The sequence below is a fragment of the Brevibacterium sp. Lmc1 genome (assembly GCF_057654315.1).
Window position 1 is genome coordinate 1,034,575 of record NZ_CM172803.1, and the last position, 56,938, is coordinate 1,091,512.

Below are 56,938 nucleotides of genomic sequence, written 5' to 3' on the forward strand. Positions count from 1 at the left end.
CCACGATCTCGACCTGACCGTGTCCGATTCACGGCCGGAACAGCTCGAAGCTCTCGATGAGTTGGAGGAGCCGGTGGCGCGGATCCGCCGCGAATTCGCTGTCGTCGGGGAAGAGGTGATCACGGAGCTGCCGGCCGGAGCGCACGTGGTCATCATGACCCATGACCATGCCGAGGACCTGCACCTGTGCTCCGCGGCGCTGACCCGCGGCGACCTCGGATCGGTCGGGCTCATCGGCTCGAACGCGAAATGGCAGCGCTTCCGCAAGAACCTCGCCTCCGAAGGCTTCGCGCCCGAGGTCATCGACGCCATCCGGTGCCCCATCGGACTGCCCGACCTGCCCGGCAAAGCACCCGCGACGATCGCCGTGAGCGTCGCCGCGGATCTGCTCGGCCGCATGGCCTGACTCTTCACCACCACTGACTTTCACCACCACTGACTCAAGGAGAACCACTGTGGTCATCTACCGTGCCCGCGTCTTCGATACGCCGTACAACCCATTCACCGGCGGCCGGCTGCGTTCGGCAGCCGATGTCGCCCTCGTCGTCGACGACGGACTCATCACCTCCCGCACCGACTTCGACTCCGCCCGGGCAGCGCACCCCGAGGCGCAAGTCGTCGACCTCCGCGACGGTGTGCTCATCCCCGGACTCATCGACACCCACGTCCATCTGCCGCAGGTCAGGGCCATCGGCCATCTCGGGCGGCCGCTGCTCGACTGGCTCGACCAGTGCGCCCTGCCCGAAGAGGCGAAGCTCGGAGACCCCGCCTACGCGAAGGCGGTGGCCGGTGAATTCCTTACGGGACTGATCTCGGCGGGGACCACCTCGGCGATGGTCTTCGGTTCGCACTTCGCGGGCGCCATGGACACCTTCTTCGCCGCCGCTTCAGCATCGGGGCTGCGGATCACCTCCGGGCTGGTGACGAGCGACCGGAACCTGCCCGATGCGCTGCTCACCGACGTGGAGCGTTCGACCGAGGAGAGCCAAGCGCTCATCGACCGGTGGCACGGCAAGGGACGACTGCGCTACGCGGTGACCCCGCGATTCTCGTTCTCTGCGGGACCGGAGCTGCTGGCTGCCGGCGGCCGCCTCGTGGAGGAGAACCCGGGCGTCTGGGTGACCTCGCACCTGAACGAGAACGTCGATGAGATCTCCGGGGTCGCGCAGATCCACCCGGAGGCTCGTGATTATCTCGATACGTACGACCGGGCGGGACTCGTCGGCCGGCGCACCGTGCTCGCGCACAACGTCCACCCGCAGGATCGGGAACTGGCGCGGTTGGCCGAAGCCGGGTCGGTGGTCGCGCACTGCCCGACCTCGAACTCGGCTCTGGCCAGCGGCTTCTTCCCGCTGCGCCGGCACATCGAGGCCGGCGTCCGGGTGGCCCTGGGTTCGGACGTCGGAGCGGGCACCGGGTTCAACCTGCTCAAGGAGGGCGTGCAGTCATACTTCATGCAGCAGCTCGACCCGGCCGGGGGAGTGGCGCTGACCTCTGCGCATCTGCTGCACCTGGCGACCTCTGCCGGCGCCGAGGCGCTCGAGCTCGATGAGGTCGGGGTGCTCGGCGAGGGCAAGCGCTTCGACGCCGTGCTCATCCGCCCGGCCGAGGGCCAGCCCTTGGACGTCGGCATCCGCCACGCCGCCGACGACGGCGACGCCTTGGCGAAGATCTTCGCCATGGGCACCCCGGGCGACATCGCGGACGTCTGGGTCGACGGCGTCTCCCTCCACCCCTAATTGCTACCTGACGGCGGCCCAGCAACCTCGCGCGAGGTTGCTGGGCCGCCGTCAGGTAGTTCTGGGGGACAGGTCTTGACGGGAGCTCCACGGGCGACTTATGCTGATTTCACGGAATGGAAATACACTTCCACAATACGGAAAACAGCGGCAACTCAAAGGAGAGCTCCATGTCCCAGAACTTCACCTCACCTGGCAGCTACGTCCTCAACTGCTCGACCCTGCTCACCGAACTGCCCGTTCTCGAGCGCGCCCAGGCCGCGAAGGACGCCGGCTTCGACGACGTCGAATTCTGGTGGCCCTTCGACGGGAACCCGAGCCCATCCTCGGCGGAGGTCGACGAGTTCATCGCCTCCCTCGAATCCGCAGGCGTCGCCCTCAAAGGCCTGAACTTCTGGGCCGGGAACATGGCAGCCGGCGATCGCGGAATGGTCTCGATCATCGGTGCCGAAGAGGACTTCGCGAAGAACGTCGACATCGTCGTCGACATCGGGCGTCGCACCGGCTGCCGCGCCTTCAACGCCCTCTACGGGCTGCGCACCGATGGCCAGGACCCAGCCGCTCAGGACGCCACCGCCGCCGCCAACCTCGCGTTGGCCGCCGGAAAGGTCGCCGAAATCGGCGGAACCGTCCTCGTCGAACCCGTCTCCGGAGCCGAGGCCTACCCGCTCAAGCGCTACGCCGACGCCGCCGAGGTGGTCGCCCAGGTCCGCGCCGACGGACCCGAGAACATCGCCGTGCTCGCCGACTTCTACCACATGCACGTCAACGGCGACGACGTCGCGGCCGTCATCGAAGCCGAAGCCGCGAACTTCGGCCACATCCAGATCGCCGACGCCGACGGCCGCGGGGCACCGGGAACCGGGTCGCTGCCGCTGCGCCAGTGGGTCGACCGCGCCTACGACCTCGGCTACACCGGAGCCGTGGCGCTCGAATACAAACAGGACCGCGCGACCGCCTTCGACTGGCTCGACCGCGCCGCCCAGACCGCCTGAACATCACCACCGACGACTCGAAGGAAACCCCCACCATGTCCAAGACCATCGCTTTCATCGGACTCGGCATCATGGGCCTGCCCATGGCCAAGAACCTCGTCAACGCCGGATTCGACGTCCGCGGCTTCAACCGCACCCCGGCCAAGGCCGACGCCCTCGCCGAGGCGGGAGGCAGTGCCGCCGCCACCATCGCCGAGGCGGTGGACGGGGCCGACGTCATCATCACCATGGTTCCCGACTCACCCGACGTCGAAGCCGTGCTCACCGGCGACGACGGAATCCTCGCCCACGCGTCCGCCGGGGCCACCTGGATCGACTTCTCCACCATCCGCCCCGATGTCGCGAAGGACCTGGCCGAACAGGCCAAGGCCGCCGGCCTCAAACCGCTCGATGCCCCCGTCTCCGGAGGGGAGCCCGGAGCCATCGACGGTGTCCTCTCCGTCATGGTCGGCGGCGACCAGGCCGACTTCGACGCCGTATCCGATGTCTTCGACGCCGTCGGGAAGACCATCGTCCTCGTCGGCCCCTCGGGAGCCGGCGAGACCGTCAAGGCCGCGAACCAGCTCATGGTCGCCGGCAATATCGGACTTCTCGCCGAGGCCGTCGTCTTCCTCGAAGCCTATGGAGTCGAAACAGGTGCGGCGCTGCAGGTCCTCGGCGGCGGTCTGGCCGGGTCCAAGGTGCTCGATCAGAAGGGGCAGAAGATGCTCGACCGCTCCTTCGACCCCGGATTCCGGCTCGAACTCCACCACAAGGACATGGGCATCGTCACCGCCGCCGCCCGCGAGGCGGGAGTGGCGATCCCGCTCGGCGCCACGGTCGCCCAGCTCGTCGCCGCAACCGTGCAGCAGGGCAACGGAGGACTCGATCACTCGGGCCTCTTCACCGTCATCGAAGCCCTCTCCGGCAAGAACGAGAACTGAACGACCGCCTCGGCGAGGCCACACCAGCCGGGCGGGGTCGTCGGCCCAACGACACCAACGGTCCCGCCCAACCATGAACCGAGCCGGCGACAGCGTCGTCGCCGGCTCACGAACAAAGGACGAACAATGACACGCATGCGCGCAGTCGACGCCGTTGTGCTCATCCTCGAGAAGGAAGGCGCCACCGAGACCTTCGGGCTGCCGGGGGCGGCGATCAACCCGCTCTACTCAGCGATGAAGGCCCACGGCGGAATCCGCCACACCCTCGCCCGGCACGTCGAGGGAGCCTCCCATATGGCCGACGGATACACCCGTTCGGCACCGGGCAACATCGGAGTCTGCCTGGGCACCTCGGGCCCGGCAGGCACCGACATGATCACCGGCCTCTACGCCGCGGCCGCAGACTCCCAACCGATCCTGTGCATCACCGGCCAGGCACCCGTCGCCGTGCTCGACAAGGAGGACTTCCAGGCCGTCGACATCGCCTCGATCGCGAAGCCCGTGACGAAGATGGCCAAGACGGTGCTCGAAGCCGGGCAGGTGCCCGGTGTCTTCCAGACCGCGTTCCAGCTCATGCGCTCGGCGCGGCCCGGACCCGTGCTCATCGACCTGCCCATCGACGTGCAGCAGACCGAGATCGACTTCGACATCGACACCTACGAACCGCTGACCCCGGCCAAGCCCGCGGCCACCGCGGCGCAGGCGGAGAAGATCCTCGACCTCATCGCCGAGGCGGAGCACCCGATCATCATCGCCGGCGGTGGAATCATCAACGCCGACGCCGCCGCCAGGCTCGTCGAATTCGCCGAACTCACCTCCATCCCGGTCTCTCCGACCCTCATGGGCTGGGGTGCGATCCCCGATGACCACCCGTTGGCCGCGGGCATGGTCGGAATCCAGACGCACGTGCGCTACGGCAATGCGTCCTTCCTCGAATCCGATCTCGTCATCGGCATCGGCAACCGCTGGGCCAATCGCCACACCGGGAATCTGGATGTGTACCGCAAGGGTCGGAAATTCGTCCACATCGACGTCGAACCCACCCAGATCGGACGCGTCTTCGCCCCCGACTACGGAGTCGCCTCGGACGCCGGAGCCGCCCTCGATGCACTGCTGGCTGCCGCACGCTCTCGGTCGGGCGGGCTGCCGGACTTCACCGGTTGGGCCAGCGAATGCACGGCACGGAAGTCGACCGAGCACCGGAAGACGAACTTCACCGAGGTGCCGATCAAACCCCAGCGTGTCTACCAGGAGATGAACCAGGCCTTCGGCCGCGACGTCACCTACGTCTCGACGATCGGGCTCAGCCAGATCGCCGGCGCCCAGATGCTGCATGTCTACCGACCTCGGCACTGGATCAACGCGGGACAGGCCGGACCCCTGGGCTGGACCGGACCGGCCGCGCTCGGTGTGGCCAAGGGCAAGCCCGGCGAGACCGTCGTGGCGCTGTCGGGCGACTACGACTTCCAGTTCATGATCGAAGAGCTCGCCGTCGGTGCGCAGCACCAGATCCCCTATGTCCACGTCGTCGTCAACAACTCCTACCTCGGTCTCATCCGCCAGTCCCAGCGCGGGTTCGAGATGGACTACGAGGTGTCGCTGGCCTTCGAGAACATCAACACCGCCGGTTCCGCATCGTCCGGTTACGGCGTCGACCATGTGGCCGTCGCCCAGGGGCTCGGGTGCAAGGCGCTGCGGGTCGAGGACCCCGAACTCATCGGCGAAGGCCTGCGCGTGGCCAAGGAGCTCATGGATGAACACCAGGTGCCCGTGGTCGTCGAGGTCATCCTCGAACGCGTCACGAACATCTCGATGGGAACCGCCCTCGATCAGATCAACGAGTTCGAGACGCTCGCCCAGACCCCGGCCGACGCTCCGACGGCGCTGAGCCCGATGGGCGAACTGGCTGCAGCGAAATAGGCAGGGTCCAACCCGCCGGAGGGCTGGGCCGAACCGCCCGAGCCGAGTACGCTAGAACGGTATACCGAAACTGCATTCACCGGCCCCCAGGGGCGGGCGACCGAGGAGGAACATGAGCAACGACGCCGACTTCGACCTGATCATCCATGCCGAGAAGGCTCTGCTGCCCGAGGGCATCGAACCGGTGACGATCGGGGTCAGGGACGGGAAGATCGCCGAGATCGCCCGCGGTGGACAAGATCTGGGCACGGACGCCTCGGCGGAGGTGAAAGTCATCGAGATCGGGGATGATCAGGTGCTGCTGCCCGGTCTCGTCGACTCCCACGTCCACGTCAACGACCCCGGTCGCGCCGAGTGGGAGGGCTTCGCCAGCGCCACCCGCGCGGCCGCGGCCGGGGGAGTGACGACGATCGTCGACATGCCGCTGAACTCGCTGCCACCGACGGTCGACGTCGCAGCCCTGGAGACGAAACGGGCGGTCGCCGAGCCCAAGGCCTTCGTCGACGTCGGCTTCTGGGGCGGGGCGATCCCCGGCAACACCGCGGATCTGCGGCCCCTGCATGAGGCAGGAGTCTACGGGTTCAAATGCTTCCTCGAGGACTCCGGCGTCGAGGAATTCCCGCCGCTGGAACCGGCGGAGATGAAGGCGGACATGGCCGAGATCGCCTCCTTCGACGGAATGCTCATCGTCCATGCCGAGGACCACGAGGTGATGACCTCGGCACCGAAGAACTCGGGTCCGAAGTTCGCTGACTTCCTCGCCACGCGCCCCCGCGAGGCCGAGAACGTCGCGATCGCCCGCGTCATCGACGCTGCTCGGGAGGCCGGTGCCCGGGCGCACATCCTGCACCTGTCCTCGGCGGATGCGCTCGATCAGATCGCTGCGGCCAAGGCCGAGGGCATCAAGCTCACCGTCGAGACCTGCCCGCACTACCTCGTCTTCACCGCCGAGGAGATCCCGGATGGGGCGACGACGCACAAGTGCTGCCCGCCGATCCGCGAGGAATCGAACCGGGAGGCGCTGTGGCAGGGCCTCATCGACGGCACGATCGACTGCATCGTCTCCGACCATTCGCCCTCGACGGCCGAGCTGAAGCTGCTCGACACGGGCGACTTCGGTGCGGCGTGGGGTGGGATCTCGTCGCTGCAGCTGGGACTCTCGCTCGTGTGGACCGAAGCCGCGAAGCGCGGAATCGAGCTCGCCGAGGTGGTCCGCTGGATGTCCGCGGCACCGGCGGCCGTGGCTCGGGTCGAAGGCAAGGGTTCGATCGCCGAAGGCAATGACGCGGACTTCGCCGTCTTCGCCCCCGACGACGAGTGGACCGTGCGGGCGACGGAGCTCTGGCATCGCAACCAGATCAGCGCCTACGACACCCGCACCGTCCGCGGTCGGGTCACGCAGACGGTGCTGCGCGGGGCCCCGGTCGACTTCGAGACCCCGGGAGGCCGCCTCCTCAAAGCCCGCTGATTTACTACCTGACGGCGGCCGTGCCACCTCGCGCGAGGTGGCACGGCCGCCGTCAGGTAGTTGTGGGGAGAAGTTATCCACAGATTGCTCTCGGTTATTGTCTTTTGAAGGTCAAGAGTGCAGTTTGGTGTCATGTACTTAAGTATGACGACGCAGAAGCTCTATCGGCTCGGGTTCACCAAAGACGAGATTCGGCGCGGGGAGAAGTGCTGCCTCGAACGCGTAGCGCGAGGACGGTATGTGGCCACCGGCTCCTGCACGGACGCGCGACATGAGCCGATCTGGTCGGCACTGAGTGAAGAGGACTTCGAGGAGTTCGGCCACCACGGCGACATGCGTGATGAGATCGAGCGTCTTCGCGTACTCATCCGGACTCGTGCTGAGAAGATCCACACCGCTTCTGGACGGTGGCGAGTGTCGAAGGGGCGTGAGGTCTTCTCGCATCTGTCGGCGGCGCTCATCCACGGCCTCCCGATCGCCTATCCGGCCGAGTCCAGGGTGGAGGTGCTGCGTCCCAACATCAGCCGCAAGTACAAGCACCTCTATGTCCGGGACAGAGAGGTTCCGTCACCACATCGCCAGATGGTCGGCATCTATGCGGTGACGACGATGGAACGGACGCTCATCGACGTCGCCCGCGACTACGGACCCGATATGTCGGTGCCGATGCTTGACGAGGTGATCCGCCGACGCCGCACCGCGCGATTCCGCATCGAGGCTGTGCTGGCCGAATGCCCCGAACTACGCGGGGACGCGGCGGTGCTGCGCGCCCTCGACCTCACTGATGGCAGGCGCGAAGCCCCGTCGGAGTCGATCGCAGCAGTGCGCTTCTTCGAACACGGAATCATCGGCTTCGAACCGCAAGTCGAATTCTTCGACCACTCCGGAGGCGTTGTCGCCCGAGTCGACTTCTGCAATCACGATGCCCGTCTGATCATCGAGATCGACGGCGTGGAGAAGTACACGATGAATGGACGTTCGCCGGAAGAGAGCATCGCCGCGGAGAAGGCGCGTCAGGCCGCACTCGAAGCCAGGGGGTACACGATCATCCGGCTCACATACGGCGATCTCTTCCGCGCGGCTCCGTTCGAGCGGATCCTCGGAGAGCTCGCCACCCGTCTGCGCACGAACTGAGTGCCCGGAAACGCTCCCAGACGCAGGTGGCGGCGGCGGTGCCACCTCGCGCGAGGTGGCACCGCCGCCGCCAGGTAGCAATTAGGGGAGGAGCTGGGTGCGGAGGCGGGCCACGTGGCCGCGGGCGTCGACGTTGTACTCGGCGTGGGTGAGCGTGCCGTCGGCGCCGATGACGAAGGTCGAGCGCTGGGTGCCCTGGAACGTGTGCTCGCCGACCGTCTTCTGTCCATAGCTGCCGTAGGCCTTCGCCACCGCAGCACCCGGGTCGGAGAGCAGCGAGAAGGTCAGCCCCTCCTCGGCGGCGAACTCCTTGAGCGATTCGGTGTCATCGGGGGAGACCCCGAGGACCTCGAAGCCGGCGGCCGCCAGCGCCGAGAGGTTGTCCCGGAAGTCGCAGGCCTCCGTTGTGCACCCCGGCGATGCGGCCTTCGGGTAGAAGTAGAGGATGACGCTGCGTCCGGCATAGTCGGCCTTCGACACCGTCCGCCCCTCGGCGTCGGTGAGCGTGAAGTCGGGAGCGATGTCTCCGACGGTGAGCTGAGTCTGAGTGGTCGTGGTCATGGTGCGTCCTTTCGTCGTTGAAATGGTGCGTCCAGCGGCGCGCTGAGTGCGCACGCCTGCGCGGCCGTGTCCTCGATGAGCGCTTCGGCGCGCTCGGACAGGGTGGTGAGGTCCGCCGGTCCCGGTGCGATCGACAGCGCCGCCGTGATCCCGGCTTCCCGGCATTCCGCGGCGGTCAGGCCGACCCGACCGGCGATGACGATCACCCTCGCCGAGGCGGGGGCATGGTCCCGCACGGCCGCGACGACTTTCCCGCCCAAGGATTGGGAATCGAAGGACCCCTCTCCGGTGAGCACGAAATCAGCGCCGGCCAGGGCCTCGGACAGGCCCACGGCCTCGGCGACCATCGTCGATCCGGGAACCACCTCGGCGCCGAGCAGCGTCGTCAGCGCCAGCGGAATCCCGCCGGCAGCCCCGAATCCCGGAGTCGCCGCCAGGTCTTTCGCCTCGGCAGAGGTGCCGGTGAGCACCTCGGCCAAGTGGGCGAGTCCGGAATCGAGCACGGCCACCGAGTCCGCGTCCGCCCCTTTCTGCGGACCGAAGACCGCAGCGGCCCCGCGGGGCCCGGTGAGGGGATTGTCGACGTCGACGGCGATGCGCCACCGCACGGCCGTCGCCCGCCGGTCCAGCCCCGAGGTGTCGACCGCAGCGATCGCGGCCAGGCCGCCTCCGCCCGGCGCGACCGGCTGACCTGCGGCATCGGTGAAACGGGCGCCGAGGGCGGCCAGTATTCCGGTCCCGCCGTCCGTGCTCGCCGAGCCGCCGATGCACAGCAGGATCTCCTCGACGCCGAGGTCGAGCGCCGCGGTCGCGATGAGCCCGACACCATAGGTGTCGGCGCGTTCGGGCCGCAGCTCCACGTCCGAGACCTGCGGCAGGCCATTGGCTTGGGCCGCCTCGATGACCGCGGTCTTTCCGTCGGGGGAGAGGCCGAAGTCCGCCGAGGCGGTCCTGCCCAAGGCATCGACCGTGTCGACGGTGCGCGGCCGGGTTCCCCAGACGGCGAGCAGGGCGTCGAGCGTGCCCTCCCCGCCGTCGGCGAAGGGCAGTTCGGTGACTCGTGCGCTGGGGAAGACTGCTCGAGCTCCGCGGGCCATGGCGGCTGCGGCGGCCGGAGCGGAGGCCGAACCCTTGAATGAGTCAGGGGCGCAGACGATTGACGGGGTCTGATCTGTCGTTGTCAGGCTCATGCACTCATTCAACCTCATCGTCGATGGCCGGGTGTGCGGCGGTTGCCACACGAACAGTATCCACTATACGGAAGAAAGTTTCCACAAAAATGTGTGAGCAATTTGACATTGCCGATGACGCCCAGCAGACTCGGAGCAGTTGTTCGGAAATGGTATTCCGAACGGTGAAAGTCATTCAGCGCCTGCCAAGGAGGTCACCGTGGACCTGGCCGAGTTCAACCGACTCCCAGCCGATGATGCCCGCGGAATTCTGCGTCCCTGCCTCGACGTCGACCGGTGGATCGACGCGATCGTCGACGCCCGCCCCCTGGCCGACCTCGACTCCGCCGAGGCGGCGTCCCGCGCCGCCGCACCGCTGACCACCGCCGAGATCGACGCGGCGATGTCCCATCATCCGCGCATCGGTGAGAAGGCGAAGGGTGACAGCGCCGAGGCGGCCCATTCGAGCCGTGAACAGGCCGGACTCGGCACCTTGGAAGCAGACGTGCAGTCCCAGCTGGCCGCGGGCAACGCCGCCTACGAAGACCGCTTCGACCGCGTCTTCCTCATCCGCGCCGCCGGTCGCACCCCTGAGGAGATCCTCTCCGAACTGCAGCGCCGCATGGACAACACCGACGAGGATGAGACCGCCGAGGTCGGGCAGCAGCTCATCCAGATCGCCGAACTGAGACTCGAAGGGATCCTCTCATGAGCTTCATCACCGCCCACGCGCTCGACTCCATGGTCGGCACCCCCGCCGCCGACCTCGAGGTCACTCTCTACTCCGGTGCCGAAGTCATCGTCTCGGCCCGCACCGACGACAACGGGCGAGTCTCCGACTTCGGCCCCGACCACCTCGAGCCGGGGGACTACCGAATCGTCTTCGGCACCGGCGACTACTTCGCGGCCAGGGAGATCGATCACTTCCACCCCGTGGTCACCATCGACTTCACCGTCCAGGCCGGGCAGGAGCACTATCACATTCCCCTGCTGCTCAGCCCCTTCGCCTACAGCACCTACCGCGGCAGCTGAGCCGCGCCCACAATCGCTCACAGGGGAAGCAGGCCCCCTGCAGGATCTCCATCCTCAACAAACCGCCGAAGCCGACCGGTCCCTGCCGGCAGGCCTCGCCAAACGAATGGTCACGGCGTGTGCAGGTGCGCACGCCGACGAACTGGAGGAAGAAAATGAGCAAGGTCCGACTGACATCGAACCAGTACGGCAAGGCGGAGAACCGACTCATGCGGGTCTACCGCGACACCGACCGCCACGAGATCCGCGATCTCAATGTCACCTCACAGCTGTGGGGCGACTTCGAGACCGCTCACACCGAAGGCAACAACGAGCACGTCGTCGCCACCGACACCCAGAAGAACACGGTCTTCGCGAAGGCCAAGGAGCTGGGCGTGAGCTCGCCCGAACAGTTCCTCATGGGCCTGGCCGACCATTTCACCTCAAGCTTCGACTGGGTCACCGGCGGACGCTGGGAAGCCGAAGAATACGGCTGGGACCGGATCAACGACCACAAGCACTCGTTCTACAAGTCCGCTCCCGAAGTCCGCACCGTCGTCTTCACCCGAGACGGCGACAAGGACACGCTGATCTCCGGCTTCAACGGACTCACCGTGCTCAAGACCACGGAGTCGGGCTTCGTCGGCTACCCGAAGGACAAGTACACGACCCTGCCGGAGACCCAGGACCGCATCCTCGCGACCGATATCGCCACCCGGTGGATCTACAACACCACCGACCTCGACTTCGAAGCCGTGTACACCAAGGTCAAGGAGATCATCCTCGACTCCTTCACCGATCACTTCTCCCACGCCCTGCAGCACACGCTGTACCAGATGGGCGAGAAGGTCATCGAGGCCGTGCCGGAGATCGACGAGATCCGCTTCTCCTGCCCGAACAAGCACCACTTCCTCTATGACATCGAACGTTTCGGGCTCGAGAACCCGAACGAGGTCTTCATCGTCGCCGACCGCCCCTACGGCCTCATCGAAGCCACCTTCACCCGTGAAGGCGTCGACGAGAACAAGGACGCATGGGCACAGGTCGCCGGCTTCTGCTGAGATCTGAACATCACCTGCTGAGACAGGACTTTCCATCTCCGGGCTCCCGGGGTACTGTTCCGGGAGCCCGGACCCCGTGAGAAGGAAACCCCGATATGACACAGGACACAACCTCGGCGAGTCCGAGGGGAAACGTCGACGAAGAGGTCGATGAATGGATCGAGTCCTGGGAAGGGCTCGTCGACGCGCGCGGAACCCAGCGCGCGGGCGAGATCATGGAGGCGCTGCGTGCACGCGCGGCCACGAACTCCGTCGCCCAGCCCAAGGTCACCACCACTGACTACGTCAACACCATCCCCGTTGACCAGGAACCGTTCTATCCCGGCGAGGAGAAGGTCGAGCGCCGCTTCCGCAGATGGCTGCGGTGGAACGCCGCCATGCTCGTCCATCGGGCGCAGCGGCCCGAGATCTCCGTGGGCGGGCACATCTCCACCTACGCCGGCGCCGCCACGCTCTACGAAATCGGATTCAACAACTTCTTCCGCGGTCAGGACCACCCCGGCGGTGGCGATCAGGTCTTCTTCCAGGGCCATGCCTCACCGGGAATGTACGCCAGGGCGTTCCTCGAGGGCCGCCTGACCGAGGCCGACCTCGACGGGTTCCGGCAGGAGGTCTCGCGTGCCCCGCACGGACTGAGCTCGTATCCGCACCCACGGCTGATGCCGGAGTTCTGGCAGTTCCCGACCGTGTCGATGGGTCTTGGCCCGATCAACGCTATCTACCAGGCGCAGATGAACCGCTACCTCCACAACCGCGGCATCTCCGACACCTCGGATCAGCGGGTGTGGGCGTTCCTCGGCGACGGCGAGATGGACGAACCCGAATCGCGCGGCGCCCTGCAGCTGGCCGCGAACGAAGGGCTGGACAACCTCACCTTCGTCATCAACTGCAACCTCCAGCGCCTCGACGGACCCGTGCGCGGAAACGGCAAGATCGTCCAGGAGCTCGAAGCGACCTTCACCGGCGCCGGCTGGGACGTCATCAAGGTGCTGTGGGGCCGCGAATGGGACGACCTGCTGGCCAAGGACCGCACCGGCGACCTCGTGAAGATCATGAACGAGACCCTCGACGGTGACTACCAGACCTTCAAGGCCGAATCCGGCGGATTCATCCGCGACAACTTCTTCGGCCGGACACCTGCGACGAAGGGGCTCGTCGACCACCTCTCCGACGACGACATCTGGAACCTCAAGCGCGGCGGCCACGACTATCACAAGGTCTTCGCCGCCTACCAGAAGGCCGTGAACACCAAGGGCAAGCCGACCGTCATCCTCGTGCAGACCGTCAAGGGCTACGGCCTGGGCACGACGTTCGAGTCCCGCAACGCCACGCACCAGATGAAGAAGTTCACCGCCGACGACGTCAAGGCCTTCCGCGATCGGATGGACATCCCGATCAGCGACAAGGTCATCGACGAGGACCCGTACGCGGTGCCCTACTACCACCCGGGCAAGGACGACGACGCGATCCAGTACATGCTCGACCGTCGGCGTCAGCTCGGCGGATTCCTGCCGGCACGCAAACCCGAGCACAACAAGATCACCCTGCCCGCGCCCAGCGACAAGGCGTTCGCACAGACGAAGAAGGGCTCGGGGCAGCAGATGGCCGCCTCGACGATGGCCTTCGTCCGGCTGCTCAAGGACCTCATGCGAGAAAAGGGGCTGGGCGAGCGGATCGTGCCCATCATCCCCGATGAGGCCCGCACCTTCGGCATCGACGCGTTCTTCCCGACCGCGAAGATCTACAACCCGAACGGGCAGAACTACCTCGCCGTCGACCGCGAGATGTTCCTCTCGTACAAGGAAGCCACCAGCGGTCAGCTCCTCCACGTGGGCATCAACGAGGCCGGTGCCGCGGCCGGATTCACCGCCGCGGGAACCGCGTACTCCACCCACGGCGAACCGATGATCCCGATCTACGTGTTCTACTCGATGTTCGGATTCCAGCGCACCGGTGACGCCTTCTGGGCCGCCGGCGACCAGATGACCCGCGGGTTCATCATCGGCGCCACCGCCGGACGCACGACCCTGACCGGGGAAGGCCTGCAGCACGCCGACGGACATTCCCCGGTGCTCGCGGCCACGAACCCGGCCGTGCGCGTCTATGATCCGGCCTTCGGCTACGAGATCGGGCACATCGTCCGCGACGGTCTGCATCGCATGTACGGAGAGCACGACCTCGGCGAGGACGAGCGCAACGTCATGTACTACCTCACCGTGTACAACGAGCCGATGCTCCAGCCGGCCGAACCGGAAGACGTCGACGTCGAGGGCATCCTCAAGGGCATCCACCGCGTCGCCGAGGCGGCCCCCGGCGACCGTCCGCAAGCGCAGCTGCTCGCCTCCGGTGTGGCCGTGCCCTGGGCTCTCGAGGCCCGGGACCTGCTCGCCGCCGACTGGGGCGTCGACGCAGCCGTGTGGTCAGTGACCTCATGGGCGCAGCTGCGCCGCGACGGCCTCGAATGCGAAGCCGCGGAACTCAGCGCCGCCGACGGCACCGAGGCGGCCGACCGCGTGCCGTACGTGCGTCAGAAGCTGGAGGGGCAGCCTGGCCCGATCGTGGCCACGAGCGACTTCGACTCCACCCAGCCGGATCTCATCCGGCCGTACCTGGACCACGATTTCGCGACGCTCGGCGCCGACGGGTTCGGCTTCTCCGACACCCGCGCCGCCGCGCGCAGGCACTTCAAGATCGACGCGCACTCGATGGTCGTGCGCACCCTGCAGCTGCTTGCCAAGCGCGGTGAGATCGACGGATCCATTCCCGCCGAGGCGGCTCGACGTTATCGTCTGAACGACGTCAACGCCGGCACCTCGGGAACGGCCGGCGGAGACTCCTGACCCGGTCCGGGAGCTGAAGCCAGAGTCAGCGGCCGCTCTGCATCTCTGCGGAGATGCGGGCGGCCGCGTCTTTGAGCAGGGGCACGGCGCGATCGGCGAACGACTGGTCGACGCGGCTGATCGGACCCGATACGGAGATCGCCAAAGGAGCGGGGGAGTCCGGGATAGCCATGGCGAAGCAGCGCACGCCGAGCTCCTGCTCCTGCTCGTCGATGGCATAGCCGCGCTCACGGATGCGGCCCAGCTCGGCCTCGAGGTCTTCGATCGTCCCGATGCTGTATTCCGTGGGGGTGGGCATGCCGGCGGTGGCGGCGATATGCCGGACCTGCTCGGACTCGAGCCCCGCGAGAATGGCCTTGCCGACCCCGGTGGCATGCATATGGGCACGGCGTCCCACCTCGGTGAACATCCTCATCTGGCGTTCGGAGGCGACCTGATCGACGTAGACCACCATGTCTCCGTCCATCGTCGCCACATTCGCCGACTCCCCGAGCTCGGCGACGAGCTCGCGCAGATAAGGGCGGGCGACGGCACCGAGCTGGGAGCCGGCGATATCGCCGAGTCGCACCAGCCCGGGCCCGAGCGCATAGCCGCGGTCGGGCAGCTGACGGACCACACCGAGGTTGACCAGGGTGTTGAGCAGACGATGGATCGTCGGCAGGGGCAGATTGACGTCCGCGGCGATATGGCTCAGCGTCGCCGATCCTGCGGAGTTAGCGATGCACTCAAGCAGTCCGAACGCGCGTTCGACGGACTGCACGCCGCCCTTGGACTGGCGGATCGCCGGGGTGTCCTTGCTGCTCATCGATGTTCCTTAATCTGTGGTGAGTCTCGGCAGTGAAACTCCGTTCAGTCTAGTCCCGAAATGGAAGAAACTTTCCGAATCCACTGACACCGTCTAGTATTTCCACTAGGCAAAAGTTATTATCCATAATACGGAAACTCGATATCAAGGAGGATATTGCCCATGGTCGCCACCAGCCCCGGATACTCCATCACTCTGCGCGTCGGCACCCAGGTCGGTCAGGCCTCGACCTCCGACCTCGTCGCCGCGGCCGCCGCCGCCGGCGCGTCAGTCACCGCCCTCGACGTCGTCGAGTCCACTCCGCCCTCGGTCATCATCGACGTCAGCGCCGATACCCGCGACGTCGCCCATGCCGACGAAGTCTCCGATGCGCTGGGTGCCCTGCCCGGAGTCGACGTCCACAAGGTGTCGGACCGGACCTTCCTGCTCCACCTCGGCGGCAAGCTCGAATCCACCCCGAAGGTGCCCCTGCGCAACCGCGACGACCTCTCCCGCGCCTACACCCCGGGTGTGGCCCGTGTGTGCAAGGCGATCGCTGAGAACAAAGAGGATGCACGTCGGCTGACGATCAAACGCAACACCGTCGCCGTGGTCACCGACGGGACCGCGGTGCTCGGCCTCGGCGATATCGGCCCCGAAGCGGCCATGCCGGTGATGGAGGGCAAGGCCGTGCTGTTCAAGCAGTTCGCCGATGTCGACGCCTGGCCGGTGGCCCTCGACACGAAGGACACCGAGGAGATCATCTCCATCTGCAAGGCCATCGCACCGGCCTACGGCGGAATCAACCTCGAAGACATCGCTGCCCCGCGCTGCTTCGAGATCGAGGCCCGGCTGCGCGAGGAACTCGACATCCCCGTCTTCCACGATGACCAGCACGGCACCGGCGTCGTCACCCTCGCCGCGCTGAAGAACGCGCTCAAGGTCGTCGACAAGAAGATCGAGGACCTGCGCATCGTCGTCTCCGGAGTCGGCGCGGCCGGCAACGCCATCATCCGCCTCCTCCAGGTCGCCGGTGCCGCGAACATCATCGCCTGCGGCCGCGACGGGGCGATCGGCCCGGACTCGACGGTCGACACCGACCACAAGAAGTGGCTGCAGGCGAATACGAACCCCGAGGGCTTCTCCGGCACCCTCAAGGAAGCCGTCGTCGGCGCCGACGCGTTCATCGGCGTCTCCGCCCCGAATGTGCTCGACGGTGACGATATCGCGGCGATGAACAAGGACGCGCTGGTCTTCGCCATGGCCAATCCCGACCCCGAGGTGGACCCCGCCGAGGCGGCGAAACACGCAGCCGTCGTGGCCACCGGCCGCAGCGATTTCCCGAACCAGATCAACAATGTGCTCGCGTTCCCGGGAATCTTCCGCGGACTCCTCGACGCCGAAGCCCGCGACGTGGATGAGAACATCATGGTCGCCGCCGCCGATGCCATCGCCTCGTGCATCCCCGAGGACGAACTCCACCCCGGCTACGTCATCCCCTCCGTGTTCGATCCCGAAGTCGCGAAGAAGGTCGCCGAGGCGGTCGCCCGGGTCTCGTCCTGAAACCCCAGAGAGCCTTGCGTGCCTGGGGACGGAGAATGAGAGACAATGAGGCCAGGTCAGGCATCGCCGCCTCGCCGTCGAACCCCATGCAGAGAAAGAGAATGTGAAAGTGGAACGATCAACACTCGCCGATATCGACTCACTGCTGGGAGACACGGACGAGCTACTGGCGACCGCGTACCCCGGTGATCGCGACGTCCGCCAGCCAGTGCACACCGTGTACGTGCCCGGACACCGCACGAGTGCCGACCTGCCGTACCAGTGGGGGCAGCAGGCGCTCGAATGCGTCGAGGCCCACGGCGGAATGCTGCAGCTGGCCGAACGCGTCATCACCGCCGCCCGGAAGGAATCCGGTCCCGCGATCCCCGGTCAGGTGCCCAGCATCCACCAGGTGGCCCGGGAGGCCGAACTCCTCGCCGAGGCGGTCACCGCGAAACTCGAACGTGAGCCGATCGAGGACCTGCGTCTGGACTTCGAAGACGGGTTCGGCGACCAGGGGGATGAGACCGAGGATCGGTGGGTCATCCAGGCCGCCCGCGATGCGGTGGCCGGCCGCGCGGAGAAGGCAGCCCCCGGCTTCGTCGGCATCCGGTTCAAATGCATGGAGTCAGCGACCCGGGAACGCGGTCTGCGCACTCTCGACCTGTTCCTCTCCGAACTCATCAAGGCAGGCGGCAGCCTGCCGGAGAATCTCGTGCTCACCCTCCCGAAGGTCAGCACCGTCGATCAGGTCCGGGCGATGGTGCTCGCCGCGCGAGCGCTGGAAGCCGAGCACAGCCTCGGTGAAGGGACTATCACCTTCGAGATCCAAGTCGAGACCCCGCAGCTCGTCCTCGCCGCCGATGGCACCGTGCCGCTGGCGACGGCGCTGCAGGCCGGGGCCGGGCGCGTGACTTCGCTGCACTACGGAACCTATGACTATTCGGCGTCGATGGGAGTGGCTGCGGCCTACCAGGCGATGGACCATCCGGTCGCGGATTTCGCGAAGAACCAGATGATGCTCGCCGTCGCCGGCACCGGAGTCCACCTCTCCGACGGGTCGACGAACATCCTCCCGCTCGGCGAACCCGCAGAGGTCCACCACGCGTGGGCGCTGCACGCCGGCCTCGTCCGCCGCCACCTCAAACGAGGGATCTACCAGGGCTGGGATCTGCACCCGCACCAGCTGCCGACCAGGTTCCTGGCGACCTTCGCCTTCTACCGCGAAGGCGGGCCACGGGCGGCGCAGCGCCTGCACGACTACGTGTTCAAGGCGGATTCGACGGTCCTCGACGAACCCGCGACCGCGAAGGCGCTCGCCCGCTACCTCGACCGAGGGCTCGTCTGCGGAGCCCACACCGAGGAGTTCGTGACCTCGCGGACGAACCTCAGCCTCACCCAGCTCGGGCAGCTCGCCCGCACCGGCTCGCTCGACTGAGCCCACCGACCACCGACCACCGACCGAAGGAGACCCCGCCCATGACGACGACCGACCCGTACACCTACTGGGCCCCGACCGGCGGCCACCCGCCGCAGTCCGATCTGCTCACCGACCGTGCCCTCGTCACCGAGGCCTATACGGTCATCCCGCGCGGAGTGATGCGCGATATCGTCACTTCGAATCTGCCCGAGTGGACCGGGACCCGGTCGTGGGTGCTGAGCAAGCCCGTGGCCGGGGGAGCGGTGACGTTCTCGCAGACGATCCTCGAAGTCGCACCCGGCGGCGGCTCGCAGGCGCCGGAACCGCAGCCCGAGGTCGAAGGGTTCCTCTTCGTCATGGCCGGAACGCTCGAGGTCACCCATGAGGGCACCGCGCACACGCTGACTCCGGGTGGGTTCGCGTTCCTGCCCGCCGGATCGACGTGGTCGGCGACGTCCACCGGCACCGAGGCGGCCCGCTTCCACTGGGTGCGCAAACGCTACCAGCCCGTGGCGGGGCTGACCCCTGAGGCGAAGTTCGGCAACGAGGCCGATGTCGAACCGTCGCCGATGCCCGGAACCGACGGACGCTGGCGCACGACCCGTCCGCTCGACCCGGACGACCTCGCCTACGACATGCACGTCAACATCGTCACCTTCGAGGCCGGAGCGGTCATCCCGTTCGCGGAGACGCATGAGATGGAGCACGGCCTCTACGTGCTCGAGGGCAAGGCCGTCTACCGTCTCAACGGCGACTGGGTCGAGGTGCAGGAGGGCGACTTCATCTCCATGCGCGCCTTCTGCCCGCAGGCCTGCTATGCCGGAGGGCCCGGACGCTTCCGCTACCTGCTGTACAAGGACGTCAACCGCCAGGTCGAGCTCTGAGGTTCTCGACGCTCCGAACTCCTGAGGGAACGTAAGAAGCGGCTGGCCGGAAAGGATTCCGGCCAGCCGCTTCTCCTGTATGTCAGTCGGCTGAGGGCGTCAGTCCACTCAGATGAGCTGCAGGGTCCGCGAGGTGTACTCGGAGACCTCCTTGAGCAGCGTCTCGTCATCGACGAGGTCGCGGCCGAGCGAGGGGATCATGTCCTTGAAGCTCTTCTCCCAGCCCGCGAACTCGCGCGGGAAGCAGGTCTTGAGCAGTTCGATCATGATCGGCACCGCGGTCGAGGCACCCGGTGAAGCACCGAGCAGGGTCGCCAGCGAACCGTCGGCGGACGAGATGAGCTCGGTGCCGAACTGGAGGACGCCGCCCTTCTTCGGATCCTTCTTCATCACCTGCACGCGCTGACCGGCCTGGATGAGTTCCCAGTCGGCGGGGTCGACGGAGGGGATGAAGGTCTGCAGGGCCTCGAAGCGGGCTTTCTTCGTTGCGGCGAGCTCACCGAGGAGGTACGTGACAAGATCCGTGTTGTCCTTGGCGACATTGAGCATCGTGCCGATGTTGTTTCCGCGCACGGACAGCGGCAGATCGGTGAAGCGGCCCTTCTTGAGGAACTTCGGCGAGAAGCCGGCGTAGGGGCCGAACATCAGGTAGTCCTGGCCGTCGACGACACGGGTGTCGAGGTGCGGCACCGACATCGGGGGAGCATCCTGAGCGGCCTGGCCGTACACCTTCGCCTGGTGGCGGGCGACGAGATCCTGGTTCGCGGTGCGCAGGAAGTAGCCGGAGACCGGGAAGCCGCCGTAGCCGCGTCCCTCCGGGATGCCGGACTTCTGCAGCAGCGGCAGTGCACCGCCGCCGGCGCCGACGAAGACGAACTTCGCGCCCACCTGGTGGGTCTCGTGCGAGAGCAGATCCTTCACGGTGAGAGTCCAGCCGTCGGAGGAACGGTCGAGGTCGGTGACCTGGTGGCTGGTGCGCACGGTCGCGCCCTTGGCGGCGACGTAGCTGAGCAGCTGAGACGACAGAGAGCCGAAGTCGACGTCGGTGCCCTGCTTGATGCGCGAGATGCCGTTGACCTGACCGGGACCACGGCCGGAGAACATCAGCGGCAGCCATTCGGCCTGAGTGTCCGCGTCCTCGGTGTATTCCATGTCCGCGAACAGCGGATTGCGCACCATCGTCTCGTAGCGGTTCTTGATGTAGTCACGTCCCTTGTCGCCGCGTCCGTAGCTGACGTGGGCGATGGGATTGATGAAGGTCGTCGGATCGGTGATGACACCGGTGTCGACGAGGTGCGACCAGTACTGGCGCGAGTGGTGGAACTGCTGGTTGATGTTCGAGGCCTTCTCCAGGTCGATCTGACCGTTGGAGTCCTCGGGGGTGTAGTTGAGTTCGCAGAGTGCGGCGTGGCCGGTGCCGGCGTTGTTCCAGGGGTCGGAGCTCTCCGTTGCCACATAGTCGAGCTTCTCGTAGACACGGATGTCCCAATCGGGCTGAAGTTCGGTCAGCATGGCGCCCAGAGTGGCGCTCATGATGCCGCCGCCGATCAAGACGACGTCGACTTTTTCCTGCGGTGAGGGCATTTGGACTCTCATTCCTCGTCTCTGACTACATGTATTCGTCTCTCAGGGTACTCTCCGGCATCGGCCCACCTGTAACCCGGGAGGAGGGAACGAAGCGTCGCGAGAGCATTCTCACAGCGGATGGACGTCCGCCCTGCTCGCCTTTATCCGACCATTCGGACGCTTTGGCAAGACAGTCTGTGTTGCCCGCCACAAGATATGCAACTATGGGCACATGTCCAAACGTTTCCAGCTCCGTGACGCGCTCGCCGAATTCCCTCCCTACGTTCCCGGCAAGCCTCCCGTCGCATCCCCCGGCCTGACCCCGTACAAACTGTCGTCGAACGAGAACCACCTGCCGCCGCTGCCGGGTGTCGTCGAATCGGCGGCATCCGCCTCGGCGATTCCGGGGAACTACCCCGATCCCACCGCAGCCGCGCTCGTGGCCGATATCGCCTCCCACCTCGATGTCGAACCCGCCGAGGTGGTCCCCGGCGCCGGGGCCTCCGAGGTCCTCACGGCGCTGACGAACATCACCCTCGAAGCGGGCACGTCCGTGGTCTATCCGTGGCCGTCGTTCGAGATGTACCCGATCCTCGCCTCGGCGCGGGGCGCGGAGAAGCGCCCCGTCGACCTCCTGGAAGACGGTCGACACGACTTCGCCGGGCTGGCCGCGGCGATCGATGACACGACCCGCCTCGTGCTGCTGTGCTCGCCGAACAATCCGACCGGTCCGACGATCACCGATGCCGAACTCGAGGGATTCCTCGCCGAGGTGCCCGAGTCCGTCATCGTCGTCCTCGACGAGGCGTACCTCGAATTCGCCACCGAGGCGGCCGACTCCCTCGCCGCTCGCGCCAAGCACCCGAATCTCGTGCTCGCCCGCACCTTCTCGAAGGCGCACGGCCTGGCAGGTCTGCGCGTGGGCTACGGCATCGCCGACGCCGAGATCGCCTCGGCGATGCGCCAGGTCATCGCCCCGTTCTCCGTCACCGCCGGTGCCCAGGCCGCCGCCCGGGAATCCCTGGCTCGCGTCGACGAGGTGGCCGTGCGCGCCAAGGAAGTCGCCGCGGTGCGCGACCGGTTCGCTCACGATCTGCGGGAGCTGGGTCTGTCCGTGCCCGATGCTCAGGGCAACTATGTGTGGATCGCGCTCGACCCCGAGGCGGCCGTCGCCTTCGAAGGTGAGTGCGCGAAGCAGGCCGTGGCCGTGCGTCGTCTGCAGGGCGGTGTGCGTGTGAGCATCGGACCCGATGAAGCTCTCGAGCGCGTGCTCAAGGTCGCCGCGTCGCTGTGACGATGAGTGCGGAGACGACGGTGGGCACGGACCTGGACGGACTTGCGGCCGAGCTGAGCGCGGGCGCCCTGGTCACCGATCGGGATGTCATCGAGTCCTATTCGTCGGATAAGGCCCTGTTCTGTCCGGTGGGGACCGCCTCGGCGCTCGTGCGAGCTGCCGACGTCGATGATGTGGTCGCGGTGATGCGCTTCGCCACCGCGCATCGGATCCCGGTGGTCACTCAGGGTGCCAGGACGGGTTTGTCGGGGGCGGCGAACGCCACCGACGGGGCGCTCCTGCTCAACGTCGCGAAGCTGAACGCGATCGTCGACATCGACGAGGTGAACCAGACCTGCCGTGTCCAGCCCGGTGTCATCAACCAAGACCTCAAGACCGCGCTGGCGGAACATGGTCTGTCGTATCCGCCGGATCCGGGGTCGGTGGCGATCTCCACGATCGGCGGGAACGTCGCGACGAACGCCGGCGGCATGTGCTGTGTGAAATACGGGGTGACGCGAGACTACGTGCGCGGTCTGACCGTGGTCCTCGCCGATGGGACAGTGACCCGGTTGGGTCGGCAGACGGCGAAGGGTGTGGCCGGTCTCGATCTGGCGGGTCTGTTCGTCGGGTCCGAGGGGACTCTGGGAGTCATCGTCGAGATCACCCTCGGGCTCAGACCTCTGTTGACTCCGCCGGTGACCGGTGTCGGGATCTTCCCGGACTTGGAATCGGCCGGGCATACGGTCTCTGAGTTCATGGCCTCCGGGGCGGCCCCGTCGATGCTCGAGCTCATGGACGGAGGCACCGTGGGCATGATCAATGCCTATGGTGATTTCGGGCTGCCCGACGGGGCCGGTGCGCTGTTGTTGGTGCAGTCGGATGCTCCGGGGCAGGCCGGTGTGACCGAGCTGCAATCGTTCGAGGCGATCGCCAGAGCGCAGGGTGCCGATGAGGTGTTCTTCTCCGATGATCCGGCGGATTCGGAGATGCTGGTCGCGGCTCGTCGGGCTGTGTCTCCGGCGATGGAGAAGTACGTGTCGGGGCTTGGCGGGGGAGAGCTCATCGATGATGTGTGCGTTCCCCGGTCCCGCCTCGGCGAGTTCTTCGCCAGGTTGGACGAGATCGCGGCCCGGCATTCGGTGGAGGTGTCCACGGCCGGGCATGCCGGGGATGGGAATATGCATCCGAGTGTGCTCTTCGATGCCCAGGATGAGGCGAGTGTGGCCGAGGCGAAGGAGACGTTCGCTGAGATCATGCAGCTGGGTCTCGATCTGGGTGGGACGATCACGGGTGAGCATGGGGTCGGGTATCTGAAGAAGGACTGGCTGGTGCGCGAACTCGATGCGGGTGCGCGGGCGCTGCAGACGTCGATCAAGGCGGCGGTGGATCCGTTGGGGATCCTCAACCCGGGCAAGATGCTCGGCTGATTCTCCTCTTCATGTCTCGGAATGTGACGGTTCGCGACCGACTGTGACCGGTCGCGGCCGGCCCCGTCAGGGCGCGGCCTAAGGTGCTGGGAAAAGAGAGGAATCCCCATGACGCTCACCCAGCTGCCCGTTCTCGACCTCAGCCTCGCCGATGACCCCGCGACCGCCGAACAGTTCCGCGAGGACCTGCGTCGCGTCACTCACGAGATCGGCTTCTTCTACCTCACCGGCCACGGCATCCCCGACGCCGAATTCAGCCGCATCATCGATGTCGCCCAGAACTTCTTCGCACTGCCCGAGGACGAGAAGCTCGCGATCGAGAACACGAACTCCCCGCACTTCCGCGGCTACACCCGCACCGGCGGCGAACGCACCCAGGGCCGCGTGGATTGGCGCGAGCAGATCGACATCGGCCCCGAACGCGCACCCGTGGCCGAACCGGTCAACGACTTCGACCATCTCACCGGACCCAACCAGTACCCGGAATCGCTGCCCGAGCTGCGGGAGGCCACGGACTCCTGGCATGCGCAGCTGAGCGAGGTCGGTGCACGCCTCCTCGAACAGTGGGCGCTCAGCCTCGGCCAGCCCGGCGATCATTTCGCCGACGCGTTCGCCGAGGATGCCGAATCCTTCATCAAGATCGTTCGCTATCCCGAAGCCGAGTCCGAGTCCGTGACCCAGGGGGTGGGCGAGCACCGCGACGGCGGCACCCTGACCCTGCTCTACCCGCGGCCGGGCACCACCGGTCTGCAGGTGCTCACTGACGACGGTTGGATCGATGCGGATCCGATCGAGAACACCTTCGTCGTCAACATCGGCAAACTCCTCGAAGTCGCCACGAACGGCTACCTCAAGGCCACCGTCCACCGGGTCCTGCCGACCGGTCCCGGCCAGGACCGCATCTCCATCCCATTCTTCTATAACCCGGCGCTCAGCGCCCGCCTGCCAGAGGTCGAGCTGCCTGCCGAACTCGCCGCCGACGCTCGCGGCGTCACCGACGACGAACGCGATGCCCTCCACGCCGTGTATGGGGAGAACGCCTTCCTCTCCCGACTGCGCTCCCACCCGAACGTCGCCGAGAAGTACTATCCGGAGCTCGTCGGCGCTCAGGGGTGAGGGATCGCGTCAGCGGCTGGTCCGCTCCGACAGCTCTGCGATGTCGTCGGGACGGACCCGGCAGCAGCCGCCGATGATCCGTGCGCCGAGGTGGGTCCACTCCGCCACCGGCCACGACCCGACGCCGGGCTCCGCGCCGTCGTGCCACGTCAGAGTGTCCGCGTCGTAGGTTTCGCCCGAGTTCGGGTAGGCGATGAGCGGCAGGTCTGTGTGCTTGGACAGTTCGCTCAGCGCCGGGGTCACGAGGGACGGGCGAACGCAGTTGACCCCGATCGCATACACGCTCGCCGAGGCGGCCACCACCTCGGCGAGGTCCGCCAGGGTGCTGCCGTCGGGCATGGTCGGCGCGGTCGTGTCCGTGGTGCCCTGTAGAGTCACGGTCACCCAAGCCGGAAGGCCGATGTCCTCGGTCAGAGCGATGAGGGCGCGGATCTCATCGAGGCGCGGTTGGGTTTCGATGGCGAGCAGGTCCGCACCCGCCTCGGCGAGGGCTTCGATGCGCGGACGATGGAAGGCGGTGTAATCCTCAGGACTCCGGTGATAGCTTCCCGTGTACTCGGCGCCGTCGCCGAGCGCCGCACCATACGGGCCGACAGACCCGGCGACGAGGATACTTGTGCCTGGTGCGGCACTGCGATCTGCCGCAGTGCGCGCGATGCGCACGCTGTGGCCGATGATCCGGCTGCCCTCCTCGGCGCTGATTCCCGCCGCGGCGAACCCGAGCGGCGTCGCCTGGTAGCTCGCGGTCGTGAGTATCCGGGCTCCGGCGTTCGCGAAGGCGGTGTGCACGGCGCGCGGGGTGTCGGGGTCACGGCGGATGAGCTCGGCCGACCACAGTGCGTGGTCGAGGTCGATGCCGCGATCCTCGGCGGCACTGCCCAGCCCGCCGTCGATGACGATGGGGGCGGCCTCCTCGGCGAGAGTGAGCATCTGGGTGAACGTCATGGACTTAGTTAAGCTTGTCTGGTGACTACAGACGAAACTCCGGCAGCATCCGAGACCGCCCCCATCAACGACCGATCGCAGTTCGGCTTCGAGGTGGGCACCCGCATGGACACGGGCGGACGCACCGGAGTCATCCGCACCCCGCACGGCGACATCCAGACCCCCGCATTCATTCCCGTCGGCACGAAGGCCACGGTCAAGGCCGTGCGCCCCGACGAGGTCGCCGAACTCGGCGGTCAGGCGGTGCTCTCGAACGCCTACCACCTCTACCTGCAGCCGGGATCGGACCTCATCGACGAGGCCGGCGGGCTGGGGAAATTCATGAACTGGCCCGGACCCACCTTCACCGACTCCGGCGGGTTCCAAGTGATGAGTCTCGGCTCGGGGTTCAAGAAGGTCATCTCGATGGAGTCGACGGGGGAGCAGAACGACGAACTCGTCGCCGTCGGAAAGGAACGGCTGTCGAACGTCGACGATGACGGGGTCACGTTCAAGTCCCACCTCGACGGATCGATGCACCGGTTCACCCCGGAGATCTCGATGCGGGTGCAGCACGAACTCGGCGCCGACATCATGTTCGCCTTCGATGAGCTGACCACTCTGGTGAACACCCGCGGCTACCAGGAGGAATCGCTCGAGCGGACCCGGCTGTGGGCGATCCGCTGCATCGAAGAGCACTTCCGCCTCACCGAGGAGCGGTCGCATCGGCCCTACCAGGCACTGTTCGGGGTGCTGCAGGGCGCGCAGTACGAGGATCTGCGGCGTAAGGCCGCCCGCGACCTGGGCGCGATGGACTTCGACGGCTACGGCATCGGCGGGGCACTGGAGAAGGAGAACCTCGGCATCATCATCCGCTGGGTGTGCGAGGAGCTGCCGGAGAACAAGCCGCGGCACCTGCTCGGCATCTCCGAACCCGACGACCTGTTCGAAGCGATCAAGACCGGCGCGGACACCTTCGACTGCGTCTCGCCCTCCCGCGTGGCCCGCAACGCCGCGATCTACACCCGCGACGGCCGGTACAACCTCACCGGCGCGAAGTACCGCCGCGATTTCGGCCCGCTCGATCCCGACTGCACGTGCTATACGTGCCAGAACTACTCGCGTGCGTACCTGCGGCACCTGTACAAGGCGAAGGAGATGCTCTTCTCCACCCTGTGCACCATCCACAACGAGCACTTCGTCGTCTCGCTCGTCGCCGAGATCCGCCAGGCGATGATCGACGGCCGCTTCGACGAGCTCGAAACCGAGGTCCTCGGCCGCTACTACGCGAAGAAGTAGCCGCGCTTCCGGCGGTCGCTGCGGTCGCCAGCCGGCCCCACACGCTTCCGGCCGCAGGTGAGTCATCGACTTCTGATCAGCGCATCGAGTTCTATCTCGATGACCTGATCAGAAGTCGATGTCGGCCAGGGACAAAACTCGATGACACTCGCCGACAACCGCTTTCCGTTCGGGCTGACCACTGGGCGTCCGGTGCATCAGTTCGCGAACGCGCGCCGGTCGGCTAAGGCGTCATTGAAATCTACGCTTCAGCCGCGTCGAGTTCGTAGCTGGGTTCGTGGCGTTTGACGAGCTTGATGACCCGGTAGGTCACGGGCAGGAAGATGATCTCGACGGCGACCTTGTAGACGAAGCCGACGATGATGTAGTTGAGGAAGTCGAGCCCCGGGATGACACCGGCGAAGGCGATGATGCAGAACAGCAGCGTGTCGACGAACTCGCCGACACCGGTCGACGTGAGCAGCCGCACCCACAGCTTCGACTCGCCCATGCGCTTCTTCACCGCCACGAGCACCCACGAGTTGAGCAGCTGGCCGACGAAGTAGCCGACGAGGGAAGCCGCGACGATGCGCGGGTAGAAGCCGAGCACGGCGGCGAACGCGTCCTGGTTCTCGTACCCGGGCCCCGGAGGCGAGATGAGCACGAGCCAGAAGACGAAGGTGGCCAGGATCTGCAGGGCGAATCCGGTGATCACGGCTTTGCGAGCGGCTTTGAAGCCGTACACCTCGCTGATCACATCACCGAGGATGTAGGCGATGGGGAAGAGGAACGCGCCGCCGTCGGTGACGATCGGACCGAAGCCGATGACCTTCGTGGCCGAGATGTTCGAGATGATGAGCACCGCGCAGAACACGGCGAGGAAGACCGCATAGTAGCGGCCCCGGGAGGAAGCGAAAGCTGCGAATCGTGCAGCCGAGGTGGTGGTGTGCGCCGGATCGGTGGTGCGATCCGGCTGCCCAGACTCGGACTCGGAACGCCCAGACTCAGGACTCTTCTGCGACAACGGTGATTTCCTTTCCTCCGGTGACCGTGAGCAGCTGCTCGTACGTCAGAGGCACCATCGAATTCGGTGTCCCCGCGCCGGCCCAGAGAACAGGATAGTCCTTCAGCGACACATCGACATAGGTCGGAATCGGCCCCGGATGACCGCAGGGAGCGACCCCGCCGATGACCTGCCCCGTGGCCTCGCGGACGAGTTCCTTCGACGCCCGGTCGAGGGAGTCGACGCCGATGAGTTCGGCGACATGTGCGGTGTCGACCCGGTGGGCGCCCGAGGCCATGATGAGCACGGGTTCGCCGCCGGAGGAGAAGATGAGGCTGTTCGCGATCGCTCCGACCTCGATGCCCAGCGCTTCGGCCGCTGCGGCCGCCGTCGGCGTCGAGCCGTCGAAGATCTCGATGCGCGGATCGATGCCCGCAGCCGCGAGATCGGCGGCGACCGCCTCGTGGTTGGGGTGGTCCCACCTCGCCGAGGCGGCTCCGAACTGGGTCTCGGTCGTTTCCTCCCCGTCGACCTCGGTCACGGGTTCCGCGAGGCCGCGACGGCGCAGCAGCGGGGCGACATCCGGGCGGGTGCCGAAGAAGCGTTCGATCGCCGCCATCGGGTCGACCGAATAGCCGGGGGCGAGGATCGCCTCGCGGAAGGCATCTCCGGCTTCTCGGTTGAGTCCGCCCTGGGACTCGAACCATTCGCTCACCCAGGCGGCGATGACTTCGGAGTAGAGGTAGGAGTAGTAGCCGGCCGCATACCCGGAGGCGAAGACGTGCCCGAAGTACGTCGACCGGTAGCGCGGCGGAACGAGCGGCGAGAAGCCGGCCGCGGCGAGCACCTCCGATTCGAAGGACAGGACTTCGGTGATGTGCTCTCCGGCCTCGAGCGAATGCCAGGACAGGTCGAGCATGGCAGCGGCGAGGTATTCGATCGTGTCGAAGCCCTGCCCGAACTTCTCTGAGGCGATGAGCGCGTCGACGAGTTCGGCCGGCATCGGCTCGCCCGTGTCGACGTGCTTGGCGAAGTGGGGGAGGACCTGCGGGTGGAAGCGCCACATCTCATTGAGCTGGGACGGGAATTCGACGTAGTCGCGGGGGACGGCGGTACCGGCCGTCGACGGGTAGGTGGAGTTCGCGAAGAGCCCGTGGAGGACGTGGCCGAATTCGTGGAAGAACGTCGTCAGCTCAGTCGGATTGAGCAGCGTGGGCCGGCCCGGACCGGGCTTGGCGAGGTTGAGCGAGAGGGTGACGACCGGCAGCAGCCCGGTCAGCCGGGAGGCCGGAACCAGCTGGTCCATCCAGGCCCCGCCGCGCTTCGTATCCCTCGAGTACGGGTCGATGAGGACGAGCCCCAGGTGACGTTCGTTGACATCGGTGACCTCATAGACGCGGACGTCCTCATGCCAGGCGGTGACACCCTCGTACGGGGCGAACGTGATTCCGTACAGTCCGGTGGCGGCCCGGAAGACGCCTTCGGTGAGGACTGTGTCGAATTCGAAGTACTTGGCCACCTCGTCGGGGTCGATGCCGAATTCGTCGGCGCGGAACTTCGCAAGGTAGTACTTGACGTCTTCGGACGCGACCGTCTCGAGGCCGTAGCGCTCCTTGACCTGCGCAAGTTCCTCATCGAGTTGGGCATTCGCGGGATTGATGAGCGAGGAGACGATGTCGGCAGCGGCATCGGGGTTGCCGGCCGTCTGATTGTCGATGGCGAAGGACGAGTAGGAAGGGTATCCGAGAAGATGCGCCTTCAGCGCACGCAGCGCCGTGGTGTCGGCGACCTGGGTGCGGGTGTCGCCGTCGCCGCCGCGGGATCCACGGGCCATCGAGTTGTTCAGCACGTGCCGACGCGTCTGTGCTGTGCTCAGGGATTCGAGCACGCCCTGTTGGGTGAAGTTGTTCAGCGGCAGCAGGTAGCCGTCGACGCCGCGTTCGGTGGCACGATTCGCCGCTGCCGCGATCTGATCGTCGTTCATCCCGGCCAGGGAATCGGCCTCACTGAGGTGGACGGCCAACTCGCGCGTATCGAGCTGCAGCGCGCGGGAGAAGGAGTTCTCCAAAGTGGTCAGTTCGGCCGCGATCGTGGCCATCTGCTCGCGTTCGTCCTCGCCGAGGCGGGCGCCCGCACGCACGAACTGATCGATAGTCAGTTCCTGCTGACGCTTGTCCTCGGGGTTCAGGTCGGAGACCGAAACCTGCTCGATGCGGTGGAAGAGGTCGACGTTCAGCAGGATCTCGGTCTCGGTGGCCGACAGGAGTTCCCAGGTCTCGGAGATGGCGTCGGTGAGTTCGGGACGCAGATGATTCGACTCGATGGCTGCTGCCACGGAGGCGATGCGGGTCATCGGCACGGACGCGGATTCGAATCTCACGGTGGTGGAGAAGAACGTGGACTCGGCGTCGTCGGCGATGATGGCGGCCACCTCGGCGCGGGCGAAATCGGTCGCCGTGTGAACCGCGGTCAGCAGCGTCTCCGGGGTGACTGCGGCGAAGTCGGGCAGCGAATAGTCGGTCTGCGGGTCGAGGAACGCTTCCCAGACATCGATGCTGTTCGGATCTGCGCTCATTTTCTCGACGATTCACTTTCTGAAGCGGGTGGGGGTTCGCTCCGATCCTAACGTGAGTCGACCGGCCAGTGCATGATCGCTGGTTACACTGGGTTCCATGGGCACTGGGCAGGGCAAGTCCCTCACACTCAACAGCGCGTTCCGGCTCGGTTTCACCGGCGCCCTGGGCGTCGGGCTGGCGATCGTGGTGATGACGGCGCTGCAGTCCTTGGCGACCGTGATCATCTATATCGGTCTGGCACTGTTCCTCGCTCTCGGGCTCGAGCCGATCGTGCAGTGGCTCGTCGACCGCAAGGTTCCGCGGTCGCTGTCGGTGCTCATCGTCGTCGTGGCATTCATCCTCATCGTCGTCGGCGTCGCACTGCTCATCGCGCCGGCCGTGATCAGTCAGATCCAGACGTTCGTCGCGGATCTGCCCGGGATCGTGGCGAACCTTGCCACGACCGGGTGGGTGACGGAGCTCGAAGAGCAATTCACCGGCGCGATCGACATCGATGCGGTGTTCGCCAACATCTCGGAGTGGGCCTCGGATCCGAAGAATGTGCTCTCCCTCGGCGGCGGCGTCGTGTCGATCGGGGCGGGAATCCTCAGCTTCCTCACCGGGGTGATCATCGTCGTCATCCTCACCATCTACTTCGCCGTGTCCATGCCGACGATCAAATCCGCGATGTTCTCCCTGGTCGCGGCCTCATCGCGGCCGACGGTCGAGTCCGTCACCGAGGAAGTCACCCGATCCATCGGACGTTACGTCCTCGGTCAGGTGTCTTTGGGTGTCATCAACGGCGTATGCTCGGCGATCTTCCTCACCATCATCGGCGCCCCGCTGCCGGCGCTGTTGGCGTTCGTGGCGTTCCTCGCCTCGCTCATTCCCCTGGTCGGCCCTATCACCGGGGCGATCATCATCACCGCTTCCTGCCTGATGGTCTCGCCCGGGCTGGGCATCACAGCCGGAATCTACTACCTCGTGTACATGCAGGTCGAGGCGTATCTGCTCAGCCCGCGGATCATGAACAAGGCCGTCGACGTGCCCGGTGCCCTCGTCATCATCGCCGCGATCGCCGGCGGAACCCTAGGCGGTGTGCTCGGTGCGGTGGTCGCGGTGCCGGTGGCCGCCTCGGCGCTCATCATCATCCGCAAGGTCGTCGTCCCGGCGCAGGCGAATAAGTAGGAGCGGCTGGCCGACTGTCAGTCGTGGTCGTCGTGGTGGTCGGAACCGATCCGGGTGACGAGGGCGTGGATGATGAGCTTGACGATGAAATATGTGCCGAAATAGCCGACTGCTGCGACGACGAGCGTGACGAGCAGGTTGGACTCCCCGGTGCCGACCACCGACAGCGTGGCGAACACCGTGACGGTGATCGCCGCGAGATACGGGATCAGTCGGAGGACGGGGGACTCGGGCTCGCTCATGGGACTGAGTCTAGCAACGGGGTACCGGAGCATCGATGCGGAGTCTAGGGTGGAGCCCATGACTGAAGCCGACTGGAGGGCTCAGCGCGACGAGGCCGTGCCCGAAGACGTGGAACGGCTGCTTGCAACCGTGCCGGAATGGTTCGGCAGACCCGAATCCAACGCCGAATACATCGACGACGCGCGCCGCATGGAGACGTGGACGGTCCGCGACGAACATGGCCGAGTCGTCGGAGTCACGTTGGTGACGCATCATTTCCCGCAGACCAGTGAAATCCATTTCACCGTCGTCGACCGCTCCGTCCATGGCGAGGGCGTTGGGAATGCGATGATCGAGGCCATCACCGAGGATGTGCGGGCCCGAGGGGCGCAGCTGCTCGAAGTGAAGACCCTCGGTCCGTCGAAGGACGACCCGAACTATGCACGGACGCGACACTTCTACGAAAAGATGGGCTTCCTACCTCTGGAAGAGACCGACCTGTGGGGAGCGGACACGCCCTGCCTGATCATGGTGAAGCCGGTGGGCCACCATGCTCAGGGAGGTCAGGGGGGGCGATTGGCGGCTGATGCCCACGCCTCATCGGCTGCCTCCGTGGCCCTCGACTGATCCGGAATTCGGCGCGATCAGACTGCGGCGCGTGGAACTTCGTGATGCTGTTATGGCCCGCGACCTGTCCACTGATCCGTACGTGCCGCTGACGGGGACTCTGCCCGGGCACGCCAGCCGTGAGGAGGCTGAGTCCTGGGTTCGGAGACAACAGGGGCGTCACGCAGAAGGGCGGGGTTTCTCGTTCACGATCGCGCGGCGCTCCGACGATGAGGCAGTCGGCCATTGCGGTCTGTGGCTCAAAGACCTTGCAGACGGCCGAGCCAGTGCAGGCTACGCGATCGCGCCCTCGTCGCGACACCGCGGATACGCTGCTGAGGCGCTCGTTGCACTGACGAACTTCGCCTGGACGATTCCCGGGCTGAGTCGAGTCGAACTCTTCATCGAACCGGGGAATTCCGGATCTCTGCGGACCGCTGACAGAGCAGGATATGTTCGCGAACGAGTGCTTGTGGAACATCAGGAGGTCGGTGGCATCTGGCGAGACATGGTTCTCTTCATGGCCGCTCGGCCAACCAGTTGAATCCGCGCTCGCTAGAATTCCTGCACCATCGTCTGCTGATGAACTCGGCCGCCCTGCCAGCGGATGCCCGGAACCGGCGGCGTCGGTCCATGCACGCGGAAGCCCGAGCGTTCGAAGAAGCGCACCGCACCATGGTTCTGGACGATGGTTTGGAGGTGACAGCCGGGAACACCATGCTCCCGTAGCCGATCGATCCACGCCGCCATCAGCGCTGCCCCGGCACCCGTACCGCGTGCCTCTGGCGCGACGTTGATGTGCAGATGCGCCGGCCACCGAGGATCGAGGAGCTCGCCGGACGCGGGCCGTTTGCGCAGGCGGTCGCGGATCGCGTCCGCCGCGCTGCGGGCGAAGAAAGCAACTGAGGATGGCCGTCGCATGATCAATCGAGCCGAGATGGCGTCGCTGAAGAGCTTGTCCTCGCGGGGAAACTCTGCGGTGTCGAGACATCCGGCCAGATATCCGACCGGTCCCGACTGCGTCCATGCGAGCAGAACCGACTGAGGATCGTGGCGGAGATAAGGAGTCAGGTAGATCAAGGCTTCGGACTCCGGATCTCCCCACAGCGTGCCCGTGGGCGAGCCCTCTCCTGCGCGTGCGAAGAGCGCCTCGAGTGCGTCGCGATCTTCCGGAGCGCAGGGCCTGATGTCCACGCCGACAGTCTCTCAGATTCCGGGCGAATGTCACCTGCGAACTCCCTCAACGGCTATTGTCCGCACCCGGGTTCCGACCTAAGGTGAGAGGACACGGACACATCCGCTCCGCGCCTCCGACCGCCATCGGACGAGGCACGTGTTGTGGGGTGGATGGACTCACACGAAGGAGTGTCATGGCAGTCTACTCAGCACCCGGTACCGACGGCGCGCTCGTCACGTTCAAGCCCCGTTATGAGAACTACATCGGAGGAGAGTGGGTGCCGCCGAAGGACGGCAACTACTTCGAGAACATCACCCCCGTCACCGGGCAGGCCTTCACCGAGATCCCCAGCTCCACCGCAGATGATGTCGAGACCGCACTCGATGCAGCCTGGGCAGCGGCCCCGGCCTGGGGCAAGACCTCGGTCGCCGAACGGTCGAACATTCTGCTCAAGATCGCCGACCGCATCGAATCCAACCTCGAGATGCTCGCCGTCGCCGAAACCTGGGACAACGGAAAGGGAATCCGTGAACCGCTGGCAGCAGACCTCCCGCTGGCCGTCGACCACTTCCGCTACTTCGCCTCAGCCATCCGGGCGCAGGAAGGCGGCATCTCACAGATCGACGACGACACCGTCGCCTACCACTTCCACGAGCCCCTCGGCGTGGTCGGACAGATCATTCCCTGGAACTTCCCCCTGCTCATGGCCACATGGAAGCTCGCACCGGCGCTCGCCGCCGGCAACTGCGTCGTCCTCAAACCTGCCGAGCAGACTCCGGCATCGATCCTCGTCCTCGCCGAACTCATCGGCGACCTGCTGCCCCCCGGCGTCCTCAACATCATCAACGGATTCGGCGTCGAAGCCGGCAAACCGCTGGCGTCGAACAAACGCATCCGCAAGATCGCCTTCACCGGAGAGACGACGACCGGTCGCCTGATCATGCAGTACGCCTCGCAGAACATCATCCCGGTCACCCTCGAGCTCGGCGGCAAGTCACCGAACATCTTCTTCGACGACGTCATGGCCGCCGACGACAGCTTCAGAGACAAGGCGCTCGAAGGCTTCGCGATGTTCGCTCTCAACCAGGGCGAGGTCTGCACCTGCCCGTCGCGTGCACTCGTCCAGGACTCGATCTTCGACGACTTCGTCGCCGCCGGCGTCGAACGCGTCCGCTCCATCAAGCAGGGCAACCCGCTCGACACCGACACCCAGGTCGGCGCACAGGCCTCGAACGACCAGTTCGAGAAGATCATGTCCTATCTGAAGATCGGCAAGGATGAAGGCGCCGAGGTGCTCATCGGCGGCGACAAAGCCGAACTCGACGGTGACCTTGCCGGCGGCTTCTACATCCAGCCGACGATCTTCAAGGGCACGAACAAGATGCGCATCTTCCAGGAGGAGATCTTCGGACCCGTCGTGGCCCTGACCTCGTTCTCCGACTACGCCGACGCGATCGCCACAGCCAATGACACGCTCTACGGCCTCGGCGCCGGAGTCTGGGCCCGCACCGGCAACACCGCCTACCGAGCCGGACGCGACATCCAGGCCGGACGCGTCTGGGTGAACAACTACCACGCCTACCCGGCCCACGCCGCGTTCGGCGGATACAAGTCCTCGGGCATCGGACGAGAGAACCACAAGATGATGCTCGACCACTACCAGCAGACGAAGAACCTGCTGGTCAGCTACTCCGAAAATGCACAAGGATTCTTCTGATGAGTGAAACAGCCGAAACAGCCGCCCTCGAATCGACGCCGACGATCGAGGGCGAAGAGAAATCACGAGTGGCGATGACTCAGGCCGCCATCGACCTGCTCGCCGGACTCGTCGACAAACACGGACAGCTCATGTTCCACCAGTCCGGTGGCTGCTGTGACGGCTCGTCGCCCATGTGCTTCCCCGAAGGCGACTTCCTCACCTCGGAAGCCGATGTGCTGCTCGGCCACTTCGACCTGCCCATCGACGATGCCGAGAAGGCCGGACTGGACTTCTGGATGTCGACGGAGCAGTTCGAGTATTGGAAGCACACGCATCTGACGATCGATGTGGTGCCGGGACGGGGGAGCGGCTTCAGCGTCGAATCACCGACGGGAAACCGCTTCATCATCCGCTCGACGCTCATGGTCGTCGGCTGAGACGAGTCGCGGCCGAGTAGCTGGCGCAGCTGATTCTCGATTGTGTGGTCGATCCACGGCGTTCCCGCGAGGAAATCGACGCGGATCGACCACACAATCGACGCCGTAGGACGCATGCAGCCACCGCGCCTGCGAGAAGAGGTCACTTCCCGGCGTTCAGCACCTCGGGTTCGCCGAGGGAGAGCATCAGTCGGTTCGCCCAGTTGAAGAAGGCGGCACAGCTGAGTGCGTCGATGATGTCGCCGTCGTCGAGACCCGCCGCACGCAGCTGCTCGATGTTTGCGACGCCGAAGGACTGCGGGGTCAGGGTCAGCGCCACCGAGGCATCGACGACGGCATCCCACACCTGATCACCGAGGTGGCTCTTCGGGCCGATTCCCTCGTCGAGGAGGCGCTGGACGACGTCACGACGCCCGGATTCCTCGGTGGCCCGATCGGCGTGGACCGACGCACAGAACAGGCACCCGTTGAGCCGCGAGGCCGCTGTCGCGGCGAGTTCGCGTTCGGCCCGGCCGAGCCCGTCGGTGGTGTTGAAGAAGATGTCGAAGTCGGTCAGGGTCCGTGCCTTGAGTGCGGCAGGATCCCTCGCCAGCAGCCGGAAGTACGGGTTCTTCGCCCGTCCGGCCTCGATGAGGGCATCCCGTTGGTCATCGCCGAGGTCCGACTCGGCGACGGGAGCGATCCACGGCACCCACCCGAGCCCACCTTGCTGGAACAGCTTCGGGCGGTGGAGATTCGGATACGTCTTCACCCGATCGCCGACGGCCTGCAGAGCTTCGTCCACTCTCGCCGAGGCGGGGCCGTCGTCGGCATCGTCCGTCTCGTTCGCGGATTCGCCTTCCGACCGGTCCGCCTGGTGCGGTTGAGTATCCGCGGTCGCTGAGGCCGCATCGGTGAGCGCGGCGAGTCCGGTGCTGATGCGGATCTGGAAGTTGAGGAACGACACGAGCTGAGCGAGAGTGACGATGCCGTCCTCGTCCCATCCCGCCTCGAGCAGAAGCGCGAGGTGACCCGGGCGGCTGTCGCGCGGATGGAGAACGAGAAGATGAGCGAATTCGAGTCCTGCCGTCAGCTTCTCACCGAGTCTCTCCGCAGTCGCCTCGGCGGCAGTCAGCCACGGCCCGGGAACGTTCTCTTCGGCCAACGCCGCGGATTCGAAGATTCCGTAGGGACCAGCTGTGCCGGCAGGCGAGGTCGCCTCGTCGAGGAGTTCGGCGACCGCCCAGGACACGGACTCGTCTTCGTCACGCAGGAGATCACGGTAGAACTCCTCGGCCCGAGTCGAACCGAGCAGACCCGCGGTGAACGCGGCGACCGCATAACGGTCGCGGAAGCTCACGCTCTTCGGATCAGCGGGTTCGAGCAGAGCCTCGAAACTCAGCTGCGCGTTCTCCTTCGCCTGCGCCCGGTGGCCGCGCAGCTCATCGAGAGGATCGTTCGCCGCGATTCCGGCGAGGAGGTTGATGATATCGGCCATCTCAGTGCACCTTCTCCTTGGTCACGGAGAACCCGAGGGCGGGTGCCACCTCGGTGGCCAGCAGTTCGATGGACCGCAGAGCGGTCTCGTTCGTCGCCGGAACCGAGTGCACCTGGAAGCTGACGTCGGTGGCACGATCGAGGACGCGGTCATGCTGCAGACGTTCGCTCACCTGCTCGGGTGTGCCGAGGTAGGTGTCGGTGGCGACGAGGAGCTCATCGAGGCTCAGTCCGGAGGTGTCATAGCCGACGAGGCGGTCGGCCTCGGCCCGCAGCGCTGGCTCGGTGATCTCGCGCAGCCGGGACAGATCCTCGGCATCGGCGACCACGGCGGTACGAGAGGCGAGGATACGCGGTTCGGCCCCCTCGGGCAGCCGGGAGAGATAGGTATCGATGACCGGCAGCTGCACCTCGTCGAGGAGTGCCGCCGGATTGTCCTGGGGACGCGGCTGAGTCCGCGAGAGCATGAGACCGTCACCGGCAGCGCCTGCCGCACCGGCTCCGCCGGCGGAGAACGTTGCCTGCCACAGTCGTCGCTCGAGGCTCGGACGCTGCCCATCGGGAGCGGGGTAGAGACCATGGTCGGTGGGCAGCCGGTCGCCTGAGAACAGTGTGCGCAGGGTCGCGAGATTGTCTGCGAAGACCTCACGACGCTCTTCGAAGCTCGTGCCGAAGGCGGGGAACGACTTCGGGTTCCCGCCCGAGCCCAGACCGATCTCGAGACGACCGCCGGAGAGCTCGTCGAGGACGGCGGCGTCTTCGGCCACGCGCACGGCATTCTCCATCGGCAGGGTGATGATCGCGGTGCCCAGAGAGATTCGGGTGGTACGGGCGGCGGCGTGGGAGAGGAAGACGAGCGGGGACGGCAGCCCGCCCTCGGCCGCGGAGAAGTGATGCTGGGCGACCCAGGCCGAATGGAAGCCGAAGTCCTCGGCCGCCTCGATCTGTTCGAGGGCGAAGCGATAGCGGTCTGCGGCGGGGGCGTCTTCGAGCAGGCGGGTGAAGAATCCGAGCTTCGGTCCGCCTACCTGAGTGTCGGTCGCCTGAGTGTCGGTGGGTTGCGGGGTCATGGTTCTCAGCTTTCTGCTGCTGCAGTGAGCAGGGTCGGGGTCGCCGGTCGATTGTTCGCAGGCGCTGCAACGGCCGACAGCGTCGCGGGACGGGGGATCGCCTCGAGCAGAGTGCGGGTATAGGCGGAGCGCGGGCGAGTGAAGATCTCTTCGGTCGCGCCGTCGTCGACGAGGTGTCCGTGCGACATCACGGACACCGTATCAGCGATCTGGCGGACGACGGCGAGATCATGGGTGATGAAGACGTAGGTCAGACCGAGCTCCCTCTGCAGCTCGTCGAGCAGTGTGAGGATCTGCGCCTGCACGGTCACGTCGAGGGCCGAGACAGCCTCGTCGAAGACGACGAGTTCGGGTTCGACGATGAGGGCGCGGGCGATCGCCACTCGCTGCAGCTGACCGCCGGAGAGTTCGGCGGGACGCCGATCGAGGAAGTCCGCAGGCAGCGCCACCCGGTCCATCGCTTCGGTCACGAGCCGCGGTCGGGAGGCGCGATCGCCGAGGCGGAAGTTGCGCAGAGGCTCCGTCAGCGTCGACCGGATCGAATGCTTGGGATCGAGAGCGGAGAACGGGTTCTGATGGACGAGCTGCACGGTGCGCCGGAACTCCCGCAGCCGCTGCCGTGAGGGACGACCGCGTCCGAGCTCCGCAGCATCGAAGTCACCGATGCGCACATGCCCGGACTGCGGGGTGAGGAACCCGGACAGCGCCTTGCCCGTGGTGGTCTTGCCCGAGCCGGACTCGCCGACGAGACCGTGCGTGGTCCCGCGCGCCACGGTGAAGTCCACACCCTCGATGCCGGTGATCCGATCATCCGTACGGTCGAAGACATGGGTGAGCGATTCGACGGAGACGAACGGGTCTGTGGACTCCCTGGTCGCCTCGGCGCGGGCAGTTCGTGCCTTTGTCTGCAGTGCGGGAGCATCGGCGATGAGACGGGTGGTGTAATCGGTGGCCGGGTCGGAGAAGACCCGTCCGGCCGGCCCCGATTCGACGATGCGTCCGCCCTGCATGACCACGACCTCATCGGCGCGTTCGCCGGCGACGGCGAGATCGTGGGTGATGAAGAGGATGCCCATCGCGGTCTCGGCGCGCAGTTCATCGAGAAGGTCGAGGACCTGCTTCTGGACGGTGACGTCGAGGGCGGAGGTGGGTTCGTCGGCGATGAGCAGGCGCGGGCGCAGCGCGATGGCCGCGGCGATGAGCACACGCTGCCGCATCCCACCGGAGAGCTCATGCGGGAACTGGTCGGCCCGCTTCTCCGGCTGGTCGATGCCGACCCGGTCCAGGAGCTCGACGACCTGGGCGCGAGCCCCGGCGCGGCCCGCGCGACGGTGGATGCGCAGCGCCTCGGCGACGGACTTGCCGACCGTCTGCAGCGGATTGAGCGAGGACCCCGGATCCTGTGGGACGTAGCCGATCTGAGATCCGCGCACACCGCGCCAACCGGAGGTGCCCAGGCTGAGCAGATCAATCTCGCCGAGGCGGATCCGCCCGGCCGCGACCCTGGCCGAGGAAGGAAGGAGACCGATGACGGCGTTCGCCGTCGTCGACTTCCCCGAACCCGATTCCCCGACCACGGCGGTCATCGAACCGGGACGGACCGCGAGATCGAGCTCGCTCACGGCCGGTGCCGCGGAGCCGCCTCGGTGGGAGTATTCGACGGACAGGCCGTCGATGCGCAGCAGTGAGGAGTCGGTCATGATGTCACCTTTCGCAGGGTGTTGCCGATCTGGTGGGTGGCGAGCACGATGGCCATGACCACGAGGCCGGGCAGCACTGTCAGCCACCAGGCGGTGGCGACAAAATTGCGGCCTTCAGCGATGATGAGTCCCCATTCCGGGGTGGGCGGCGGGGTGCCGTAGCCGAGGAACCCGAGCGTGGAGATCTGGAGGATCGCCGAACCGACCTGGAGGACCGCCAGCGAGAGCACGGGAGAGATCGAATTCGGGAGGATATGGCGAGTGAGGACGGAGAAGAAGGTGCCGCCGGAACCGTAGGCCGCGGCCACGAAGTCGCTCGTATTGATCTGCACCGCCTGTGACCTGGCGAGACGCGCGAACTGCGCGATGGCGGTGACGCCGACGGCGATGGCCGCGTTGATCGTGCCGAAGCCGAGGACCACGACGATCGAAAGGCTGAGCAGGATCGCGGGGATGGACAGCAGCACATCGATCAGGCGCATGAGCACATCGTCGATGAGTCCGCGCCGGGTGCCGGCGATGAGCCCGATCGTGGTGCCGACGATCAGCCCGACCCCGACGGCCACGAGCGCGGCCAACAGGGACTGGGAGGCGCCGTAGACGACTCGGGTGAAGGCATCCCTGCCTGTCTGGTCGGTGCCGAACCAATGCTCGAGACTCGGTGCCAGCAGGGCAGGGGTGTCTCCGCCGTCGTTGGGGTCGAAGTGGGTGAAGAGCCCGGGAGCCAGCGCCCAGGCGACGGCGATGAGCAGAACCAGAGCGGAGACGATGGTCGCCGGGGAGAGCGCGGCGCGTGCCCGGCCGCCGCGTGCGCGCCGGGTCTCGGTGCCCTGGCCGCTGGTGAAGACGATGCTCACGAGTTCTTCTCCTTCGTCTCGTCATCCCATTCGAGGTCGACGCCGACGCTGGCAGCGGATGCCGTGAGAGCGCGACGTGTCGGTTCGTCGTGGCTGCGCAGGGTCTTGCCCGCCGAGGCGGCGCTGCGTTTCGTGCGCAGACGGACGTCGATGACGGGATAGAGAAGGTCGACTGCGAGATTGATGATGACGTAGCCGAAGGTGGCGATGACCACGACGGCCAGCAGGATCGGATTGTCCCGGTGGGTGACGGCCTGGGCGGTGATCAGCCCGATGCCGTTGCGGCCGAACACGGTTTCGGTGACCACGGCGCCGGCGACGAGTTCGCCGAAGACGAGCCCGATGATCGTCAGCCCCGGCAGCACCGCATTGCGGGCGACGGTGTGGACGAGGATCCACAGTTCGGAGGCGCCCTTCGCGGTGGTGACCTTGACGAAGCCGGAGGCCTGCACCTCGGTGATGGAGCGGATGAGCACCTGGGCGATCGGGGCCGAGAGCGGGACCGCCACGGTCAGGGTCGGCAGCACGAGCGCTTCGGCGGGGCCGGGATTGACGACGGAGACCACGCCGAGCTGGAAGGAGAAGACCTGGATGAGCAGGATTCCGAGCCAGAACACCGGGATGGAGATGAACAGACTGGGCACCGAGTCGAGGATCCGGCGCACCCGAGCAGTCGGCCCGGTGGACGGTCCGAAGGTGGCGAAGACGGCGATGATCACGGCGAGGACGAGGGCGGTGACGAACCCGGAGGCCGCGAGCACTGCGGTCGACGGCAGAGCCGCAGCGATGATCGTCGACACGGCCGCGCCGGTCTGGACCGAATAGCCTAAGTCGCCGGTGAGGAACCCGGTGAGGCTCGTGAGGTACTTGCCGAACCAGGAGTCGTCGGCGCCGGTGGCAGCCCGGATCTCGGCGATCTGGTCATTGGACAACCCCAGCGCGGGGTCGGCGAAGCGGGCAGTGACGCCGTCGCCGGGGATGAGGCTGAGCAGGATGAACGCCGCGGTGAATGCGAGCAGCAGTACGAGGACCGCTTGGCCCAGGCGCAGGATGAGGTAGCGGGTATCGAGGATCATTTCTCTCCTGCCAGCCAGGTGCTGTAGAAGTCGGGCCGTCCCACGGGTTCGGTGGCGAAGCCGTGGACGCGGCGGCGGAAGGCGAAGACCTGCGGCTCTTCGAAGAACGGCAGCACATAGGCCTGGTCGACGAGGTAGTTCTGGACCGCCTCGGCGGCTTTCTGGCGTTTGTCATGGTTCGGTTCGGATGCGAGCGTCTCGAGGAGTTCGTCGACTTTCGCATCGACCGAATCGTCGTCGGCGTCCGCGCGGTCGGTTCCGTTGAGGAAGACGTCGCGGTTGACTGAGGAGTAGTTCGAGCGCAGGTTGTCGAAGTCGGCGCGGGCGACCATCGAATGGTAGATCTGCACGGTGTCGAGTTCGAGGGCGTCGAGGGTCTGCTTCGATTGGTCCCCGGGGTTGATCGACAGGCGCACGCCCACGCGGCGCAGCTGCTGTTGGATGAGGGTCTGGACCTCGTTCGACCGCGGCTGCGGCAGGGCGATATTCACCACCAGCGCCAACGGCCGGCCGTCCTTGACGCGGTAGCCCTGCCCGTTGCGCTCACTCCACCCGGCCTCATCGAGGAGGCGGTTGGCCCTGTCCGGGTCGAAGTCCCAGGATCCCGACTGGTCGACATACCCCATGGCGCCCTTCGCCAGCAGACCGGTGGCCAGCGGGTAGTTCGGGGTGAAGAGCTTGTCGACGATCTCCTGCCGATCGATGGCGGCGATGAGCGCTCGCCGGACGTCGATATCGGCAAGCAGGTCGTGGCGGAACCGGAAGTTGATGCTGTTGTTGATTCCGTTCGTCGCCTTCGCATAGAGGCGCAGCCCCTGTTCGGTGACACGCGACTCATCCGGTGCCTGGACATCGCGGACGCCGTCTGCCTGCCCGGAGAGCACGGCTCCGATGCGCACGGAGTATTCGTTGTTCGTCAGATAATCGATGCCGTCGAGGTGGGCCCGACCCTGATGCTTCAGGTGCGGGGGAGCCCAGTCATAGTCCTCGCGGGCACGGACGGAGAGTTTCGTGCCGATGGTCTCGGCCGTGATGTGGAAGGGCCCGCAGGTGTGGATCTGCGTGGCTCCGCCCGGGCCGAAGCCTTCGGCGTCGAGGTCGAGAGTGGAATCGGCGAGTAGTCCTGCGTTCATCGTCGACGTCGCCTGCGCGAAACCGGGGGAGGGGGCGGAGAAGTGGAACCGAACCCGATGCTCGTCGAGGACTTCGCTGCGCTCGTAGTTCGAGATCTGCTCGGACACCGGCAGCGTGCGTGCTTCGTCGCCGAGACCGAACAGGTCGAAGTTCTTCGCCACATTCTCAGGTGTCAGTGGTGAACCGTCCGAATAGGTCACGCCCTCACGGATGGTGAATGTGTAGGTCGTGGCATCGGCGTTCGTCTCCGGCAGTTCGGTCGCCAACCACGGATAGAGCTCGAGTGTCTTCGGATCCTGCCACAGCAGGCGTGCGGAGATGTTGTTCATGATCCCGCCGTTGGGGTAGAAGCCGACCGACGGCGGGTAGAGCAGGGTCCAGGTCTGGGGTTCGAAGTAGGTGAGCACTCCACCGCGGACGGGTTCGCCCTCGGCCAGCGAACCGGAGTCGTGAGGTGTGCAGGCGCTGAGGGTGAGCAGAGTGCCGAAACCGAGACCGAGGCTGAGGACCGAGCGGCGGTCGAGGCGGCGCTGAGTCAGACTCGCGGAGGCGGAGAGACGGTCCGGCATGGAAGAGGTCCTTCGGGCAAGTGGGATGGAACAGAGGGAGCTGAGTGTGATAGTTCAACAATATGCGGACATCGCAGGTGCCGTTGACGGCAGACAGGGGCGGTGTCCGGCACGGAGCCCGAAGTGGATGCGCATGCCATGAGTAAAGCGCATCCGTGCAATTACCGTCAATCCGGGGCTTAATATTGAGACATGTTGAACAGTGCGGAATTTGATCATCTCGTTATCGCCGTCCCAGATCTGCAGAAATATGTTGAGCAATGTGAGGATCGTCTGGGGGTGAGTGCGGTCGACGGTGGTGCGCATCCGGGCTTGGGCACGGCCAACGCGCTGCTCGGACTCGAGCTCAGCGATGAACTCTCCGATTCGCTGGGACTCACACGTCAGAGCGGTCCGAAACCGCTGACGTACCTCGAGATCCTCGGTCCTGACCCCGAGCAGGACCCGGTGCTGGCGGCCGCGCGGTTGGCCGGGGTCACGGCGCCGACCGTGCAGAGGTGGGCGATCCGTCCGGACGATTTCGACGGCTTCGTCACGGCCGCTGCGCGGTCACGGGAACCGCGCGTCCGCCTCGGCGAGGTCCATGACATGACCCGCCGCAGACCGGACGGGGTGGTCCTCGATTGGCGCCTGACCAGGCGCACCCCGCTGCCGTGGTCGGGAATCCAGCCGTTCCTCATCGATTGGAAGGACTCCGAGCATCCGGCGAGCCAGGAGATGCCGTGGGTCCGCCTCGAGAAGCTGTGGGCCGCGAGTGACGAGCCTGCTGCGGTCGGTTCGGTCCTCGACTTCTTCGGCATCGCTCTCGACATCATTGCCCCAGGCCGCCAAGAGGGGGAGACTGAGGGCCTACACGCTCATCTGAAAGGTCCGGGTGGATCATGGACACTCTGAACACCATTCCCGCGCAGCTCGACCACCTCATCATCACGGTGCCCGACCTCGAGGCCGGGGTCGCCGCCGTCGAAGAGGCCACCGGGGTGCGTGCGGTTCCCGGCGGCTCGCACCCGGGGCGGGGGACCGCGAACTTCCTCCTCGGGCTCGCCCCGACGGGCTGGCCGGAGGGAGCGCACACTTACCTCGAGATCCTCGGCCCCGACCCGCAGCAGGAGAAGCCCGCTGACGGCACCCTTCCGCTCGACGCACATCTGGCCACCGAGCCGACCCTGCAGACCTGGGCCATCCACCCGCCGGCGTTCCTCGCGAAGGTCGCGGCCGCGAACACCGTGGGCATCGACTTCGGCGAGGTCCAGGACATGGCTCGCGACACTGCCGAGGGCGACCGCCTCGAATGGCGACTGACCACCCGATCTCCATTGCCGCATGATGGTGCGCAGCCGTTCCTCATCGACTGGGGCGAATCCGTCCATCCCGCCGAGGCGGCCCTGCCCGCCCTCGAACTGCTCGATTTCCGTGTGGAATCGCCGGAGCCCGAGGCGGCGCGGCAGGTGCTCGAGGTACTCGGGGCCGGTGACACCGCGGTGGTCGAGGGGCCGGTCTGTCGTCTGCGTGCCAGGTTGCGCGGGCCCGGCGGCGTGCTCGAGTTCTGACTTCGCCGAAAAACGGGCTGAGTGTCGAGACACGGGTGTGTGCGCACGTTTCTCGACACGCAACCCGTTTCTCGATGAATCGGCAGGAGATAGACTCACAGGCGTGCTCAGTCGAACCCGTCTCGCCTCCCGCCCATGCCTCCGCACCCTGACCTCGCTTGCCGCTGTCTCGCTGCTCGTCGGGCTGAGTGCCTGCGCGCCCGCCGCCGACGAAGAGACCCGGCCGACTCCGAAGGCGGCCGAAACGCAGGCCGCCTCGCCGGACCTGAGCGACTCAGCCGAGGCCGAGCCGAGTGAGTCGTCCACGCCCACCGAGACCGCAAGCGTGGAAGACGCGGGAGCGGCGGGAGTCAGCGAAGACGACATCGACACCCATGGCAGCGGAAAATGGGACCGGCCGAAAGAGGAGACCGGACCCAACCGCGACGAGGGCAAGAGGTTCAAGGTCGCCCTGCGCGTCGAAGACAACCTGCCCATCAACGTCGATGAGGCCGGCGACTTCATCATCAAGACCCTCCAGGACGAGCGCGGCTGGCAGGACATGGACGACGTCTCCATCGAGCTCGTCGATGAAGGCCAGGACACGATGATCTCCATCGCCAGCCCCGATACCGTCGACGAGATGTGCCTGCCGCTGCGGACCCTGGGCAAGCTCTCATGCCGCAACGGACCCAACGTCATCCTCAACGCCAAGCGCTGGGTCTCCGCCACGGAGGAGTTCGACGATATCGTCCAGTACCGGCAGTACCTCATCAACCACGAGGTCGGTCACGCTCTCGGCCACGGCCACGAATCCTGCCCCGGACCGGGCAAGACCGCACCGCTCATGCAGCAGCAGACGAAGGGCCTGCAGGGGTGTGAGCCGAACGGATGGCCCTCGAAAGGCTAGTTCCGCGGCAGTCGCGGACAGACTCCGGCCGCGATACAGCGCAGGCCCCGCAATTGCGGGGCCTGCGCTGTCATTGCGTAGACATGCGTATCAGTGCTTGGGCGAGCGGGGCCGCAGAGAGTAGTCTTCGGCACCTCGCGTTGCCGTCTCGTACTCGATCTCATCGCTGACGGAGCTCGTGCCCGAGGGGGCCAGCGAACCAGGCTGTTCGACGACAGCGATGCTGTCGGTCGCGACGACCTCACGCTGATGGTCCGTCGGGGCGCCCGCATCGATCTTCGTGGCCAGAGCCTTCTCACGAACGAACATGAGGATGACTGCCGCGATGATTCCCAGCGGGCAGACCCACAGGAAGATCGGCACCAGCGCATCGCTGTACGCATTGACGATGATCGAGTGGATCGGATCGGGCAGCGACTTGACCACTTCGGGGGTCAGTGAGTTCGACCCCGTGCCCTTCATCGCCTGGGCGCCCTGGGGTCCCAGAGACTTGATGCCGTCCTCGAGGTTCGACGCCAGCCGCGAGGTGAAGAGCGAGCCGATCAGCGACATGCCCAGCGTGCCGCCGATCTGACGGAAGAAGTTGTTCGACGCCGTGGCCGTGCCGACCATCGCCACCGGGAACGAGTTCTGGACGATGAGCACGAGCATCTGCATCGACAGTCCCAGGCCGAGGCCCAGCACACACAGGCAGCCGATGACGACGAGAACGTTCTGATCGGCCGTGACGAAGGTCCCCATGAGGAAGAGGGCGACGCCGACGATCGCGCTGCCGAGCACCGGGTACCACTTGTACCGTCCCGTCTTCGAGACGACGAAGCCGATGATGACCGAGCTCGGCAGCATCACGGCCATCATGGGCACCATGAGGAGCCCGGCCTTGGTCGCTTCGATCCCGTGGGCCATCTGCAGGAACGTGGGCATGTACGAAAGTACGCCGAACATGCCGATGGCGATGCACATGCCGGCGATCGTGCAGAGGACGAAGTTCGTGTCCTTGAACACGAACATCGGGATGACGGGTTCGGGCACAGCCTGTTCGACGAAGACGAAGACGACGGCGCTGATGACGGCGATGGCGATGAGTCCGATGATGATCGGATCGTCCCAGTCGTACTGATGCCCGCCCCACGAAGTCGTGAGGATGAGTGCCGAGGTGAATTCGGCGATGAGAATCATGCCCGCGACATCGACATGGCGTTTGACCGACCGATCCGACTTGGGGACCTTGAGGAAGAGGATGGCGGCGATGAGGGCGAGCACGCCGAACGGAAGATTGAGAGCGAATGTCCAGCGCCAGCCCGGACCCTCGGTGATCCAGCCTCCGATCAGCGGTCCCGCCACCGAGGTGACCGCGAAGTTCGCCCCCATGATGCCCATATACGGGCCGCGTTTGCGCGCCGGCACAACCGCGGCGATGAGAGCCTGCGAGAGGATGATGAGACCGCCGCCGCCGAGGCCTTGAATGACGCGTGCGGTGATGAGGACGGCCATGTTGTGGGCCAGGAAGCCGACGATCGAACCGAGGATGAACATGCAGATGGCGAAGATGAAGATCTTCTTCCGGTTGAACGAATCGCCCAACTTGCCGTAGATCGGCATCATGATCGTCGACGCCAACATGAACGCCGTCGAGACCCACAGCATCTGGTCGACGCCGTTGAGGTCACCGACGATGGTCGGCAGGGCCGTGGCCAACATGGTCTGGTTGAGCGAGAACATGAACATTGCCAGCATCAGGCCGGTGAACAGCAGGATCACCGACGAGGTCTCGATCTCCGGCTCCTCCTCGGCGCCGTGCTGCTTCTCGGCAGCGGGCTCGGTGGCGGTAGTGGTCATTTCAGCCTTTCTAAGAGGGTCAGGAACAGTTCGATCGAGGAGGTGAACGCCTGGTCCACCCGTTCGTCGTTCAATTCGTGTTCGGTGTCGAATCGCGCGGAGGCGAAAGCATGCTCGAGCGGGATGCTGCACAGCTGCGCGAGCATCCGCGTGGCCCGTGCGGCGGTGTCGTCATCGGCAAAAGTGATTCCGCGACGTTCGATCCGCCGGCGGATGCCGGTGATGATCTGCTCGGAGTAGTGCCGTTTCGTCTCCATGCTGAGCATGCCGAGGTGCGGATGCCGAGCCTGGATCGCGCGCAGCTTCTGCTTGTTCGCCGACCGCGGCAGCAGGAATTCGAACGCGGCGCGGATGGTGAAGGAGAGATCCTCCACCAGACGCTCGCGTCGGGGCTCGAAGTCCTCGATGAATCGCTGCAGAGCGGCGGCGATATCGTCAGAGGTCGTCAGTCCGACGATCGCCATCTCCTTGGTAGGGAAATAGTTGAAGAACGTGCGCGTCGAGACCTCCGCAGCTTCCGCGATCCGAGCCACAGTCACCTCGTCGAGTCCATGATCGAAGACGAGATCGACGGCCGCGGCGTGGATGGACGCGCGGCGCTCACGGGTCTGGCGCTCGCGCAAGGATTCGGTCGGTTCGGAACTCACCAGAAAATTATGCACCTCTTGCAAATTTGCACCAAATGCAGAAATGCATTCAATGCATTTCTCGACGGTGATGTTGTTCACACTCCGTCGTCGGGCGGTCGACAGGTGGGAATATATGTCCGCATGCACCTGTTGATTGAGTCGTATACGCTCAACTTTGAAAGAGGAGGTCAGCTTTGGCCACATTCTTCGGACCCGCAGGCTCGGGCGGAGACTCGTTCGACGAGTTCCTCGCTCGTTTCCTCCAGGGGCAGACCGGAGCCCGCCGAGGCCGTTCCGTCGACATCAACCGACTGCTGAGCAAGCGCAGCCACGAGGTCATCGAAGCGGCCGCGGAGTTCGCAGGACGACACGGTCAGTCCGAGGTCGACGCGCTCCACATCCTGCGCACCATGGTCGATTCCGAACCCGGAATCTCCGCCGTGCGCCAGGCCGGCGCCGATCCCGAGGCCATCGCCCATGCGATCGAAGAGCGCCTTCCGGCCAGCACCGACACCGAGGCGGATTCCACGCCCACGCTGACCGGTTCGGCCCAGCGCGCCCTGCTCGACGCCTACCAGGTGGCGCGAGCCTTCGGGTCGACCTACATCGATCCCGAACACATGTTCTTCGCCTTCGTGCTCAACCAGGAGATGCCCGCCGGTCGGATCCTCGCCCAGGCAGGCGTCACCCAGGCTGCACTGCAGGCCGGTGCCGAGGCGGCCGAAGCCGCAGGCATGCACCCCGGCCAGGAGGCCGAAGGTGAGGACGGTCAGGAATCCGTGCTGGAGAAGTTCGGCACGGACCTCACCGAGCTCGCAGCCGAAGGCAAACTCGATCCCGTCATCGGCCGCTCGGAGGAGATCGAACAGACGATCGAGATCCTCGCCCGCCGGACGAAGAACAACCCGGTTCTCCTCGGCGAGGCCGGTGTCGGCAAGACCGCGGTCGCCGAAGGCCTCGCTCAGGCCATCCACTCGGGCGAAGTTCCCAAGCAGCTGCAGGGCAAGCGCATCATCGCGCTCGATATGCCCGGAATGCTCGCCGGCACGCGCTACCGCGGTGACTTCGAAGAGCGCCTGACCGGAGCGCTCAACGAGATCGCCGACGACGGGGACATGATCGTCTTCGTCGATGAACTCCACACCCTCGTCGGCGCCGGCGGCAACGGCGAGGCGAACTCGATGGACGCCGGCAACATCCTCAAACCGCGACTGGCCCGCGGCGATCTGCACATGATCGGCGCGACCACGCTCAAGGAGTACCGCACCATCGAGAAGGATTCGGCTCTCGAACGTCGCTTCCAGCCGGTGACCGTGGGCGAGCCGAGCGTCGAGGACGCGGTGACGATCATCGACGGGCTGAAGGATCGGTACGCGGAGTTCCACGAGGTCACCTACACCGCAGAGGCGGTCCGCGCGGCCGTGGAGCTGTCGAACCGCTACATCACCGACCGGTTCCTGCCGGACAAGGCCATCGACCTCATCGACCAGGCGGGCGCCCGGATGTCGCTCAGGCGCGGACCCGCGGTCGATATCGACGCGCTCAAGCTCAATCTCTCCGAACTCGAAGCGGAGAAGAAGTCCGCTATCGAGGTCGAGGACTACGAGCGTGCCGGCCGTGTCCGCGATGAGATCAACGAGGTGACCGCTCGGATCGAATCCGCCGAGAACCCGGACGCGGAGGCCGTGAAGACCGCTGCCGCCGAGGCGATCATCGGTGAGCAGGAGATCGCGCATGTGGTCTCCCGGGCCACCGGAATCCCGGCAGCGCGGATGACGCAGAGCCAGAAGGCACGACTGGCGAACATGGAAGAGGTCCTCCACGACCGCGTGGTCGGACAGGACGAAGCCGTGACCGCCGTGTCGCGCGCCATCCGCCGCAGCCAGACCGGTATGGCCGATCCCAACCGTCCCATCGGCAGCTTCCTCTTCCTCGGCCCCACCGGTGTCGGCAAGACTGAGCTGGCGAAGGCTCTGGCGCAGACCCTGTTCGACGACGAGTCGGCCATGATCCGCTTCGATATGAGCGAGTTCGGCGAACGCCACACGGTGTCCCGCCTCGTCGGTGCTCCTCCCGGCTACGTCGGCTACGACGAGGCAGGGCAGCTGACGGAGAAGGTCCGCCGTCGCCCGTATTCGGTCATCCTCCTCGACGAGGTCGAGAAGGCCCATCCGGATGCGTTCAACCTGCTGCTGCAGGTCCTCGACGACGGACGACTCACCGACGGTCAGGGCCGCACGGTCGACTTCCGCAACACCGTGGTCATCATGACCTCGAACCTCGGCTCCGAGTTCATGTCCGGCACTCCGCTGGGCTTCGCCTCCGGGGCTGCGGGAGACGCGGAGAAGGATCTCAAGGCCAAGGTCATGGGGCGTCTCAAGGAGTTCATGCGGCCGGAGTTCATCAACCGCATCGATGACACCGTGATGTTCTCGCGGCTCGATCGCGAGCAGCTGCGGTCCATCGTCGATCACCAGCTGGCCGCGTCGAAGCAGCGCCTCGAGGCTCAGGGCATCGCCCTCGACGTCTCGGCAGAGGCTCTCGACTGGCTGGCCGATGAAGGCTACGAACCCGAGTTCGGTGCCCGTCCGCTGCGTCGCACGATCCAGCGCGAGCTCGACGACCGCATCGCCGATCTCCTCGTCACCGAGGCGGTCGATGAGGGCGGCACCGTGCGTGCCACGGTCGTTGACGGCGCACTCAAGGTCGTGGCCGGCACCCGCCCGGAGCCGATCATCGCCTGATCACCGAGGCGGCCCTGCACCGGCCGTCGCTTCTCAGCGACGCGTTCGAACCGGAATGAGCCCGGGACGAAAGATTCCGTTCTTTCGTCCCGGGCTCTGTCGTTGCTGCGGGCAGCGTCGCGTCCCGGTTCAGCCGCGGGTGGCAGAGGACTGTTCGGGCTGGGGATCGTTCGCGCCGAGGAGGCGGTTGAGGACGAGCCGTTCGCCGAGCGTCCACGTGGTCGTCGTCGCCAGGTAGAGAGCGGCGGCCAAGGGGACGAAGAGCGCGAAGATCGCGGTGAGGAAAGGCATGAAGCTCAGGGTCTTCATCACGCCTGACAGATCCGGCATCGCCGGAGCATCTGCTCCGGTCTTCGTCGAGGGAGCGGTCGGGGTCTCGGGTGTGGCCGGGGTGAGCAGGTGTCGGGAGAACCCCGCGACGACGGCGATGAGGACGACGAGGATGAGGTAGACCGTGATCGCGGTGCCGGTCAGATCGCCGGCGCCGAGCAGTCTGACGAAGCTCGTGTTGAGAGGCAGGCCGAAGAGCGTATGCCCGAGCAGCTCATTGGCGTGCCCGCCGATCGTCGCATTGATGAAGAGGCCATAGACGGCCATGAGCACTGGGGTCTGTGCCAGCACCGGCAGGCATCCGGCGAAGGGGGAGGCATTCTCCTCTTTGTACAGCTCCATGAGCTTCTGCTGCATGAGTTCGGGCTGCTTCTTGTACTTCGTCTGCAGCTCTTTGATCTTCGGGGCCAGTCGTTTCCGAGTGATGCCTGCCCTGACCTGGGACACCCCGACGGGGATGAGCACGGCGCGGACCAGGACGGTGAGCACGATGACGGCCAGGGCGGCGCTGAAGCCGCCGGCGAGCGGTTCGAGAATGTCGCTGATCCCCGTGACCACCGTGTAGGCGGCCTCGACGAGCAGGCGGATGGGCAGGAATTCGTAGATGTTCACAGGTGAGTGTCCTTCGGACAGGGCGCACTGAGGCGCGGTTGAATGGGCCGTTGAAGGCCATCACCGTGACGATTGATGACAATTGCCCGCGCCGAGGCGGGGAGACGTTCCGTACGGAACAGGTCGTTCAGGCGATGGCGTGAACGACGGAAGAGGGGGCTCTGGGCAGAGCCGTACCCGGAGTCCCGGGCTCCTCCGGCATGCGGAATTCGCGGATGTTTCGGCGCGTGCCCGGCAGAGACGGCGGGCGCGCCGACAGCGAGAGCACACGCAGCAGAGCCATGCTCGCCCATGCGGCGATCGGCGTGAGCAGGGCCGCACCGAGGAGAGCCAGGACGATGAGATGAGTGGGGGACTGGGGTACGACCGAGTCGAGGTCGGAAGAGAGCACGACGACGAGCAGCTGCAGAGTCAGCCACATATTCGCCATCATCTCGCCCCCTAACCAGTGCGTCGATGCTAGCACGCGGGCCTGTGCGGGCGGTTCAGAGAAACGGAGTCCGTCCGCTCACAGCGGCAGACGTCTGCGCCGAGCGGATCAGGGTTTCCCACTCCCACCGGCACTGCCAGTGTGGACGCATGTTCACTCTCAACTCTTCGCCCCACAGCCGACCACCTCTGTTCTCCGGCTCCGACGAGACCGACGCGGCCACCGCGATCCCCGAATCCCAGCGCATGCTCTACGCCTACCGGTCCGTCGTCTTCAACGGCGAGCTGCGCGACGAGAACGGAATGGAGATCGTCTCCCGACTCGTCCTCCTCTCCGCCGAGGATCCGCGTTCCGATATCCACCTGTGGATCAACTCTCCCGGAGGCTCCGTGCCGATGATGCACGCGATCGCCGACACCATCGCCGCTCTGCCCAACGACGTGGTCACGATCGCCTTCGGGTGGGCCGCCTCGGCGGGACAATTCGTTCTCAGCATGGGAACGCCCGGACGACGCCTCGCCCTGCCCCACGCGCGCATCCTCCTCCACCAAGGATCGAGCGGAATCGGCGGAGCCGCCGCCGACATCGAACTCCAGGGCGACGACCTCCGATCGGTCAGAGACACCGTCCTGCACCGGATAGCCGAGGCGACCGGAAAGACCTACGACCGCATCTTCGAAGACTCCCTGCGCGACCGGTGGTTCACCGCCGAAGAAGCGATCGAGTACGGACTCATCGATCGCGTCATCGACTCCCCGTCCGACCTGCGAGCTCAGATCGGAGGAAGCCGATGAGTCAGTACACGATCCCCAACGTCGTCGACCGAACCGGTGGCAGTGAGAAGATCGTCGACGTCTACTCGCATCTGCTCGGCAACCGCATCGTCTACCTCGGCGTGCCCATCGACGACGGCGTGGCGAACACGATCATCGCGCAGCTGCTCCACCTCGATTCGAGCAGCCGGGACCTGCCGATCAGCATGTACATCAATTCCCCGGGCGGCTCCCTGACCGCGATGACGGCGATCTTCGACGCAATGCACCACATCGGCGCGCCCGTGGCCACAACCTGCGTCGGGCAGGCCGTCGCCGATGCGGCCGTGCTCCTGGCCGCCGGAGAACCCGGCCAGCGGGCCATGCTCGCCCACGCCCGCGCCGTGCTGCGACAGCCGCATGCCGAAGGGGCGCGGGGCACGATCCCCGACCTCATCGTCGCCGCAGACGAGATCGTCCGGCAGCGGCGGGACGTCGAAGAGATGCTCGCCGACAGCACCGGTCGGACCCCGGAGCAGATCCACCGTGACTTCGATCGCGACCTCGTCCTCGACGCGAAGGCGGCACGGGACTTCGGACTCGTCGACGTCATCCTCTGACCGCGTACTCTCACCGAGGTGGGTCGAGATACTCCCCGAGGATGACGACGGCCCCGGGCGCGGGTCGCTACGATCGGAGAATGAGACCGGACCGTCCAGACCGCCGCGCGCGCCGACGAGTCGTCCTGCTCACCGTCGCCGCAGCGGTGCTCCAGCTGCCGTTCTCCATCGTCCTCGCCGCTGCGACCGAGACGTCTGCGGCCGCGATGATCATCCGCATCGGCACCGCGGTCCTCTCACCGGCGATCTTCCTCTTCGCAGTGCGGTGGCCCGGACCGCGCGTGGCCGTACTGGCAGGGCTCGTCCTCCTCGACGTCCTGGTGTGGGCGGCGGCGACTCCCGATCCGGGCCCCGGCAGTTTCGGTATGGGACCGGGTGCGTGGAGCGACCGCGGTCCCTGGCCGCCCGCGGAGGCCGGGCCCGGGACGACGCCGTTCTACGCCGGCTTCCTCTTCGCCGTCGTTGCCGCGATCGTCCGCGGAAAGGCATTCTGGGCGATCGCCTCGGCGGCGGGAGTCTGGGCGGGCTGCCTGCTGCTGGGTCCCCTGCTGGGAATCGACTGGTCGGTAGGACGGGTGGTCTCGGCGACGATGGGACTCGCCATCGCCGTGGGCATCGGCGCATTCGTCCGCCGCCGCAGCGAGCTCCGTCGCCAGGAGGCAGCCCAGCAGAACGCACGCCACGCCGAGGTCGTCCAGGCCGAACGACTGCGCATCGCCCGGGACCTCCACGACGTCCTCGGCCATGCTCTGTCCCAGATCAACGTCCAAGCCGGAGTCGGCGAACACCTCATCGACCGCGATCCCGAACAGGCACGGTCCGCACTCGCGGCCATCAGAGAACTCAGCCGCACAGGGCTCAACGAAGTCCGCACCGTGCTGCATACGATGCGCTCCGACACCGGTGCTGCGGAAGCCTCAGAACCGGCGCCCTTGGCTCCGGTCCTCGGACTCGACGCCGTTCCGGCGCTGGTCTCCCGCCTCGTCGGCTCCACTGACTTCAGGGTGGACGACCGGCGGGATACGGACGCCGAGGGTGTGAGAGAGGCGCCCGGCCAGTCAACGGACGCAGCCGCCTATCGGATCATCCAGGAAGCACTGACGAACGTGCTCAGACATGCCGGCGCCGGCAGCGCACGGGTCGTCATCGCACGGAACTCGGATCGGCTGCAGGTGAGCATCAGCGATGATGGGACAGGACTCCCAGACGGAGTCGAAGGGACGGGAATCATGGGCATGCGCGAGCGGGCGAAGCTGCTGAAAGGGTCACTCACCCTGACCTCGAAGGGTCGGCAGGGCACCGTCGTCGACGTCGACCTCCCCTGGAACGCCGACCATGCAGAGCTGCCAGACGAGGAGCCGCATCGATGACACCGATCCGAGTCGCCATCGCCGATGACCATCAGCTCGTGCGCGCCGGCTTCGCCTCACTGCTCGATTCCGAAGACGATATCGAGGTCACGATCCAAGCCTCCGGCGGGAACGCCCTGCTCGAAGCACTGCGCACAGCACCCGCCGACGTCGTCCTCATGGACATCCGCATGCCCGACGGAGACGGACTGTGGGCGACGGAGGAGATCGCCGCCGATCCGCGGTTCGATGCCGTCCGCGTGGTGCTCGTGACGACCTTCGGACTCGACGAATACATCGTCCGCGCCGTGCGCGCCCGGGCGAGCGGCTTCCTGTTGAAGGACACCGACCCGACCGACCTCATCCGCGCCGTGCGCGTCGTGGCCGCCGGTGAGGCCCTGCTCTCGCCCGAAGTCACGAAATACCTGCTCTCCCGCATGTCCTTGGGGCTGAAGGCAGAACCCGACTCCGGGCTCGACGTTCTCACCGACCGCGAACGCGAAGTTCTCGCGCTCGTCGGCCGCGGTCAGTCGAACGACGAGATCGCCGAATCGCTCGTGCTCTCCCCGCTGACCGCGAAGACCCATGTCTCGCGCATCATGACGAAGGTCGGGGCCAGAGACCGCGTCCACCTCGTCGTCCTCGCCTACGAATCGGGGCTGGTCTCTCCGGTTGGCTGAACGAGCACTGAGTTCTGCTCCGTGCGGAGCAGCGCAGGTGACTCCCTTCGGCGGATTCGCAGCGACCGGCTTGCGGTGTGTCATTGATGTCAGGTCCACGAACGGCGTGGACACCCGCCAAGGAGGCATCATGCACATGGAACACGGACCGCTGGCCTGGCCGTTCTTCTTCCTCATTCCGATCTTCTGGGTCCTCGTCATCGGACTCATCGTCACCCTCATCGTGACCCTCAACCGTCGCCGGTGGCGGCAGGCCGGGGGACCGCCGTGGGCGGCTGCGGCACGAGAGGGAACAAGGAGCGCCGAGGCGACTCTGGCCCAGCGCTTCGCCCAGGGGGATATCGAGGAGGCCGAATATCGTGCCCGACTCGAGGTGCTGCGGGCGAACCGGCTCGAGGCCGGGAACGGCTGAGCCGTTCAGGCCGCGAGGGCGAGCCGTACCTGACCCGCTGCCGGCGGAGCAGGTGCGGCTCGCGTCATATCGGTCGCCGACAGCAGCGCGGTCGCAGGGACCCCGGAAGTCAGGCCGAAGGCAGCGAGCACGAGGACCTGCGGCAGCTGGAGCTCGAGCACCTCGGCCACTGCCTCGATGACCTCCGACGACGGGTCCTTGAGCCCGCGTTCGATCTCGGAGAGGAACTGGGTCGAGACCCCGGACCGGTGGGAGACCTGAGCCAGTGTGAGACCCAAATCGGTGCGGCGCAGTC

The 56,938-nt window shown here is 66.2% G+C and carries 52 protein-coding genes (2 of these 52 running past the window's edge); 32 read left to right on the plus strand and 20 right to left on the minus strand.

Features of this window, described 5'->3' with window-relative positions; genetic code table 11:
* From xdhC to AC239G_RS04440, 7 genes are all read left to right on the plus strand, one after another.
* On the plus strand, positions 1-406 hold the 3' portion of the coding sequence (xdhC, locus tag AC239G_RS04410) for a xanthine dehydrogenase accessory protein XdhC (protein WP_420097474.1). Its footprint begins 380 nt before the window's first position; only the last 406 of its 786 coding nucleotides appear in the window; its start codon lies beyond the left edge, outside the window; its stop codon occupies positions 404-406.
* A 49-nt stretch (positions 407-455) separates the two neighbouring features.
* A complete protein-coding gene (gene guaD, locus AC239G_RS04415; RefSeq protein WP_487489887.1) occupies positions 456-1,739 on the plus strand; it encodes a guanine deaminase in 1,284 nt (427 codons plus the stop codon).
* A 170-nt stretch (positions 1,740-1,909) separates the two neighbouring features.
* Complete coding sequence (locus AC239G_RS04420; RefSeq protein WP_487489888.1) at positions 1,910-2,734, plus strand: hydroxypyruvate isomerase family protein; 825 nt, start codon at positions 1,910-1,912, stop codon at positions 2,732-2,734.
* 35 nt (positions 2,735-2,769) lie between these two features.
* On the plus strand, positions 2,770-3,657 hold the full coding sequence (locus AC239G_RS04425) for a 2-hydroxy-3-oxopropionate reductase (RefSeq protein WP_487489889.1): 888 nt from the start codon (positions 2,770-2,772) through the stop codon (positions 3,655-3,657).
* 126 nt (positions 3,658-3,783) lie between these two features.
* Positions 3,784-5,577: a glyoxylate carboligase gene (gene gcl / locus AC239G_RS04430; protein WP_487489890.1), complete on the plus strand. Its 1,794-nt coding sequence runs from the start codon at positions 3,784-3,786 to the stop codon at positions 5,575-5,577.
* A gap of 112 nt (positions 5,578-5,689) precedes the next feature.
* Positions 5,690-7,045 (plus strand): allantoinase AllB, encoded by a 1,356-nt coding sequence (allB, locus tag AC239G_RS04435; protein ID WP_487489891.1) that lies wholly within the window; start codon positions 5,690-5,692, stop codon positions 7,043-7,045.
* Positions 7,046-7,189: 144 nt separating this feature from the next.
* Complete coding sequence (locus AC239G_RS04440) at positions 7,190-8,179, plus strand: DUF559 domain-containing protein (protein ID WP_181270991.1); 990 nt, start codon at positions 7,190-7,192, stop codon at positions 8,177-8,179.
* Between the two features lie 81 nt (positions 8,180-8,260).
* On the opposite strand, the gene bcp is transcribed toward AC239G_RS04440, so the two are convergent.
* Positions 8,261-8,740: a thioredoxin-dependent thiol peroxidase gene (bcp, locus tag AC239G_RS04445; RefSeq protein WP_139469307.1), complete on the minus strand. Its 480-nt coding sequence runs from the start codon at positions 8,738-8,740 to the stop codon at positions 8,261-8,263.
* Entirely contained in the window at positions 8,737-9,930 is a 1,194-nt protein-coding gene (locus AC239G_RS04450) for a glycerate kinase (RefSeq protein ID WP_139469309.1), read from the minus strand. Before AC239G_RS04450 ends, bcp begins: the two co-directional genes overlap by 4 nt.
* 199 nt (positions 9,931-10,129) lie before the next feature.
* On the opposite strand from AC239G_RS04450, the gene uraD reads away from it, so the two are divergent.
* From uraD to aceE, 4 genes are all read left to right on the plus strand, one after another.
* The gene (uraD, locus tag AC239G_RS04455; RefSeq protein WP_139469311.1) at positions 10,130-10,621 is read left to right on the plus strand and encodes a 2-oxo-4-hydroxy-4-carboxy-5-ureidoimidazoline decarboxylase; all 492 of its coding nucleotides are present in this window, start codon (positions 10,130-10,132) and stop codon (positions 10,619-10,621) included.
* Positions 10,618-10,941: a hydroxyisourate hydrolase gene (gene uraH, locus AC239G_RS04460; RefSeq protein WP_181270990.1), complete on the plus strand. Its 324-nt coding sequence runs from the start codon at positions 10,618-10,620 to the stop codon at positions 10,939-10,941. The genes uraD and uraH overlap by 4 nt, the downstream gene beginning before the upstream one ends.
* Positions 10,942-11,096: 155 nt before the next feature.
* The gene (gene pucL, locus AC239G_RS04465) at positions 11,097-11,981 is read left to right on the plus strand and encodes a factor-independent urate hydroxylase (protein ID WP_139907127.1); all 885 of its coding nucleotides are present in this window, start codon (positions 11,097-11,099) and stop codon (positions 11,979-11,981) included.
* 95 nt (positions 11,982-12,076) lie between these two features.
* Positions 12,077-14,821, plus strand: a complete 2,745-nt coding sequence (gene aceE, locus AC239G_RS04470) for a pyruvate dehydrogenase (acetyl-transferring), homodimeric type (RefSeq protein WP_487489892.1) — start codon at positions 12,077-12,079, stop codon at positions 14,819-14,821.
* 25 nt (positions 14,822-14,846) lie between these two features.
* On the opposite strand, the gene AC239G_RS04475 is transcribed toward aceE, so the two are convergent.
* A complete protein-coding gene (locus AC239G_RS04475) occupies positions 14,847-15,626 on the minus strand; it encodes an IclR family transcriptional regulator (protein ID WP_139907129.1) in 780 nt (259 codons plus the stop codon).
* Between the two features lie 162 nt (positions 15,627-15,788).
* Between AC239G_RS04475 and AC239G_RS04480 the strand changes: the two genes are divergently transcribed.
* The 3 genes from AC239G_RS04480 (at position 15,789) to AC239G_RS04490 (ending at position 19,451) form a co-directional block, all read left to right on the plus strand.
* Entirely contained in the window at positions 15,789-17,168 is a 1,380-nt protein-coding gene (locus AC239G_RS04480) for an NAD-dependent malic enzyme (RefSeq protein ID WP_487489893.1), read from the plus strand.
* A gap of 109 nt (positions 17,169-17,277) precedes the next feature.
* Positions 17,278-18,585, plus strand: coding sequence for a DUF6986 family protein (locus AC239G_RS04485; protein WP_139469321.1), 1,308 nt, complete (start codon positions 17,278-17,280; stop codon positions 18,583-18,585).
* 41 nt (positions 18,586-18,626) lie between these two features.
* The gene (locus AC239G_RS04490) at positions 18,627-19,451 is read left to right on the plus strand and encodes a bifunctional allantoicase/(S)-ureidoglycine aminohydrolase (protein WP_139469323.1); all 825 of its coding nucleotides are present in this window, start codon (positions 18,627-18,629) and stop codon (positions 19,449-19,451) included.
* A gap of 108 nt (positions 19,452-19,559) precedes the next feature.
* Here the strand turns inward: AC239G_RS04490 and AC239G_RS04495 are convergent, their stop codons facing one another.
* The gene (locus AC239G_RS04495) at positions 19,560-21,035 is read right to left on the minus strand and encodes a malate:quinone oxidoreductase (RefSeq protein WP_139469324.1); all 1,476 of its coding nucleotides are present in this window, start codon (positions 21,033-21,035) and stop codon (positions 19,560-19,562) included.
* A 214-nt stretch (positions 21,036-21,249) separates the two neighbouring features.
* Here AC239G_RS04495 and AC239G_RS04500 point away from each other — a divergent pair, with 214 nt between their 5' ends.
* The 3 genes from AC239G_RS04500 to AC239G_RS04510 all read left to right on the plus strand — a co-directional run bounded on the left by AC239G_RS04500 (position 21,250) and on the right by AC239G_RS04510 (position 24,836).
* Positions 21,250-22,311, plus strand: coding sequence for a pyridoxal phosphate-dependent aminotransferase (locus AC239G_RS04500; protein ID WP_139469326.1), 1,062 nt, complete (start codon positions 21,250-21,252; stop codon positions 22,309-22,311).
* Between the two features lie 2 nt (positions 22,312-22,313).
* Positions 22,314-23,720: an FAD-binding oxidoreductase gene (locus tag AC239G_RS04505; RefSeq protein WP_487490104.1), complete on the plus strand. Its 1,407-nt coding sequence runs from the start codon at positions 22,314-22,316 to the stop codon at positions 23,718-23,720.
* Positions 23,721-23,828: 108 nt separating this feature from the next.
* Positions 23,829-24,836 carry an isopenicillin N synthase family dioxygenase gene (locus AC239G_RS04510; RefSeq protein WP_487489894.1) on the plus strand — a complete coding sequence of 336 codons (1,008 nt, stop codon included), beginning with the start codon at positions 23,829-23,831 and terminating at the stop codon, positions 24,834-24,836.
* 9 nt (positions 24,837-24,845) lie between these two features.
* Here the strand turns inward: AC239G_RS04510 and mmuM are convergent, their stop codons facing one another.
* Positions 24,846-25,781 carry a homocysteine S-methyltransferase gene (gene mmuM / locus AC239G_RS04515; RefSeq protein WP_487489895.1) on the minus strand — a complete coding sequence of 312 codons (936 nt, stop codon included), beginning with the start codon at positions 25,779-25,781 and terminating at the stop codon, positions 24,846-24,848.
* 21 nt (positions 25,782-25,802) lie between these two features.
* Here mmuM and tgt point away from each other — a divergent pair, with 21 nt between their 5' ends.
* Positions 25,803-27,059, plus strand: a complete 1,257-nt coding sequence (gene tgt / locus AC239G_RS04520) for a tRNA guanosine(34) transglycosylase Tgt (RefSeq protein WP_139469329.1) — start codon at positions 25,803-25,805, stop codon at positions 27,057-27,059.
* A gap of 241 nt (positions 27,060-27,300) precedes the next feature.
* On the opposite strand, the gene AC239G_RS04525 is transcribed toward tgt, so the two are convergent.
* Both AC239G_RS04525 and AC239G_RS04530 read right to left on the minus strand, forming a co-directional pair.
* Complete coding sequence (locus AC239G_RS04525; protein WP_248284022.1) at positions 27,301-28,062, minus strand: queuosine precursor transporter; 762 nt, start codon at positions 28,060-28,062, stop codon at positions 27,301-27,303.
* The gene (locus AC239G_RS04530; RefSeq protein WP_487489896.1) at positions 28,043-30,616 is read right to left on the minus strand and encodes a M3 family metallopeptidase; all 2,574 of its coding nucleotides are present in this window, start codon (positions 30,614-30,616) and stop codon (positions 28,043-28,045) included. Before AC239G_RS04530 ends, AC239G_RS04525 begins: the two co-directional genes overlap by 20 nt.
* A gap of 97 nt (positions 30,617-30,713) precedes the next feature.
* Here AC239G_RS04530 and AC239G_RS04535 point away from each other — a divergent pair, with 97 nt between their 5' ends.
* Positions 30,714-31,784, plus strand: coding sequence for an AI-2E family transporter (locus AC239G_RS04535; RefSeq protein WP_487489897.1), 1,071 nt, complete (start codon positions 30,714-30,716; stop codon positions 31,782-31,784).
* Positions 31,785-31,801: 17 nt separating this feature from the next.
* On the opposite strand, the gene AC239G_RS04540 is transcribed toward AC239G_RS04535, so the two are convergent.
* On the minus strand, positions 31,802-32,026 hold the full coding sequence (locus AC239G_RS04540) for a hypothetical protein (protein ID WP_139469332.1): 225 nt from the start codon (positions 32,024-32,026) through the stop codon (positions 31,802-31,804).
* 58 nt (positions 32,027-32,084) lie between these two features.
* Here AC239G_RS04540 and AC239G_RS04545 point away from each other — a divergent pair, with 58 nt between their 5' ends.
* Both AC239G_RS04545 and AC239G_RS04550 read left to right on the plus strand, forming a co-directional pair.
* Positions 32,085-32,633, plus strand: coding sequence for a GNAT family N-acetyltransferase (locus tag AC239G_RS04545; RefSeq protein WP_487489898.1), 549 nt, complete (start codon positions 32,085-32,087; stop codon positions 32,631-32,633).
* Positions 32,593-33,156 (plus strand): GNAT family N-acetyltransferase, encoded by a 564-nt coding sequence (locus AC239G_RS04550; RefSeq protein ID WP_139469334.1) that lies wholly within the window; start codon positions 32,593-32,595, stop codon positions 33,154-33,156. The genes AC239G_RS04545 and AC239G_RS04550 overlap by 41 nt, the downstream gene beginning before the upstream one ends.
* Before the next feature lie 11 nt (positions 33,157-33,167).
* Here AC239G_RS04550 and AC239G_RS04555 read toward each other — a convergent pair whose 3' ends face one another.
* Complete coding sequence (locus AC239G_RS04555; protein ID WP_487489899.1) at positions 33,168-33,806, minus strand: GNAT family N-acetyltransferase; 639 nt, start codon at positions 33,804-33,806, stop codon at positions 33,168-33,170.
* Positions 33,807-33,982: 176 nt separating this feature from the next.
* Between AC239G_RS04555 and adh the strand changes: the two genes are divergently transcribed.
* Together adh and AC239G_RS04565 are read left to right on the plus strand one after the other, a co-directional pair.
* Positions 33,983-35,506, plus strand: a complete 1,524-nt coding sequence (gene adh / locus AC239G_RS04560; RefSeq protein WP_139469336.1) for an aldehyde dehydrogenase — start codon at positions 33,983-33,985, stop codon at positions 35,504-35,506.
* Positions 35,506-35,925 carry a DUF779 domain-containing protein gene (locus AC239G_RS04565; RefSeq protein WP_487489900.1) on the plus strand — a complete coding sequence of 140 codons (420 nt, stop codon included), beginning with the start codon at positions 35,506-35,508 and terminating at the stop codon, positions 35,923-35,925. Before adh ends, AC239G_RS04565 begins: the two co-directional genes overlap by 1 nt.
* Before the next feature lie 142 nt (positions 35,926-36,067).
* Here AC239G_RS04565 and AC239G_RS04570 read toward each other — a convergent pair whose 3' ends face one another.
* The 6 genes from AC239G_RS04570 to AC239G_RS04595 are packed head-to-tail and all read right to left on the minus strand — an operon-like array spanning position 36,068 to position 43,807.
* Positions 36,068-37,402, minus strand: a complete 1,335-nt coding sequence (locus AC239G_RS04570) for an alkylhydroperoxidase domain protein (protein ID WP_482401505.1) — start codon at positions 37,400-37,402, stop codon at positions 36,068-36,070.
* 1 nt (position 37,403) lies between these two features.
* Positions 37,404-38,471, minus strand: coding sequence for a putative FMN-dependent luciferase-like monooxygenase (locus AC239G_RS04575; RefSeq protein WP_487489901.1), 1,068 nt, complete (start codon positions 38,469-38,471; stop codon positions 37,404-37,406).
* 5 nt (positions 38,472-38,476) lie between these two features.
* Positions 38,477-40,171 carry a dipeptide ABC transporter ATP-binding protein gene (locus AC239G_RS04580; RefSeq protein WP_139469340.1) on the minus strand — a complete coding sequence of 565 codons (1,695 nt, stop codon included), beginning with the start codon at positions 40,169-40,171 and terminating at the stop codon, positions 38,477-38,479.
* On the minus strand, positions 40,168-41,028 hold the full coding sequence (locus AC239G_RS04585) for an ABC transporter permease (protein ID WP_139469341.1): 861 nt from the start codon (positions 41,026-41,028) through the stop codon (positions 40,168-40,170). The genes AC239G_RS04580 and AC239G_RS04585 overlap by 4 nt, the downstream gene beginning before the upstream one ends.
* Positions 41,025-42,104 carry an ABC transporter permease gene (locus AC239G_RS04590; protein ID WP_487489902.1) on the minus strand — a complete coding sequence of 360 codons (1,080 nt, stop codon included), beginning with the start codon at positions 42,102-42,104 and terminating at the stop codon, positions 41,025-41,027. Before AC239G_RS04590 ends, AC239G_RS04585 begins: the two co-directional genes overlap by 4 nt.
* Positions 42,101-43,807, minus strand: coding sequence for a TIGR04028 family ABC transporter substrate-binding protein (locus tag AC239G_RS04595; protein ID WP_139469343.1), 1,707 nt, complete (start codon positions 43,805-43,807; stop codon positions 42,101-42,103). The genes AC239G_RS04590 and AC239G_RS04595 overlap by 4 nt, the downstream gene beginning before the upstream one ends.
* Positions 43,808-43,999: 192 nt before the next feature.
* On the opposite strand from AC239G_RS04595, the gene AC239G_RS04600 reads away from it, so the two are divergent.
* From AC239G_RS04600 to AC239G_RS04610, 3 genes are all read left to right on the plus strand, one after another.
* Positions 44,000-44,701, plus strand: coding sequence for a VOC family protein (locus tag AC239G_RS04600; protein ID WP_139469344.1), 702 nt, complete (start codon positions 44,000-44,002; stop codon positions 44,699-44,701).
* On the plus strand, positions 44,689-45,357 hold the full coding sequence (locus AC239G_RS04605; RefSeq protein ID WP_487489903.1) for a VOC family protein: 669 nt from the start codon (positions 44,689-44,691) through the stop codon (positions 45,355-45,357). The genes AC239G_RS04600 and AC239G_RS04605 overlap by 13 nt, the downstream gene beginning before the upstream one ends.
* Positions 45,358-45,460: 103 nt before the next feature.
* Positions 45,461-46,246, plus strand: coding sequence for a DUF3152 domain-containing protein (locus AC239G_RS04610; RefSeq protein ID WP_487489904.1), 786 nt, complete (start codon positions 45,461-45,463; stop codon positions 46,244-46,246).
* 90 nt (positions 46,247-46,336) lie between these two features.
* Here the strand turns inward: AC239G_RS04610 and AC239G_RS04615 are convergent, their stop codons facing one another.
* The gene (locus AC239G_RS04615; protein ID WP_139469346.1) at positions 46,337-48,085 is read right to left on the minus strand and encodes a DHA2 family efflux MFS transporter permease subunit; all 1,749 of its coding nucleotides are present in this window, start codon (positions 48,083-48,085) and stop codon (positions 46,337-46,339) included.
* On the minus strand, positions 48,082-48,813 hold the full coding sequence (locus tag AC239G_RS04620; protein WP_487489905.1) for a TetR/AcrR family transcriptional regulator: 732 nt from the start codon (positions 48,811-48,813) through the stop codon (positions 48,082-48,084). Before AC239G_RS04620 ends, AC239G_RS04615 begins: the two co-directional genes overlap by 4 nt.
* Before the next feature lie 95 nt (positions 48,814-48,908).
* Between AC239G_RS04620 and AC239G_RS04625 the strand changes: the two genes are divergently transcribed.
* Positions 48,909-51,458, plus strand: a complete 2,550-nt coding sequence (locus AC239G_RS04625) for an ATP-dependent Clp protease ATP-binding subunit (RefSeq protein ID WP_139469348.1) — start codon at positions 48,909-48,911, stop codon at positions 51,456-51,458.
* A 129-nt stretch (positions 51,459-51,587) separates the two neighbouring features.
* On the opposite strand, the gene AC239G_RS04630 is transcribed toward AC239G_RS04625, so the two are convergent.
* Positions 51,588-52,400, minus strand: coding sequence for a YidC/Oxa1 family membrane protein insertase (locus AC239G_RS04630; protein ID WP_139469349.1), 813 nt, complete (start codon positions 52,398-52,400; stop codon positions 51,588-51,590).
* Positions 52,401-52,527: 127 nt separating this feature from the next.
* Positions 52,528-52,833 (minus strand): hypothetical protein, encoded by a 306-nt coding sequence (locus tag AC239G_RS04635; protein ID WP_180345646.1) that lies wholly within the window; start codon positions 52,831-52,833, stop codon positions 52,528-52,530.
* A 146-nt stretch (positions 52,834-52,979) separates the two neighbouring features.
* Between AC239G_RS04635 and AC239G_RS04640 the strand changes: the two genes are divergently transcribed.
* The 5 genes from AC239G_RS04640 (at position 52,980) to AC239G_RS04660 (ending at position 56,643) form a co-directional block, all read left to right on the plus strand.
* Positions 52,980-53,624: a ClpP family protease gene (locus tag AC239G_RS04640; RefSeq protein WP_139469350.1), complete on the plus strand. Its 645-nt coding sequence runs from the start codon at positions 52,980-52,982 to the stop codon at positions 53,622-53,624.
* Positions 53,621-54,202: a ClpP family protease gene (locus tag AC239G_RS04645; RefSeq protein WP_139469351.1), complete on the plus strand. Its 582-nt coding sequence runs from the start codon at positions 53,621-53,623 to the stop codon at positions 54,200-54,202. Before AC239G_RS04640 ends, AC239G_RS04645 begins: the two co-directional genes overlap by 4 nt.
* Before the next feature lie 80 nt (positions 54,203-54,282).
* Positions 54,283-55,572, plus strand: coding sequence for a sensor histidine kinase (locus AC239G_RS04650; protein WP_180345647.1), 1,290 nt, complete (start codon positions 54,283-54,285; stop codon positions 55,570-55,572).
* Positions 55,569-56,231, plus strand: a complete 663-nt coding sequence (locus AC239G_RS04655; RefSeq protein ID WP_487489906.1) for a response regulator — start codon at positions 55,569-55,571, stop codon at positions 56,229-56,231. The genes AC239G_RS04650 and AC239G_RS04655 overlap by 4 nt, the downstream gene beginning before the upstream one ends.
* Before the next feature lie 130 nt (positions 56,232-56,361).
* Entirely contained in the window at positions 56,362-56,643 is a 282-nt protein-coding gene (locus AC239G_RS04660) for an SHOCT domain-containing protein (protein ID WP_139469354.1), read from the plus strand.
* A 5-nt stretch (positions 56,644-56,648) separates the two neighbouring features.
* Here the strand turns inward: AC239G_RS04660 and AC239G_RS04665 are convergent, their stop codons facing one another.
* Positions 56,649-56,938: the 3' portion of a helix-turn-helix domain-containing protein gene (locus tag AC239G_RS04665; protein WP_487489907.1), read on the minus strand. The gene runs 70 nt beyond the window's last position; 290 of the gene's 360 nt are visible here — the last part of the coding sequence; its start codon lies off the right edge, out of view — the gene reads right to left on this strand; the stop codon is at positions 56,649-56,651.

Bases quoted from the DNA above. Each gene is read 5' to 3' on its own strand.
- AC239G_RS04420 (WP_487489888.1), top strand. From the start codon at position 1,910: ATGTCCCAGAACTTCACCTCACCTGGCAGCTACGTCCTCAACTGCTCG.
- AC239G_RS04425 (WP_487489889.1), top strand. From the start codon at position 2,770: ATGTCCAAGACCATCGCTTTCATCGGACTCGGCATCATGGGCCTGCCC.
- gcl (WP_487489890.1), top strand. From the start codon at position 3,784: ATGACACGCATGCGCGCAGTCGACGCCGTTGTGCTCATCCTCGAGAAG.
- allB (WP_487489891.1), top strand. From the start codon at position 5,690: ATGAGCAACGACGCCGACTTCGACCTGATCATCCATGCCGAGAAGGCT.
- AC239G_RS04440 (WP_181270991.1), top strand. From the start codon at position 7,190: ATGACGACGCAGAAGCTCTATCGGCTCGGGTTCACCAAAGACGAGATT.
- bcp (WP_139469307.1), bottom strand. From the start codon at position 8,740: ATGACCACGACCACTCAGACTCAGCTCACCGTCGGAGACATCGCTCCC.
- AC239G_RS04450 (WP_139469309.1), bottom strand. From the start codon at position 9,930: ATGAGCCTGACAACGACAGATCAGACCCCGTCAATCGTCTGCGCCCCT.
- uraH (WP_181270990.1), top strand. From the start codon at position 10,618: ATGAGCTTCATCACCGCCCACGCGCTCGACTCCATGGTCGGCACCCCC.
- pucL (WP_139907127.1), top strand. From the start codon at position 11,097: ATGAGCAAGGTCCGACTGACATCGAACCAGTACGGCAAGGCGGAGAAC.
- aceE (WP_487489892.1), top strand. From the start codon at position 12,077: ATGACACAGGACACAACCTCGGCGAGTCCGAGGGGAAACGTCGACGAA.
- AC239G_RS04475 (WP_139907129.1), bottom strand. From the start codon at position 15,626: ATGAGCAGCAAGGACACCCCGGCGATCCGCCAGTCCAAGGGCGGCGTG.
- AC239G_RS04480 (WP_487489893.1), top strand. From the start codon at position 15,789: ATGGTCGCCACCAGCCCCGGATACTCCATCACTCTGCGCGTCGGCACC.
- AC239G_RS04490 (WP_139469323.1), top strand. From the start codon at position 18,627: ATGACGACGACCGACCCGTACACCTACTGGGCCCCGACCGGCGGCCAC.
- AC239G_RS04495 (WP_139469324.1), bottom strand. From the start codon at position 21,035: ATGCCCTCACCGCAGGAAAAAGTCGACGTCGTCTTGATCGGCGGCGGC.
- AC239G_RS04500 (WP_139469326.1), top strand. From the start codon at position 21,250: ATGTCCAAACGTTTCCAGCTCCGTGACGCGCTCGCCGAATTCCCTCCC.
- AC239G_RS04505 (WP_487490104.1), top strand. From the start codon at position 22,314: ATGAGTGCGGAGACGACGGTGGGCACGGACCTGGACGGACTTGCGGCC.
- AC239G_RS04510 (WP_487489894.1), top strand. From the start codon at position 23,829: ATGACGCTCACCCAGCTGCCCGTTCTCGACCTCAGCCTCGCCGATGAC.
- mmuM (WP_487489895.1), bottom strand. From the start codon at position 25,781: ATGACGTTCACCCAGATGCTCACTCTCGCCGAGGAGGCCGCCCCCATC.
- AC239G_RS04530 (WP_487489896.1), bottom strand. From the start codon at position 30,616: ATGAGCGCAGATCCGAACAGCATCGATGTCTGGGAAGCGTTCCTCGAC.
- AC239G_RS04535 (WP_487489897.1), top strand. From the start codon at position 30,714: ATGGGCACTGGGCAGGGCAAGTCCCTCACACTCAACAGCGCGTTCCGG.
- AC239G_RS04540 (WP_139469332.1), bottom strand. From the start codon at position 32,026: ATGAGCGAGCCCGAGTCCCCCGTCCTCCGACTGATCCCGTATCTCGCG.
- AC239G_RS04545 (WP_487489898.1), top strand. From the start codon at position 32,085: ATGACTGAAGCCGACTGGAGGGCTCAGCGCGACGAGGCCGTGCCCGAA.
- AC239G_RS04550 (WP_139469334.1), top strand. From the start codon at position 32,593: ATGCCCACGCCTCATCGGCTGCCTCCGTGGCCCTCGACTGATCCGGAA.
- adh (WP_139469336.1), top strand. From the start codon at position 33,983: ATGGCAGTCTACTCAGCACCCGGTACCGACGGCGCGCTCGTCACGTTC.
- AC239G_RS04565 (WP_487489900.1), top strand. From the start codon at position 35,506: ATGAGTGAAACAGCCGAAACAGCCGCCCTCGAATCGACGCCGACGATC.
- AC239G_RS04570 (WP_482401505.1), bottom strand. From the start codon at position 37,402: ATGGCCGATATCATCAACCTCCTCGCCGGAATCGCGGCGAACGATCCT.
- AC239G_RS04575 (WP_487489901.1), bottom strand. From the start codon at position 38,471: ATGACCCCGCAACCCACCGACACTCAGGCGACCGACACTCAGGTAGGC.
- AC239G_RS04580 (WP_139469340.1), bottom strand. From the start codon at position 40,171: ATGACCGACTCCTCACTGCTGCGCATCGACGGCCTGTCCGTCGAATAC.
- AC239G_RS04590 (WP_487489902.1), bottom strand. From the start codon at position 42,104: ATGATCCTCGATACCCGCTACCTCATCCTGCGCCTGGGCCAAGCGGTC.
- AC239G_RS04595 (WP_139469343.1), bottom strand. From the start codon at position 43,807: ATGCCGGACCGTCTCTCCGCCTCCGCGAGTCTGACTCAGCGCCGCCTC.
- AC239G_RS04600 (WP_139469344.1), top strand. From the start codon at position 44,000: ATGTTGAACAGTGCGGAATTTGATCATCTCGTTATCGCCGTCCCAGAT.
- AC239G_RS04605 (WP_487489903.1), top strand. From the start codon at position 44,689: ATGGACACTCTGAACACCATTCCCGCGCAGCTCGACCACCTCATCATC.
- AC239G_RS04615 (WP_139469346.1), bottom strand. From the start codon at position 48,085: ATGACCACTACCGCCACCGAGCCCGCTGCCGAGAAGCAGCACGGCGCC.
- AC239G_RS04635 (WP_180345646.1), bottom strand. From the start codon at position 52,833: ATGATGGCGAATATGTGGCTGACTCTGCAGCTGCTCGTCGTCGTGCTC.
- AC239G_RS04640 (WP_139469350.1), top strand. From the start codon at position 52,980: ATGTTCACTCTCAACTCTTCGCCCCACAGCCGACCACCTCTGTTCTCC.
- AC239G_RS04645 (WP_139469351.1), top strand. From the start codon at position 53,621: ATGAGTCAGTACACGATCCCCAACGTCGTCGACCGAACCGGTGGCAGT.
- AC239G_RS04650 (WP_180345647.1), top strand. From the start codon at position 54,283: ATGAGACCGGACCGTCCAGACCGCCGCGCGCGCCGACGAGTCGTCCTG.
- AC239G_RS04655 (WP_487489906.1), top strand. From the start codon at position 55,569: ATGACACCGATCCGAGTCGCCATCGCCGATGACCATCAGCTCGTGCGC.
- AC239G_RS04660 (WP_139469354.1), top strand. From the start codon at position 56,362: ATGCACATGGAACACGGACCGCTGGCCTGGCCGTTCTTCTTCCTCATT.